This is a genomic window from Micromonospora sp. NPDC049060 (assembly GCF_040649055.1).
Classification (GTDB): domain Bacteria; phylum Actinomycetota; class Actinomycetes; order Mycobacteriales; family Micromonosporaceae; genus Micromonospora; species Micromonospora reichwaldensis.
In genome coordinates this window covers 1-57492 of record NZ_JBEZEV010000008.1, presented here as the reverse complement: position 1 = coordinate 57492, position 57492 = coordinate 1, and the positions used below count along the sequence as shown (strand labels likewise).

The following is a 57492-nucleotide window of genomic DNA, read 5'->3' as shown; positions in this document are numbered from 1 at the left end:
CTACACGGTCCGGCGCGACACCGAGCTGATCGACTACGACGAGGTACGCGACCTGGCCCTCGCGCACCGGCCCAAGATGATCATCTGTGGCGCGACGGCTTACCCGCGGTTGATCGACTTCGCGCGGTTCCGCGAGATCGCCGACGAGGTCGGGGCGTACCTGATGGTCGACGCCGCGCACTTCATCGGGCTGGTCGCCGGGAAGGCCGTCCCGTCGCCGGTGCCGCACGCCGACGTCGTCTGCCTCACCACGCACAAGGTGCTGCGCGGGCCGCGCGGCGGCATGATCCTGTGCCGGGAGTCGCTGGCCCAGCGCATCGACAAGGCGGTCTTCCCGTTCACCCAGGGCGGCCCGCTGATGCACGCCGTCGCCGCCAAGGCGGTCGCGCTGCGCGAGGCCGCCCAGCCCGAGTTCCGGGCCTACGCCGAGCGCGTGGTGGCGAACGCGCGGGTGCTCGCCGCGGGGCTGGCCGACGAGGGGATGCGCCCGGTCTCCGGGGGCACCGACACCCACCTCGCCCTTGTCGACCTGCGCGAGGTCGGGGTCACCGGCGCGGACGCCGAGGCGCGCTGCGACGCCGCCGGCATCACCCTGAACAAGAACGCGATCCCGTACGACCCGCAGAAGCCGATGGTCGCCTCGGGCATCCGGGTGGGCACCCCGAGCGTCACCACCCAGGGCATGCGCGAGCCGGAGATGCGCCAGGTCGCCTCGCTGATCGCCCGCGCCGTGCGCACCGATCCGGCCGCCCCCGGGGGCGCCGACACCCTTGCCGCGCTCGCCGGCGAGGTCGCCGAGCTGGTCGCCGCCTTCCCGGCGTACCCCCGATGAGCGAGCCGCGCGCGGGCGAGCCGGGCGCCATCCGGTCCCGGCTGCCGCACCTGCGCCTGCCGCTGCTGGCCTGCGCGGTGCTCGCGCTGGTCGGGGTCCCGGCCGCGGCGGTGCTGCGGGGCGGCACCGGCGCGGCCGGGGTGGCCGCCGGGATCGCGCTGGTCGTCGTCAGCTACCTGGTCTCCGGCCTCTCGGTGGCCTGGGCCGACGCCGTCAACCCTCGGATGATCATGTCGGTGGGGCTGGTCACCTACGCCACGAAGATCGTGGTGCTCGGGGTGGCGATGGCCGCCGTGGCGGCCACCGGCTGGCCCGGCCTGCCGGACATGGGGGTGGCCATCATCGCGGCCGTGGTGGTCTGGACGGGCGCCCACCTGGGCTGGGCCATGCGTACGCCGCTGCCCACGTTCGAGCGACGCGGTGAGTGAGCGTTCTGTCGGATCTGCGTCCGGCATTTCGGGCTGCCGCGGCGGGCCGCACGGGAGTAACCTGACCAACGACTTTCGCGCCCGCGCCATGGCCCGCACGCTGTTCGCAGTGTGGGGGGTGCCGCACACTCCCGCGCGTCCCTGCTGATATTGTTCGCCACGTCATGGCCGAAGACCCACACCCCCGCAGGTCCGACGACCCTTCGTCGGAAGGCGCGGCAGGTGCCGTTCTGGGCTACCTACTCGCCGGCATCGTGGTGTGGGGCTTCCTCGGGTGGTTGGCGGAGCGTTTTCTCGATCTGCGAACCGGCGTCGGGGTCGCCCTCGGCATGATCTTCGGCGCGGCCGGAGCGATTTACCTGATCATGAAGAGGCTCAGTGCTTGAGTGCCGGCACGCGCGGGTCTGTCGAGTGCGGAGGATGACACGGTGAGTGGACAGCTCGTCGCCGCAGAGGGGCTTCCCTGGCCCCCCAGCGTCGGAGATTTCTACCCGCCGGACGTGGCTGGCCCCTGGGTCACCAAGTTCGGGATCATGGTCTGGCTCGCGGTCGCGTTGCTGATCATCTTCTTCATGGTCGCCTACCGGAAGCCCAAGCTGGTCCCCGGTAAGGCCCAGTGGTACGCGGAGTCGGTCTACGGCCTGGTCCGGGACAACATCGCCCGCGAGCAGATGGGCAACGCGGGCATCCGCTTCGCGCCCTACTTCACGGTGCTGTTCAGCTTCATCGTGCTGACCAACCTCTTCGCCATCGTGCCCGGGTTGCAGATCTCGCCGAACTCGCACATCGCGTTCCCCATCGTGCTCGCCGCGATCTCCTACGTGATGTACCTCTACATCGGCGCCCGCAAGCACGGCCTCGGCAAGTACCTCAAGATGAGCCTGATCATCCCGAACGTGCCGTGGCCCATGCACATCCTGCTGATCCCGATCGAGTTCATGCAGACGTTCATCGTCCGCCCCGTCACGCTGGCCCTGCGGCTCTTCGCGAACCTGTTCGCCGGCCACCTGCTGCTGCTGGTCTTCACCATCGGCGGCTTCGTGATGCTCAACTCGAGCAGCCTGTTCATCCAGGTGACCTCGGTCTTCTCCTTCCTGATGGCGATCGTGATGGCCTTCTTCGAGGTGCTGGTCGCCGTCCTGCAGGCCTACGTCTTCGTCACGCTGAGCGCGAACTACATCGGAAGTTCGCTCGCCGACGAGCACTGATCGGGCTCGGCGGGCCACCCGGCCCGACCAAGCTTCTGGTACCGACCCGCGTACGCGTGAAACCTCACGCGTCGAACAGGAGGAATACCCGCAATGACTGTTCTTGCCGAGATCGGCGGTAGCGTCAACACCATCGGCTACGGCCTCGCCGCCATCGGCCCCGGTATCGGTGTCGCCCTGGTCTTCGCGGCCTACATCCAGTCGAGCGCGCGCCAGCCGGAGTCCGCCGGCTACAACCGCACCTGGCTGATCCTGGGCTTCGCCCTGGTCGAGGCGCTCGCGCTGTTCGGCCTGGTGCTCGCCTTCGCTGTCGGCGGCTGACGAAAGCTCTCTCCCGACCCGGAGGTCTGACATGTTCATCGCCGCAGAAGGTGTGGAGCACAACCCGATCCTGCCCATCTGGCAGGAGATGGTCGTCGGGACCATCGCCTTCGCCCTGCTCTGCTTCGTCCTGCTGAAGTTCGTCATGCCCCGCATGGAGGCGATGTACCAGGCGCGGGTCGACGCGATCGAGGGTGGCCTCAAGCGGGCCGAGGCCGCCCAGGCCGAGGCGAACCAGGTGCTCGAGCAGTACCGGGCCCAGCTCGCCGAGGTGCGTACCGAGGCGGCCCGGATCCGGGACGACGCCCGGGCCGACGCCGAGGGCATCCGCCAGGACATCCTCGCCAAGGCGCGGGAGGAGTCCGACCGGATCATCGCCGCGGGCAAGGAGCAGCTCGCCGCCGAGCGCGCCACCATCGTGCGCGAGCTGCGCACCGAGGTCGGCACGATCGCGGTCGACCTGGCCAGCAAGATCGTCGGGGAGTCCCTCGCCGACGAGGCGCGCCGCAAGGGCACCGTCGACCGGTTCCTGAGCAACCTCGAGAGCGCGGGGGCCCGCTGATGCAGGCCGCCAGCCGGGAGTCGTACAAGGTCGCGGCCGAGCGCCTCGACGCGTACGTCCGCGGTGCGGAGCCGTCGGCGGTGGCCACCACCGCCGACGCCATCCTCTCCGTCGCCAACCTGCTGCGGCGCGAGCCGCGGCTGCGCCGGGCGCTCTCCGACCCGGCCCGCACCGGTGCCGACCGTGCCGGGCTGCTCGGCGAGCTGCTGCGCGGCAAGGTCGACGCCGAGGCGCTGGACCTGATCGCCTCGCTGGTCTCCGGCCGCTGGTCGGCGCCCTCGGAGCTGCTCGACGCCGCCGAGCGGCTGGGCGTCGACGCTCTCCTGGCGGGTGCCGACTCCGCGGGCGAGCTGGGCGAGGTCGAGGACGAGCTGTTCCGCTTCGGGCAGGTCGTCGCCGGTTCGCCGGGGCTGTCCAGCGCGCTCTCCGACCCGACCGTCCCGGCCGAGCGGCGGGCCACGCTGGTCGACCAGCTGCTCGCCGGCAAGGCCCGGCCGGTCACCGGCTACCTCGTCGGGGTCGCGCTCGCCGGGTTCGGTGGACGCAACTTCGCCGGGGCGCTCACCCGGCTGGTCGAGCTGGCCGCCGACCGGCGGGACCGGCAGGTGGCGTACGTGACCGCCGCGGCCCCGTTGAGTGAAGAGGACGAGCGCCGGCTGGGCGCGAGTCTCTCCGCGATATACGGTCGGGAGGTCTCCGTCAAGCAGACGGTGGACCCCTCGGTTCTCGGTGGCGTGAGCGTGCGGGTCGGTTCCGACCTGTACGACGGCACCGTCCTGCGCCGCCTCAACGAGAGCCGCAACGCGCTCGCGAAGCGCTGAGGCGGCACCCCCGCTCAGCGCCTGTGAATAGACGCCATTCGGACCGGTCGGTACTAGGTATCCCGGGCCCCTGATACTTAAGGAAGCAGAGGATGGCCGAGCTGACCATCTCGACGGAGGAGATCCGCGGCGCCCTGGAGCGCTACGTCTCCTCCTACTCGTCCGAACTCTCCCGCGAGGAGGTCGGCACCGTCGCCGACACCGGCGACGGCATCGCCCACGTCGAGGGCCTCCCCTCGACCATGACCAACGAGCTCCTGGAGTTCGAGGACGGCACGCTGGGTGTGGCGCTGAACCTCGACGTCCGGGAGATCGGTGTCGTCGTTCTCGGTGACTCCGCCAAGCTCGAAGAGGGCCAGCGCGTCAAGCGCACCGGGCGGGTGCTCTCCGTGCCGGTCGGCGACGCCTTCCTCGGCCGCGTGGTCAACGCGCTCGGCCAGCCGATCGACGGCCTCGGCGACATCGCCAACGAGGGCTTCCGCGAGCTGGAGCTCCAGGCCCCGAACGTGATGGCCCGGCAGTCCGTCGACGAGCCGCTGCAGACCGGCCTCAAGGCCGTCGACGCCATGACCCCGATCGGCCGTGGCCAGCGTCAGCTGATCATCGGCGACCGGAAGACCGGCAAGACCACCGTCGCGCTGGACACCATCCTCAACCAGCGGGACAACTGGCGCTCCGGCGACCCGAAGAAGCAGGTCCGCTGCATCTACGTCGCCATCGGCCAGAAGGCCTCCACGATCGCCTCGATCAAGGGCGTCCTGGAGGAGGCGGGCGCGATGGAATACACCACCATCGTCGCCTCCCCGGCCTCCGACCCGGCCGGCTTCAAGTACCTCGCCCCCTACACCGGCTCGTCCATCGGGCAGCACTGGATGTACGGCGGCAAGCACGTCCTCATCGTCTTCGACGACCTGAGCAAGCAGGCCGAGGCGTACCGCGCCGTGTCCCTGCTGCTGCGTCGCCCGCCGGGCCGCGAGGCGTACCCGGGTGACGTCTTCTACCTGCACTCCCGCCTGCTGGAGCGCTGCGCGAAGCTCTCCGACGAGCTGGGCGGCGGCTCGATGACCGGCCTGCCGATCATCGAGACGAAGGCCAACGACATCTCCGCCTTCATCCCGACCAACGTCATCTCCATCACCGATGGCCAGATCTTCCTCGAGACCGACCTGTTCAACCAGGGCGTCCGGCCGGCCATCAACGTCGGCACCTCGGTCTCCCGGGTCGGTGGCGCCGCGCAGGTGAAGCCGATGAAGAAGGTCGCCGGCTCGCTGCGGCTCAACCTGGCCCAGTTCCGCGAGCTGGAGGCGTTCGCCGCCTTCGCCTCCGACCTGGACAAGACCTCCCGCGCCCAGCTGGACCGCGGTTCCCGCCTGGTCGAGCTGCTCAAGCAGGCGAACTACTCGCCGTACCCGGTGCAGGAGCAGGTCGTCTCGGTCTGGGCCGGCACCGAGGGCAAGCTGGACGACGTCCCGGTCGGCGAGATCCGGCGCTTCGAGTCGGAGTTCCTCCAGTACCTCCGGCACAAGCACGAGGGTGTCCTGGCGAGCATCGCCGACCACCAGTGGAACGACGACATCATCAACTCCCTGGACTCCGCCATCACCGAGTTCAAGCAGGTCTTCCTCGGCAAGGAGGACGAGCGGCGGATCAACGACGCGCCGGCCGCGCCGCTGGAGGGCGAGCAGGACCGCGAGACGGTGAGCCGCTACCGCGACGGCACGGGTGACCGCCCGGCCGAGAACCGGTAAGGGCTGATTCATGGCGGCCCAGGTTCGCGTTCTTCGTCAGCGGATCCGCTCGGCGAAGGGGATGAAGAAGATCACCAAGGCGATGGAGCTCGTGGCGACGAGCCGCATCGCCAAGGCCCAGGCCCGGGTGGCGGCGTCCCTGCCGTACGCCCAGGCGGTCACCGGCGTGCTCACGGCGCTGGCGTCCAACGCGCGGATCGACCACCCGCTGCTCACCCCGCGCGAGCGGGTGCGGCGGGCGGGCGTCCTGTTGGTCACCTCCGACCGCGGCCTCGCCGGCGGTTACAGCTCCAACGCCATCAAGATGGCCGAGTCGCTGATCGCCCGGCTGCGCGCCGACGGCAAGGAGCCGGTGCTCTACGTCATCGGGCGCAAGGGTGTCGGGTTCTTCCGGTTCCGTGACCGGCCGATCGAGGCCAACTGGACCGGGTTCTCGGAGCAGCCGACCTTCGCCGACGCCCGCGCCGTCGGCGAGACGCTGATCAAGGCGTTCACCGCCGGCGCGGACGACGTCGACGGCGGCGCCGGTGCGGACGGGGTGCTCGGCGTCGACGAGCTGCACATCGTCTACACCGAGTTCCACTCCCTGATGACCCAGACCCCGGTCGCCCGGATCATGGGCCCCATGCAGGTGGAGGACCGGCCCCGGTCCGAGGGTGCGCTGCCGGCCTACGAGTTCGAGCCGGACGCGGAGGCGCTGCTCGACGCGCTGCTGCCGAAGTACATCAACACGCGGATCTACGCGGCGTTGCTGGAGTCGGCGGCGAGCGAGTCGGCGGCCCGTCGGCGGGCGATGAAGAGCGCCACCGACAACGCCGAAGAGATGATCGAGAAGTACACGCGTGAGATGAACTCGGCCCGCCAGGCCGGGATCACCCAGGAGATCAGCGAGATCGTCGGCGGCGCTAACGCGCTGGCCGCGTCGGGAAGTGAAGTGTGATGACTGCCCCAGTAGAGACCAAGACGGCCACGGGTCGCGTGGTCCGGGTCATCGGCCCGGTCGTCGACGCCGAGTTCCCGCGCGACGTCATGCCGGCCCTGTTCAACGCCCTGCACGTGGACGTGACGCTCTCGGGCGGCGAGAAGACGCTGACCCTGGAGGTCGCCCAGCACCTGGGTGACAACATGGTCCGCGCCATCTCGATGCAGCCGACCGACGGTCTGGTCCGTGGCACCGAGGTGCGCGACTCCGGCTCGCCGATCACCGTTCCGGTGGGCGACACGGTCAAGGGCCACGTGTTCAACGCGATCGGCGAGTGCCTCAACCTCACCGAGGGCGAGACGCTCCAGCCCGACGACCACTGGGGCATCCACCGCAAGGCTCCGGCCTTCGCGGACCTGGAGCCGAAGACCGAGATGCTGGAGACCGGCATCAAGGTCATCGACCTGCTCGCCCCGTACGTCAAGGGCGGCAAGATCGGCCTGTTCGGCGGTGCCGGCGTCGGCAAGACGGTGCTCATCCAGGAGATGATCACCCGTGTGGCCCGGAACTTCGGTGGTACCTCGGTCTTCGCCGGCGTGGGTGAGCGCACCCGCGAGGGCAACGACCTCATCGCCGAGATGACCGAGTCCGGCGTCATCGACAAGACCGCGCTGGTCTACGGCCAGATGGACGAGCCGCCGGGCACCCGGCTGCGGGTCGCCCTGTCGGCGCTGACGATGGCGGAGTACTTCCGCGACGTGAAGAAGCAGGAGGTGCTGCTCTTCATCGACAACATCTTCCGCTTCACCCAGGCCGGTTCCGAGGTCTCCACCCTGCTCGGCCGCATGCCGAGCGCGGTGGGCTACCAGCCGACCCTGGCCGACGAGATGGGCGAGCTCCAGGAGCGGATCACCTCCGTCCGGGGCCAGGCCATCACCTCGATGCAGGCGATCTACGTGCCGGCGGACGACTACACCGACCCCGCCCCGGCCACCACGTTCGCCCACCTCGACGCGACCACCAACCTGGAGCGGTCGATCTCCGACAAGGGCATCTACCCGGCCGTGGACCCGCTGGCGTCCTCGTCCCGGATCCTCGCCCCGGAGTTCGTCGGCGCCGAGCACTTCGCGGTCGCCACCGAGGTGAAGCGGATCCTGCAGAAGTACAAGGACCTGCAGGACATCATCGCCATCCTCGGTATCGAGGAGCTCTCCGAGGAAGACAAGATCACCGTGCAGCGCGCGCGGCGCATCGAGCGCTTCCTGTCGCAGAACACCTACGCGGCGGAGCAGTTCACCGGCGTGCCGGGCTCGACGGTCCCGATCCAGGAGACCATCGAGGCCTTCAGGAAGATCAGCGAGGGCGAGTACGACCACTTCCCCGAGCAGGCCTTCTTCATGTGCGGCGGTCTCGAGGACCTGGAGCGCAAGGCAGCCGAGCTCATGAAGAGCTGACCTGTCGGTCCTGACGAAAGGCCGCCCCGGCATTGCCGGGGCGGCCTTTCGTCCGTTTCCGGATCCGATGATCGCCGCTGCCCGGTTACGCGTGGTCGGCGATCATGCCGTACGCGAGGTACCGTCGATCCGCCCACCCACCGCGTGGGCGTCGATCCGCAACGAATCGGCCGCATGCGCCCGTCTCCTGATCGTGGGCGTGACGAACGGAGATGATCGTGGGTAAGGCCGACAAGGGCGGCGGCAAGCCGTCCAGGTGGTCGGGGGTGCCACGCTGGGCCCGGGTCTGCACCGTGTTCGGTGCCGTCCTGATGCTGCTCAGCGGGGCCGTGCTGGTCGGTGCCGAGGCGCTGATGGCCCGTTACGAGGGGGCCGTCGGCAAGGCCGACCTCTTCGGCGACCAGGCCGCCGGGGCGAAGGAGCGCAAGAGCGACATCAAGGGGCCGCTCAACATCCTGCTGGTGGGCATCGACCCGCGCAACCCCGAGATGCCGCCGCTGGCCGACTCGGTCATGGTGCTGCACGTGCCGGCGGAGCTGGACCGGGCCTACCTCTTCTCGATGCCGCGTGACCTCATCGTGGAGATCCCCGAGTTCAGCCGGGCGGAGTTCAACGGCGGCACCGACCGGCTCAACGCGGCGATGTCGTACGGCAGCCGGGTGCCCGGCGGCAACCCGGACGCGGCCCGCGGCTTCGAGCTGCTGGCGACGACGGTGCAGAACGTCACCGGCATCACGCGCTTCGACGCCGGCGCGATCATCAACTTCAACGGCTTCAAGAAGATCGTCGACGCGATGGGCGGCGTCGACATGTACATCGAGCGCGAGGTGCGCTCCGAGCACCGCGAGCCGGACGGCAAGCACCGCAAGGGCAACCCCAACGGCGAGGGCTACGTCGGCCCGCAGGCGGTCTACAAGAAGGGCAACCAGCACCTCAGCGGCTGGCAGGCGCTCGACTACGTCCGTCAGCGCTACCCGAAGAACGGCGTCCCGGACGGCGACTACGGGCGGCAGCGGCACCAGCAGCAGTTCGTCAAGGCCATGGCCGGTCAGGCGCTCAGCGCCGACGTGGTCAACAACCCGGTCAAGCTGGACCGGGTGCTGCGCGCGGCCGGGCAGTCGCTGATCTTCAGCGGCCGGGGCCACGGCGTGGTCGACTTCGGCCTGGCGCTCAAGGACATCCGCCCGGAGACGATCCAGATGATCAAGCTGCCGGGTGGCTCGGTCATCGAGAACGGCGAATACCGGGGCGAGAAGTTCCAGCCCGCCGTGGACGACTTCTTCGCCGCGCTGCAGAAGGGGCAGCTCGACGCGTTCCTGGTGGAGCATCCCGACTTCCAGAACAAGGCGAAGTAGTCGTGGCGCAGGTCTCGCCACCCGCGTTGGGGGCGGGTCTGCGGCACGACTAGACTTTCGACAATCCGCCGCCGCAGCAAGGAGACAGCGTGGCAAAGCAGCTTCACGTCGAGCTCGTAGCCGTCGAGGAGAAGGTCTGGTCCGGCGAGGCCGAGATGGTCGTCGCCCGCACGACCGAGGGCGAGCTGGGTGTGCTGGCGGGGCACGCGCCCCTGCTCGGCCAGCTTGCCGAGCCCGGCGAGGTGCGCATCAAGCTTCCCGGCGGCGAGCAGGTCTCCTACGAGGTGGCCGGCGGCTTCCTGTCGGTGACCGCCGAGGGCGTCACCGTCCTGGCCGAGAGCGCCACCCCGGTCTCCGCCGCGCAGAGCCGCTGAGCCGAAGCGTCGATGGAGATCGTCGAGGGGATCGGAATCGGCGTCGCCGTCATCCTCGGCGCACTCCTGATCCTCTTCGCCCGGCGGGCTGTCGTCACCCGTAGCGGTGGCATCATCCGGCTCGGCGTCCGGACCTCCACGATGCTCGACGGCCGAGGCTGGTCTCCCGGCTTCGGCCGCTTCGTCGGCGACGAACTCCGCTGGTACCGGCTGTTCAGCTTCGCCATCCGGCCCGCCCGGGTGCTCTCCCGCGAACAGCTTGCCGTCGAACGACGGCGGCTGCCCGAGGGGCAGGAGCGCCTCTCGATGCCCGCCGACTGGGTCATCCTCCGCTGTACGAGTGACCACGCCCCGGTGGAGATCGCCATGGCCCGGTCCACCGTCACCGGATTCCTCTCCTGGCTCGAGGCCGCCCCTCCGGGGGCGGTCTCGCCGCGTCTGGCCTCCCAGGACTGGCCCGCCGCCTGATCAGGTGCCGTCGCACTGCCCACGGTTCGGCGCACTTTTACACCCTGCACCATTACCGGTTTCGTCAGGTGCCCGCTGAACTACTCGGGTGGCGACGCGACCAGTTCGATTTCGTACCCCTGGTCATCAGTGAGATAGGCGGCGTACGTGTCGGGACCGCCGGCGTGCGGATGGCGGTCGGGGAAGAGCAATGACCAGCCGTACGCCGGCGCGGCCTCGACCAGCCGGTCCACGGCGGCGGGCGGGCCGGCGTGGAAGGCCAGGTGGTTCAGGCCGGGGGCCAGCCGGTCGTGCCGCCGCCCGCGCAGCGCCTGCGACTGCTCCAGCACCAGGTACGTCGGGCCGAGCCGCCAGGAGCGGCCGTCCGGCCACTCCTGGAACGGCTTCCAGCCCAGCTCGCCGAGCAGCCAGCCCCAGCAGAGTGTGGCGGCGTTCAGATCGGGCACCCAGACCTCGACGTGATGCAGCGTGCCCACCGGGTTCTCCGACGGGCACGAGGGACGCGTGGTCAGCGGTTGCCGCCCGGCACCCATAGCACATCTCCGTCCGGATTTGCCGTTCTTGACAGGATAAAGAGCAGATCCGATAGCCGGTTGAGATACTTTGCCGGGAGCGAGCTGGTCCGCTCGGGGTCGTGCGCGACCAGGGCCCACGCCGCCCGCTCGGCGCGTCGGGCGACCGTCCGCGCCACGTGCAGCAGCGCCGCACCCGCGGTGCCGCCGGGGAGGATGAAGGAGTCGAGCTTGCTCAGGCGTGCGTTGTACTCGTCGCACCAGCCCTCCAGTCGCTCGACGTACGCCTCGGTGACCCGCAGCGGCGGGTACTTCGGATCGGGTTCGACCGGGGTGGCCAGGTCGGCGCCCACGTCGAACATGTCGTTCTGGATCGACGCCAGGACGGCCCGCAGTTCCTCGTCGAGTTGTCCCAGGGCGAGCGCCACGCCGATCGCGGCGTTGCACTCGTCGACGTCCGCGTACGCGGAGATGCGCGGATCGGTCTTCGGCACCTGCTCGTTGTTGCTCAGCCTGGTCATGCCGGCATCGCCGGCCTTGGTGTAGATGCGCGTGAGGTGGACGGCCATGACGCACAGCCTACGGATACCGGACCTGACGATCCCGGAGCGGCCGGGCGGCACCGCCGTCCGAGCGGCCGGGGGCCCCGGCGACGCCGGTGACCCGGCGGTCCACGACCTCGACGTCATCCGGGTGCGCGGCGACGCGCGCCTGGCCGGCTCGGTGCACGTCGTGGGAGCCAAGAACTCGGCGCTGAAGCTGATGGCCGCCGCGCTGCTCGCGCCGGGCCGCAGCGTCATCACCAACGTGCCGCGCATCACCGACATCGCGATCATGGGCGAGGTGCTCCGCCGGCTCGGCTGCGGCGTCCGGTTCGACGCCGACGACCCGGTCGACCCGATGGTCGCGTACGGCGGGGTGGCCCGCTCCCGGTCGGTCGTCATCGACGTGCCCGAGCAGCCCGGCGCGGAGGCGGACTACGACCTCGTACGCCGGCTGCGCGCCTCGATCTGCGTGCTGGGCCCCCTGCTGGCCCGCCGGGGCCACGTGCGGGTGGCCCACCCGGGCGGCGACGCCATCGGCTCGCGGGGCCTGGACATGCACGTCTCCGGGCTGACCCGGATGGGCGCCGAGATCTCGGGGGAGCACGGCTTCGTGATCGCGTCGGCGCCGCACGGGCTGCACGGTGCGGAGATCGTGCTCGACTTCCCCAGCGTCGGGGCGACCGAGAACCTGGTGATGGCGGCGGTGCTGGCCCGGGGGTCGAGCGTCATCGACAACGCCGCCCGGGAGCCGGAGATCGTCGACATCTGCACGATGCTGAACCAGATGGGTGCCCGGATCTCCGGCGCCGGCACCTCCACCCTGCACATCGAGGGGGTGCCGGGGCTGCGGCCGGTGCGGCACGCGACGGTGGGGGACCGGATCGTCGCCGGTACCTGGGCGTTCGGCGCGGCGATGACCCGGGGGGACGTCACCGTGACCGGGGTGGAGCCGGCGTTCCTGGAGGTGGCGCTCGACAAGCTGGTCTCCGCCGGGGGCCTGGTGGAGACCCGGGGCGACGCGTTCCGGATCCGGATGGACGACCGGCCGACGGCGGTGGACGTCGTGACGCTGCCGTACCCGGGCTTCGCCACCGACCTGCTGCCGATGGCGATCGGGCTGGCGGCGGTCAGCGACGGGGCCTCCCTGATCACCGAGAACATCTTCGACGGCCGGTTCATGTTCGCCAACGAGATGATGCGGCTGGGCGCGGACATCAAGACCGACGGCCACCACGCGGTGGTCCGGGGCCGGGACCGGCTCTCCGGCGCGCCCGTGCGCGCCACCGACATCCGGGCCGGCGCCGGGTTGATCATCGCCGGGCTCTGCGCGGAGGGGGTCACCGAGGTCTCCCACGTGCACCACGTGGACCGGGGCTACCCGGACTTCGCGGCCGACCTGCGCGCGCTCGGGGTCGAGGTGGAGCGGGGCACCGCACCGGAGGAACCGGACCTGAGCATCTGAGCCCGCCGCGCCCGAGCGGCACCTCGCCCTCCGGGGCCGACGGCCCCCGTCGGGGCCGCGCACGTGGGAGGGCGTCTGCCGGCATCTGGAGGGTCCATCCCGCCCGGCCGCCTTAGCATCCGTTCAGGCTCGCCGACTAGGGTGCTGGCAGACACTCAATCAGGCGAGGGAGAAGCAGATGGCGGGTCGACTCGCGGTCGTCGGGGCCGGGCTGATGGGCTCGGGCATCGCCCAGGTGGCGGCGCAGGCGGGCTGGCAGGTGACGCTGCGGGACCTGGACGACGCGGCCACCGGGCGGGGCATGGACGGCATCCGGAAGTCGCTGACCAGGTTCGCCGAGAAGGGCAGGATCGAGGCGTCCGAGGTCGAGGCGGCGCTGGGCCGGATCACCCCCACCACCGACCTGGAGGCGGCGGCCGACGCGGACATCGTGGTCGAGGCGGTCTTCGAACGGCTGGAGATCAAGCACGAGGTGTTCCGCGCGCTGGACAAGATCTGCAAGGCCGACGCGGTGCTCGCGACCAACACCTCGGCCATCCCGGTGACGCAGATCGCCGCGGTGACCGAGCGCCCGGAGGCGGTCGTCGGCACCCACTTCTTCTCGCCGGTGCCGATGATGAAGCTCTGTGAGCTGGTGCGCGGCTACAAGACCAGCGACGAGACCCTGGCCGCGGCGAAGTCGTTCGCCGAGGAGATCGGCAAGACGGTCGTGGTGGTCAACCGGGACATCGCGGGCTTCGTCACCACCCGGCTGATCGCGGCCCTGGTCGTCGAGGCGGTCAAGCTCGTCGAGTCGGGCGTGGTGTCGGCCGAGGACCTGGACACCGCCTGCCGCCTCGGCTTCGGCCACGCCATGGGCCCGCTGGCCACCACGGACCTGACCGGCGTGGACGTGTTGCTGCACGCCTCGAAGAACATCTACACCGACACGGCGGACGAGAAGTTCTTCCCGCCGGAGCTGCTCCAGCGCATGGTCACCGCCGGGGACCTGGGCCGCAAGAGCGGCAAGGGCTTCTACACGTACTGACGGGCAGCCGGGGCGACGTCCCCGGCCGCTCAGCGGACCGCCTCCACCGGCACGGGGGCGGTCCGTCGCAGCCCGGCGGTGAGCACGAGCGTGGCCGCCAGCGCCGCCGTGGCGAGCAGCGCGACGGCCCGGCCCGCCGGGACCAGGTCCGCGACCGTGCCGGCGAGCACGGCACACAGCGCCTGCGCGGCCATCATCCCGTTGTGGTGCAGGCCCAGCACCTGGCCCCGGAACTCGGTGGGTGAGTGGGCGATCAGGCGCTCCTGCAACGGCAACCCGGCGGCGAAGCCCACCGAGGTGACGACCGCGACCAGCATGGCCAGCGGCAGCGCCGGCGACAGCGCGAAGGCCAGGTAGGGCAGGACGAGCAGCAGCCGCAGGGCGGGGACCAGCCGGTTGCGCCGGGCCGGGGGCAGGAACCGTCCCACCACGACGTCGCCCGCCAGCATGCCGAGGGCCGCGGCGGCGTAGAGGAAGCCGGCGCGGTCCCCGGCGTACGGCACGAACAGCGCCTCGCAGCCGACGACCAGGCCGGGCGGCAGCCACAGGTTGAGCAGGAGCGAGCGGCGGCCGGGATCCGTCCACAGTTCCCGGTTCACCCGGAGCGTGCGCCCGACCGTCGTCCGGGCGGTGGTCCGGGCCGGGCGCTCCGAGATCCCGAACCACCCGACTGCCGCCGCCACCGCCCGCAGCACCGCCGCGAGCAGGAACACCTCGTACGGGTCCAGCCAGAACAACAGGACGCCGCCCAGCCCGAAGCCGGCGATCTGCATCGCCCCGACGCTCGTGTTCATGGTGGACCTGCCCAGCACGTAGGCGTCGGTCGGCAGGATGTCGGTGAGCAGCGCCCACCGGGCCCCGCCCGTGATCGACCCGACGTACGCGCCGGTGAAGATGATCGCGAACCGGGCCCACAGCGGCAGGCCGGGCACCGCCTGGAGTGCCGCTCCGGCGGCGACCAGCACGGCGGCGAAGGTCAGCGCCCGGCGGGGCGGCAGGCTGTCCGCGGCCGACAGCAACGTGAGGCTGCCGAGCACGCCGGCGAGCGGTGCGCCGAACATGCTCAGCGCGGTGAGCAGCGCCGAGCCGGTTGACGCGTAGGTCAGCGAGCCCAGCGCCAGCGCCGACGTCGTGTGCGCCGCGATGCCCGCGCAGTTCGCCAGGAACAGGTTGCGGAACTCCCGGACCGCGAACAGATCTGCGTACGTTCTCACGGGCCCGATCGTGTGGGGTGCCGGGTGGATCTCCTAGAGTTACGTCCGGAGGCGAAACATGGCCGTCTGGCAGGTGCCGTCGGATCTCCTCGCGCGCAGCCGCTTCACGGTCTCGCCGATGGTCGACACGGTCGCCGCGCTGCGCGCGCTGCACTACCCGCGTACCCCGTGGCAGCGGGCCTGGCGGGAGCCGCACGTCGCGGCGTTCCGGCGGATGCTGACAGGTCGGCCGGTGGTCCGGGCGCTGCTGCCCGCGTCGTTCCACCCCCGGTGGACCGCCGACTTCCTCACCGTCGCGCCCGCCTCGCCGGAACCGACGTTCGCGGCGGAGCTGGCGGCCGTCGGGCGGTTGTCCGACGAGCGGATCCGGGCCGACCTGCGCGCCACCCGCCCGGAGCCGCTCGCCGCCGAGCTGCTGGCGGACGGTCTCACCGGGCAGGTGGTGGAGCTGCTCGACTGGGTCTGGACGCACACCGTCGAGCCGGAGTGGCCGGAGCGGGAACGCCGGCTCCGGGCGGACATCGTGGCCCGCACCGCCGCGTTGAGCGCGGGCGGCTGGGCCGGGGTGTTCGCCGACCTCAACCGCAACGTGTGCTGGCTGGGCGACGGTCGGCTCCAGGTCAACGACTACCCGGAGCCGCCGCTGTCGCTGGACGAGGCCGAGCAGTTGGTCTTCCTCCCGGCGCACTGCCGTCGCGGCTGGGTGGTCTGGGACAGGCCGACCCGGTTCGGGATGGTGTACCCGGTGCACGGGATCCTGGTCGATCCCACCTCACCGGCACCCGACGGGCTCGCCCGGCTGATCGGCGCCAACCGGGCCCACATCCTGGCCCGGCTGGACACGCCGCTGAGCACCTCGCAACTCGTGGCGGTGACCGGGCTCTCCCTCGGGACGGTGGGCGACCACCTGCGGGTGCTGTTGGACGCGGGCGCCGTCGGCAAGCGGCGGTCCGGGCGCGAGGTGCTCTACTGGCGTACGCCGCTCGGCGTCGCGCTCACGTCGTCCACGCGTTAGCCGGGGCCCTTCCTCTACCGGAGACGTTGACGGGGGGCCCTTCCTTACACCTCAGCCGTCGCGCTTGGTCGTCCAGCGGAACGTGGTCAGGCAGAGCACCAGGCCGATCACGCACCACGCGACGAGGACCAGGGCGACCCGGTCCAGCTCGAACGAGCCACCCGGCTCGCGGGCGCCGAAGCCGTCCGGCAGGAAGACCGAGCGCAGGCCCTGGCACATCCACTTGAGCGGAAAGAGCGCCGCCACCTGCTGCATCCAGGTCGGCAGCTCGGTGAAGACGAAGAACACCCCGGAGATGAACTGGAGCACCAGCGCGACCGGGGTGACCACCGCCGAGCCGCTGCGGGCGGTGCGGGCCAGCGACGAGATGGCGATGCCGCACAACGTGCAGGCGGTGACGCCGAGCACCGACACCCAGCCGAAGGTCAGCCACTTCGCGGCGGTCCCGGGCAGCTCCAGGTCGAACAGCGCCACCGAGACCGCGAGCAGCAGCACGGTCTCGGCGATGCCGATCGCCACGACCATGATCACCTTGCCGGCGAACCAGACCCACTTCGGCATCGGCGTGCCCCGGTAGCGCTTGAGCACCCCCCGGTCCCGCTCGATCGGGATCCAGATGCCCAGGTTCTGGAAGCTCACCGTCATCAGGCCGGTGGCGATCATGCCGGTGATGAAGTACTGCGTGTAGCTGACCCCGGGGGCGATCTCGTCGTTGAAGATCGCCGCGAAGATCAGGATCATGATGACCGGGAAGCCCATCGTGAAGACGACGGACTCCCGGCTGCGCAGGAACTGGGTGATCTCCAGCCGGCTCTGCCGCAGGCTGAGGGAGACCGGACCGGGTCGCCGGGCCGGTGCCGTGGTGGCCGGCGCGGCCGGCTTCGTCGTGGTGGTCATCGGTGTCCGATCATGCGCAGGTAGATGTCCTCCAGGGTCGGCCGGGTCACCGTCAGGCCCGGGACCTCGCCGCCGAAGCGCGCCGCCAGCTCCGCCACCAGCGCCGTCGGCGTCGCGCTCTCCGCCGTCTCCCGCGCCCCCTCCGGCGTACGCCAGGAGACCGTCGCCAGGGCCTCGCGCCGGTTGCCGAGCTGGTCGGGCGTGGCCACCTCGACCACCCGGCCGCCCGCGATCACGCCGACCCGGTCGGCGAGGGACTCCGCCTCGTCGAGGTAGTGGGTGGTGAGCACGATGGTGGTGCCGGCGGCGGCCAGGTCGCGGATCAGCTCCCAGAACTCGCGGCGCGCCTCCGGGTCGAAGCCCGTGGTCGGCTCGTCGAGGAAGAGCAGCTCGGGGCGGCCCACGATGCCGAGCGCCACGTCGAGCCGGCGCTTCTGCCCGCCGGAGAGGGTGTGCGTACGCGCCTTCGCCTTGCCGGCCAGCCCCACCCGCTCGACGACCTTGTCGGGGTCGTCGGCGTCGGCGTAGAAGCCGGCGAAGTGGCGCACCACCTCGGCGACCGTCAACTCGTCGAACTCGCCGGTGCCCTGGAGCACGATGCCCACCCGGGAGCGCCAGTCGGCGGCCGGACGGGCCGGGTCGCTGCCGAGGACGCTCACCTCGCCGGCATCGCGCCGCCGGTAGCCCTCCAGGATCTCCACGGTGGTCGTCTTGCCGGCGCCGTTGGGGCCGAGGAGGGCGAAGACCTCGCCGCGGTGGACGTCGAGATCCACGCCCGCCACGGCGACGTTGTCCCCGTACGCCTTGCGCAGCCCCCGCACGGAGATCGCCAGCTCGTCATGCATGTGTCAAGTGTGCGACCTGGCCGCGGCGGCGGGCCGGCCGGGGTGTGGTGGTCGCGCCCATGTCGGGCGCTTCGCACCCGGGTTTCCGCTCCATGGAGCTGTGTGGTTTTCCACAGCTCTGGTGACTGAACGGTAACTTAGACTCCCGCCATGGACGAGAAGGCTCTCCCCGGCCGGCTGCCCGAGCGCGACCGCCCCTGGGTGATGCGCACCTACGCCGGGCACAGCTCGGCCGCCGCGACCAACGCGCTCTTCCGCCGCAACCTGGCGAAGGGGCAGACCGGGCTGTCGGTCGCCTTCGATCTGCCGACCCAGACCGGCTACGACCCCGACCACGAGCTCGCCGCAGGCGAGGTGGGCCGGGTGGGCGTCCCGGTGGCGCACCTCGGCGACATGCGGGCCCTCTTCGACGGCATCCCGCTGGCCGACATGAACACGTCCATGACCATCAACGCGCCGGCGATGTGGCTGCTCGCCCTCTACGGCACGGTCGGCGAGGAGCAGGGCGCGGAGCTGGCCCGCTGCGCCGGCACCACGCAGAACGACATCATCAAGGAGTACCTCTCCCGGGGCACCCACATCTTCCCGCCGGCCGCGTCGCTGCGGCTGACCGCCGACATCGTCGCGTACACGCTGCGCGAGATGCCGCGCTGGAACCCGGTGAACATCTGCTCGTACCATCTCCAGGAGGCCGGCGCGACACCGGTGCAGGAGGTCGGCTTCGCGCTCTCCACCGCCGTCGCGGTGCTCGACGCGGTCCGCGACTCGGGGCAGGTGCCCGCCGAGCGGATGGGCGACGTCGTGCAGCGGATCTCCTTCTTCGTCAACGCCGGGGTGCGCTTCGTCGAGGAGATCGCCAAGATGCGGGCCTTCGGCGCGCTCTGGGACGAGATCACCCGCGAGCGCTACGGGGTGGAGAACCCGAAGCAGCGGCGGTTCCGCTACGGCGTGCAGGTCAACTCGCTGGGCCTGACCGAGGCGCAGCCGGAGAACAACATCCAGCGCATCGTGCTGGAGATGCTCGGCGTGACCCTCTCCCGGGACGCCCGCGCCCGCGCCGTGCAGCTGCCCGCCTGGAACGAGGCGCTCGGGCTGCCCCGGCCGTGGGACCAGCAGTGGTCGCTGCGCATGCAGCAGGTGCTCGCGTACGAGTCGGACCTGCTGGAGTACCCGGACCTGTTCGAGGGCTCGCACGTGATGACGGCGCTGGTCGAGGAGATCGTCACCGGGGCCCGGGTCGAGCTGGAGAAGGTGCTGGAGATGGGCGGCGTCGTCGCGGCCGTCGAGACCGGCTACCTCAAGAGCGCGCTGGTCGCCTCGCTGGCCGAGCGCCGCCGCCGGATGGAGTCCGGCGCCGACGTGGTGGTCGGCGTCAACCGGTTCACCGAGACCGAGCCGTCGCCGCTGACCGCCGCCGGCGCCGAGTCAGTCGAGCAGGTCGACCCGGCCGTCGAGGCGGCGGCCACTGAGGCCGTACGCCGGTGGCGATCCGGGCGGGACGACGCGGCGGTCGACGCGGCGCTGGCCCGGCTGCGCGCGGACGCCGCGACCACGACGAACCTGATGCCCGCGACGCTGGAGTGCGTGCGGGCCGGGGTGACCACCGGCGAGTGGGCCGGCGCGCTGCGCCAGGTCTTCGGCGAGTACCGGGCGCCCACCGGCCTGACCGGCGCCGCCGGGGCCGGCGGGGACGCCACCCTGGCCGCCGTCCGGCAGCGCGTCGCCGCCACCGCCCGCGAGCTGGGCAGCGGCCGGCTGCGGCTGCTCGTCGGCAAGCCCGGCCTCGACGGGCACTCCAACGGCGCGGAGCAGATCGCGGTACGCGCCCGCGACGCCGGCTTCGAGGTGGTCTACCAGGGCATCCGGCTGACCGCCGGGCAGATCGTCGCCGCCGCCGTCGAGGAGGACGTGGACCTGGTCGGCCTCTCGGTTCTCTCCGGCTCGCACCTGGCGGCGGTACCGGCGGTGCTGGACGGCCTGCGCGCCGCCGGCCGGCCGGACCTGCCGGTGGTGGTCGGCGGGATCATCCCCGCCGGCGACGCGGAGCAGCTCCGCGCCGCCGGGGTGGCCCGGGTGTTCACGCCGAAGGACTTCGCCCTGACCGGGATCATCGACGACCTGGTCACCGTGGTCCGGGAGGCCAACGGCCTGCGCTGAGGGGAAGGCCCCCGGCGAGGGCACACGTCGCCAGGGGCCTGTCCGTCGGCTGGTCCGCTCTTAGGGGACGTTGGGTCGTCCTGCCCGGGGCGTCGCGGCTCGGCCTGACGCCGGTGCGACCGTGCCCGGGTCAGCGGCTGACGTAGGTCATGCAGTCGGCCATGTCGTTGTCGGGACCGACCTTGATCGCCGGTGCGTGGCATTCCAGCTGCTCGTTGTGCTGGCAGTCCGCGCGTTGGCAGGCGCCCACCTGCGCGGTCATGCCGCCGTCGACCCCGCCACGGACCGCCGGCATCTCGACGAAGGTGTGGCAGTGCGCGTGGTCCGGGCTGCCGATGGTGATGGCGAAGGCGTGGCAGTCGTTCGTGTGGTTGTACGAGCACGCCGCCACGACACATTCCTGGACGCGGGGCATCTCCACTGCTGCGGTCATGGTGACCTCCTATAGAGTCGTGCCCCGATTTTAGGCTTTTGTGGGTTTTGCCGAGCCTGGTTCAGCCCACTCCGAGCACCTCCGACAGCGGGGCCGGCTCGAGGCCGCGCTCGGCCAGCCCGGCCAGGATGTGCGGCAGCGCCTCGTCCGTCATCGGCGCGTTCGCCTCCGTCACGTGCAGGACGATCACCGATCCCGGCCGCACCCCGTCCAGCGAGGCGCGGACCACCGGCCGCCAGGACTTCGCGAACGGGTCGCCGCTGACCACGTCGCCGTCCACCACCGTCACCCCCAGCGGCGCCAGCGCGGCCAGCGCCTTCCTGTCGTGGCACAGCCCGGGGAAGCGGAAGTACCGGGTCTGCCGCCCCCCGTACGCGGCCACCACGTCGAACGTGCGGGCCACGTCGGCGGTCATCTCCCGCTCCGCGATGCGGGGCAGGCCGTAGCAGCCCGGGGTGAAGGCCAGGTGCCCGTACGTGTGGTTGGCCAGCTCGAAGCGCGGGTTCGCAGCGAGTCGACGGGTCACGTCCGGGTACTGCTCCACCCACTTGCCGGTGAGGAAGAAGGTGGCCGGCACCCGCTCCCGTTCCAGCAGGTCGATGATCTTCAAATTCGCGTACGACCGCACCGCGCCGCTGCGCAGTTGGTACCGCATCGCGTCCGTCATGTCGGCGTCGAAGGTGAGCGCCACCTTGTTCCCCGTGCGCGGTCCGTGGTCGACGACGGGTGGCCTGGTCCCGACCGGGGTCGCGCCGGGAACCGTCGCCGCAGGCGCGGCCGGGGCCGTGGCCTCCGGGGTCACCGTCACCGCAGGCGCGGCCGTGGCCTCTGGGGCGTTCGAGGCCCGATCCGTTGCCGCGATTCGGACGATGCGGGCGTCGGCCGGCGCGCGCAGCGGGTTTGGGAGGACGAGGAGAGCCGCAGCGGCGACCACGGCGGTGACGGTCGCGACGAGCGGAACGCGGGGGATCTTCACGTGCACCGGGAGATGATGTCAGCGCCTGACATTTCCTGCGTGCCCGCTGTCGAGCTTGCTGCCCGAGCCGACTGCGTGCGTGGACCCTGTCGGGTTGGTTGCGCGGCCTTGTCCCGGGCGGGGCGGTGCCCGTCGGGTCCCCGAGCTCTACCTGCCTGCCGCCATGAGCTGATCACCAGTGGGTGGACGCCGCTCGTCCGCCGGGCCAAACCGGAGATCTTGGCAAGAAAACGCCCCTATAGAGGCACTCTCCTACCAAGATCTCCAACGGACTGGGCGGCTGCGGATCCGTTTGTGACCGGTGTCCGTTTTGAGCGGCTATCTGGGGCGGCTTAAGTGGGTGGGTCGTCGGTGGGTGGTGGCTCAAGGCGGGGCAATTCGGCCGGGGTGTCACGGTCGCCCACCTTGTTGCTGTCCGCTTCGGTGTCCGGTCTCGTCGCCGGGGTCCGATTGCGTCCGCCTCGGGCTTCACTTGACGCCCCCGCGCTGGATGCTTTGTCCGGTTTTGTGGGCGTGGCCGGAGGCATCGTGGGGGCGGAATCGTGGCGGGGGCGGGGTCGTTACACCCTGCGTACGACCGAGCGAGACCGCCGTCGCGGGAGGCTGAACCGGCCGCCATTCCCCTCGCCGGCCGTGCCCCTCCGAGCGGCGCGGGCCGGCCCCGACCGAGCGCGGGCCAACCCCGTCCGAGTGGGCCAGGCCACGTTGTCCGACGGCTGGCGGGCCCGGGCCCCGGAATGATGGCGGGTCGGCGGTGGTTACACATGGTCACGGCCCGCGTAAGGGCATCCCGTGAGGGATCCCCGCCCCGCGAGACAGCTTCGACCTTCGCGGTCAGGCATCCGGCGGGCGTGGCCGATCCGATCTTCCTCCGGATGCCGGAGATCCCCCGTGAGTTCATGAGCGCCGGACGGTGCTTGCACCCGCGTGAACCGATCCCCCTCGGTGCGGGTGCCGACCCCCGAATGGAGCGTTTCCGATGAACACGATCATGCGTAAGAGCGTTCTTGGTATTGCTGGCCTGGCGGTCGCCGGTGGTCTTGCTGCCGGTCCGCTGAACCACGCCAACTCCGGTGTCGAGGTCGAGGCGGGCTCGCCGATCACGGCGGTTGCGGTGCAGGCCGACAAGCCGGACATGGGCAAGCTGGTGCCGCATGGCGTGCAGGGCGCGCAGTCGCACGTCGACCTGTCGGATGAGCAGGTGGCGAACGTGAAGGCGATCATCGCGGCGACGAAGAAGGCCGGCATGGACGAGCGCGCCGCCGTGGTGTCGATCGCCACCGCGTTGCAGGAGTCGAAGTTGGAGAACCTGGGTCATCTGGGTGACCGCAACGACCACGACTCGCAGGGCCTGTTCCAGCAGCGTCCGTCCTCGGGTTGGGGCACGGTGGAGCAGATCACCGATCCCGAGTACTCGACGACGGCGTTCCTGAAGGGCCTGAAGCAGGTCGACGGGTGGCAGGACATGCCGCTGACGAAGGCCGCGCAGACGGTGCAGGTGTCGGCGTACCCGGACCACTACGCCCAGTGGGAGCAGCAGGCCGCCGACCTGGTGGCCGAGCACTGGAACAGCTGACGACAGAACACCAAACGCGCACGTACGCCGCTGGCCGGCACCCCACCCGGGTGCCGGCCAGCGGCATGTCCGGATGCGTCAGACGCGGAAGCCGGCGGCCCGCGCCGCCTGACGCTCCCGGCGGCGGTCGGAGCGGCGGCGCACGAACCAGAAGACGAAGACGACAAGCCCGAGCAGGAACGCCAGCACCAGCACCGGCAGCAGGATCGCCACCACCGACATGGCCACGCTTGTGGCGTCCTCGGCGGTGCTGGCCACGGGTGCGCCGACGCCGGCCGTGGTCGCGTTGATGACCGGTCGGGCGGCGGACTTCAACAGGTGCACGCCGAGGGCGATCACCACCCCGGCCACCACGGGGACCCACTGGCTGGACGAGAAGAAGGTGTCGGGGTCGCTGACCGTCACCGTCTCCGAGGACGAGCCCGCGCCGAACGCCAGGCCGCCGGCGGTCGGCCGGACCACGGTCTGCACGACGTCGTTGACGTGGTCGACCACCGGGACCTTGTCGGCGACGACCTCGACGACCAGGAGCACCGCCAGGATCGCGATCACCCAGCCGTTGCCCAACCACTGCCAGCCGCCGGGCAGGTCGATCAGGCTGGTGTAGCGGGCCAGGAGACCCATGGTGAGTAGGGGGATGTACGCGTTCAGCCCCGCCGAGGCGGCGAGACCGGTACCGGTGAGAACTTCGAGCACCATCTCAGCATCGCACCGGCGCGCCAGTGCCGCTCGGTGGCGCGGGCCGGGGTCTCGGCTACCCTCGTCGGGTGCGGTTGGTCATTGCGAAGTGCTCGGTGGACTACGTCGGACGGCTCTCGGCCCACCTGCCGCCGGCCACCCGGTTGCTCATGGTGAAGGCGGACGGGTCGGTGTCGATCCACGCCGACGACCGGGCGTACAAGCCGTTGAACTGGATGAGCCCGCCCTGCCGGTTGGAGGAGGCCCCCGGCGTCTGGCGGGTCGTCAACAAGGCGGGGGAGGAGCTGCGGATCACCCTGGAGGAGATCTTCCAGGACACCTCGTACGAGCTGGGCGTCGATCCGGGCCTGCGCAAGGACGGCGTGGAGGCGCACCTCCAGGAGCTGCTGGCGGCCAACCCGGAGGCCCTCGGCGAGGGCTTCACGCTGGTCCGCCGGGAGTACATGACGGCGATCGGGCCGGTCGACCTGCTCTGTCGGGACGCCAACCAGGGCGCCGTGGCCGTGGAGGTGAAGCGGCGCGGCGAGATCGACGGCGTGGAGCAGCTCACCCGGTACCTGGAGCTGATGAACCGCGACCCGCTGCTCGCGCCGGTCGCCGGGGTCTTCGCGGCACAGGAGATCAAGCCGCAGGCCCGGGTGCTCGCCACGGACCGGGGCATCCGCTGCGTCGTCGTCAACTACGACAAGCTGCGCGGCATCGAGCGCGACGAGCTCACCCTGTTCTGACGGACCGCCCTCGCGGCATTGCGGGGACGCCGGAGGCCGGGCCGCCGCGACGTCAACGGGGCGGCTCCGGCGGGCCGTCCGCGCGGACGGCGATCAGCGACTTGGGCAGGCCGGCCACCCGCTCGACGAGGATCCGCGAGTCGGGGAAGTAGTGCCGCATCTGCGAGCGGTCCAGCAACTCCGTCCAGAGCACCTGGTGGATGGCGGCCTCATGGCTGCGGGTCGGCTTGTGTCCGAGCGGCCAGCGGCGGGCGAACGCGGTCCGCAGCCGCACGGGGAGGAACTGCATCCCCGGCGCGATCCAGTGCGGCTCGATGGGGAAGTAGCGGTAGGGCGTCTGCACCCAGTGCCGGTCGCCGAGGTTGCGTACGGCGTCGGCGAAGCGTAGCCGCCGCTCGTGCCCGCCGACGTGCTCCAGCACCGAGTTGGAGAAGACCAGGTCGTAGCGGCGCCCGGTGATCCGGGCCGGCAGATCGCAGGCGTCGGCCCGGTCGACCTCCGCCCACTCCGGGACGTCCGTGGGCGGTCGCTCCAGGTTGACCACGTGTACGCGCGCCGGCCGCACGTCGGCCCGGGTCCAGGTGCCGAGCCGGCCACCCAGGTCGATGACGTGCATCTTCTCCAGGTCAGGGAACGTCCGGACCAGCCAGTCGGCGCGGCGACGCCGTTGCCGGGCACTCCACGACCGGTCACTGTCGACGAGGTGGAAGCGCAATCGATGGGGGCGCATTTAACGCAATGTACCGCTCCCACCACGTTGGACACATGTGAGGGTGTTCATGATCGGTTATCCGACAGTCACCTGCCGTACATGACCTTGATGGCCTTCACGAGTCGCGCGACGTCGGCAGGGGTCCGCTCGAAGGTCGTCGAGGGCAGCAGCGACCGCGCGCGTCGACGGGTGATGGCCTTGGCGCGGCTGAACTCGCGCAGCCCGTCCTCGCCGTGGATGCGCCCGAAGCCGGAGTCGCCGACGCCGCCGAACGGCAGGGTGGACATCCCGGCGAAGGTCAGCGCCGAGTTCACCGACGCCATGCCCGAGCGCAGCCGCCGGGCGATCGCCACCGCGCGCCGCCGGCCGAAGACCGAACCCCCCAGGCCGTACGACAGGGCGTTGGCGCGGGCGACGGCCTCGTCGGCGTCGCGGACCCGGTTGATGGTCAGCGTCGGCCCGAACGTCTCCTCGCGTACGGCGGCGGAGTCCTCGGGGACGTCCACCAGCACGGTCGGCCGCACGTACGGCGGCTGCACCGCGTCCGCGCCGCCGAGCACGGCCCGGCCGCCCCGGGCCAGCGCGTCGTCGATGTGCCGGCGGATCACGTCGACCTGGCTCGGCATGGTGATCGGGCCGATGTCCGCGTCGTCCGGGCCGACGGTCAACCGGCCGGCCCGCTCGACCACCTTGCCGACGAAGGCGTCGAAGACCGGCTCGACCGCGTAGACCCGTTCGATGCCGATGCAGGTCTGGCCGGCGTTTGTCAGCGCGCCCCAGACGCATGCCTCGGCGGCGGCGTCCAGGTCGGCGTCGGCGTCGACGATCATCGCGTCCTTGCCGCCCGCCTCCAGCAGCACCGGCGTCAGCGACTCGGCGCAGGCCGCCATCACCTTCCGCGCGGTGGCCGACGAGCCGGTGAAGGCCACCTTGTCCACCCCGGAGCGGCAGAGCGCCGCACCCACGTCGCCGAGCCCGTGCACGGCGGTGAACACGGGCTGCTCCGGCACCACCTCGGCGAACGTGTCGACCAGCCACTGCCCGACGACGGGGGTGTACTCGCTGGGCTTCAGCACCACGGCGTTCCCCGCCGCCAGCGCGTACGCGGCGGAGCCGATCGGGGTGAAGACGGGGTAGTTCCACGGGCCGATCACGCCGACGACGCCGTACGGCTGGTATTCGAGGTGGGCGGAGAACTCGGCCAGGACGAGCCGTGAGCGGACCCGGCGGGGGCCCAGCACGCGGCCGGCGTTGCGGGCCGCCCAGTCGATGTGCTCGACGGCGCTGACGAGTTCGACGACGGCGTCGGCGATCGGCTTGCCGCCCTCGACGTGCACCAGCTCGGCGATCTCCTCGATCCGCCGGGCGAGGAGGGTGCGCCAGCGCAGCAGCCGCTCCCTGCGCCCGCCGAAGCCGAGCCCGGCCCACCACTCGCCGGCGGCTCGGGCCCGCTCGACGGCCCGCCCGACGTCCTCGGCGGTGGCGACCGGCAGGCGTCCGGCCTCCGCGCCGGTCGCCGGGCTCGTCGACACCAGCCGACCGTCCTCGATGACCGGGGTACCCGGGACACGCACAGCCGTCATGGCGGAAGTCTAGACCCGAGAATTACTCGCCGGTAGGGCCGCAACGGCCGGGTCCCGCCGGTCGGACCAGCCGCGGGACGGCGGAACGGGGTGGACGCCGGTCGGCCGGACTTGTGATGATTCTTCCGCCGGAGGGCGCCGAAACGCCGAACGCGAGGTGTCCGGCCGGGGACGCGGAGGTGACCATGCGGCGGTGGGAGCGACTACCGTGTGGTGGCAGGCTGACGCGCGGGGTGACCGCGCGGGGTGGAGGCTGACATTCCATGGAGGAACATCCGGAACTGAGACCGTTGTTGACGGTGGCCGGTGGGTCGATGCGGGGGCTGAGCGTCCGGGTGGGCCCTGAGCGGCAGGTCATCGGCCGGGGGTCGACCGCCGACATCGTGGTGCACGACGCCCACCTGAGCCGCCGGCATGCCGAGGTCTGGCTGACGGGCGAGGGGGCCGCCCTGGCGGATCTGGGTTCCACCAACGGCACCTGGCTGAACGACCGGCGGATCACCGGCGTGGAGCGGCTGGCCGACGGGGACGTGATCCGGCTCGGCCGCACCGAGCTGCGCGTCTTCGACCCCGGCGTGGCGCGGACCGACCCGGTGGGCTTCAGCTTCGGCGAGCCGCGCCGGGACCGCCGCCCGACCCTGCCGCTGCCGATCGCGGCGCCTGTCGCACCGGCCGTCGACGCGGTGTCGCCGGTGGCGCTTCCGGCGGTGTCGTCCGCGCCGTCCTGACCGGCACCGACGGCGGATGCTGGCGCACACCTCCGGGCCGGGGAAGGTGGCGGGCCGGCCCATGGACGCGTCCGGCGCCCCCGTGGCAGCATCCGGCGGATGGAGACCGGACAGCGGCAGGTGTCGGCGAACGGGATCACCCAGGCGGTACGGGTGGCCGGGCCGCCGGACGGCGTTCCCGTACTGCTGATCCACGGCAACTGCTCGTCGGCGGCCTTCTGGGAGCCGCTCCTGCGGCGACTGCCGGCCACCCTCCGGGTGGTCGCGCCCGACCTGCGCGGCTACGGGCTGACCGACACCGTCGGGGTGGACGCGACCCGGGGGCTGCGCGACTTCGCCGACGACGTCGCCGCGCTGCTCGACGAGCCGTCCCTCTTCGCCCCCGGCGTCCGGCCGGTGGTGGTCGGCCACTCGCTCGGCGGCGGGGTGGCCATGCGGCTGCTCGTCGACCACCCCGACCGGGTGGGCGCGCTGCTGCTCGCCGCTCCGGTCTCGCCGTACGGCTACGGCGGCACCCGGGACCTGGCGGGGACGCCGACCACCCCCGACTTCGCCGGCACCGGCGGCGGCACCGCCAACGGGGACTTCGTCAGGCGGCTGGCCGCCGGCGACCGGGGCGCGGACAGCCCGGCCAGCCCGCGCGCCGTGCTGCGGGCCACCTACGTGGCGGACCCGGCCTCGCTCGGCGACGACGAGGAACTGCTGCTGGACAGCCTCCTCTCCACCGCGACCGGTGACGACAACTACCCCGGTACGGCGGTGGCCTCGGCGAACTGGCCCGGCACCGCCCCGGGTCGGCGCGGCGTGCTCAACGCCCTCTCCCCGGCGCACTTCCGGATCGCCGACGAACTGGTCGCCGTGGCCGGGAAGCCGCCGATCACCTGGATCCACGGGGACGCCGACGTGATCGTCTCGGACACCGCGATGATGGACCTGGCCCACCTGGGCTCGCTGGGCGTGGTGCCCGGCTGGCCGGGGGAGACGGCCTGCCCGGCGCAGCCGATGGTGGCGCAGACCCGGGCGGTGCTGGAGCGTTACGCCGCGGCCGGCGGGGCGTACCGCGAGGTGCTGCTGCCCGGTTGCGGGCACAGCCCGCACCTGGAGCGGCCGGCCGAGTTCGTCGCCGAGCTGCTGGGACTGGCCGACACGCTGGCCTGACCGACACGGTGGGCTGACCGGCGGGCGAGCCCGATCGGCGCGGCGAGCGACCGACCACGACCCGATCCGCCCGGCCGGACGGCGCGCGCAGCCCCGCTGGGCTCGTGAAATTTCCCACGGCGCCTCGACAACCCAACGTCACGTGGCAGACTCGCGCGCATAACCTTAATGGTCGTTAACGTGGCTGTGCGGAGCATCGAGGAGGCTGGTCGTGGCGCGTGATTTCACCAGCGTGGGCGTTGTGGGTCTGGGCACCATGGGTGCCGGCATCGTCGAGGTATTCGCGCGCAACGGGGTCGACGTCGTCGCGGTGGAGGTCTCCGAGGACGCGCTGGAACGCGGCCGGGCCATCCTCACCGGGTCGACGGACCGGGCCGTGGCCAAGGGCAAGCTCGCCGAGGCCGACCGGGACGCGCTGCTGAGCCGCGTACGGTTCGCCGTCGGGCTGGACGCGCTGCACGCGGTGGACCTGGTCATCGAGGCGGTGCCCGAGCACCTGGACCTCAAGCAGCGGATCTTCGCCGAGCTGGACCGGGTCTGCAAGCCCGAGGCGATCCTGGCCACCAACACCTCGTCGCTGAGCGTCACCGAGATCTCCGTCGCCACCAGCCGCCCCAACCAGGTGATCGGCATCCACTTCTTCAACCCCGCCCCGGTGATGAAGCTGGTCGAGGTGGTCCGGACGGTGGTCACCTCCGCCGACGTGGTCGCCGACGTGGAGGCGCTCTGCAAGCGGCTCGGCAAGGTCGACGTCACCATCAGCGACCGGGCCGGCTTCATCGCCAACGCGCTGCTCTTCGGCTACCTCAACCACGCCGTCGGGATGTTCGAGACGCACTACGCCACCCGCGAGGACATCGACGCGGCCATGAAGCTCGGCTGCGGCCTGCCCATGGGCCCGCTGGCGCTGATGGACCTGATCGGCCTGGACACCGCGTACGAGATCCTCGACACCATGTACCGGCGCGGCGGCCGGGACCGCCGGCACGCCCCGGTGCCGCTGATCAAGCAGATGGTCACCGCCGGGCTGCTCGGCCGCAAGTCCGGCCGGGGCTTCTACACCTACGAGCGGCCGGGCTCCCCGGTCGTCGTACCCGACGAGCAGACGCCGGTGGCGGCGGAGGCCGCGCTCGCCGGCGCCGCCGCGATCGCGAAGGTGGGCATCGTCGGCTCCGGGACGATGGCCACCGGCATCATCGAGGTCTTCGCCAAGGCCGGCTACGAGGTCGTCTCGGTGACCCGGGGCGCGGAGAAGTCCGCCAAGGTCTTCGAGGTGGTCAAGACCTCGCTCAACAAGGGCGTCGTACGCGGCAAGCTCAGCGAGGCCGACCGGGACGCGGCGCTCGGTCGGATCAACTGGTCGGCCACCCTGGAGCACCTCGCGGACGTCGACCTCGTCGTCGAGGCCGTGGTCGAGGAGTTGAGCGTCAAGAAGGCCCTCTTCGCCAGCCTCGACGAGATCTGCAAGCCGGGCGTCGTGCTCGCCACCACCACCTCCTCGCTGCCGGTGATCGACGTGGCCATGGCCACCCAGCGGCCCGCCGACGTGATCGGGCTGCACTTCTTCAACCCGGCGCCGCTCATGCCGCTGGTCGAGGTCGTGGAGACCATCCGCACCTCGGCGGAGACCACCGCCACCGCCCGCGCGGTCTGCACCGCGCTGGGCAAGACGGGCGTGGTCTGCGGCGACCGGTCCGGCTTCATCGTCAACGCGCTGCTCTTCCCGTACCTCAACGACGCGGTGAAGATGCTGGAGGCGAGCTACTCCACCGCCGACGACATCGACCACGCGATGAAGCTCGGCTGCGGCTACCCGATGGGCCCGTTCGAGCTGCTCGACGTGGTCGGCCTGGACGTCTCGCTGGCCATCCAGCGGGAGCTCTACCTGGAGCTGCGCGAGCCGGGCTTCGCGCCCGCGCCGCTGCTGGAGCACCTCGTCACGGCCGGCTACCTGGGCCGCAAGAGCGGCCGCGGCTTCCGCGACCACACCCGTCGCTGACCCGGTCAACACCGCCCGCCGGTGACGGCGTCTGCATGGTGTGACCTTCGAGGAGTACGTCGGCAGCCGAGGCCCCGCCCTGATGCGGCTGGCCCGGCTGCTGACGGGCGACGAGCACCGGGCCGAGGACCTCACCCAGGACGTCCTGACCCGCGCGTACGTGCACTGGCGGAGGATCGCCCGGGTGGACCGGCCGGACGTGTACGTGCGCCGGATGCTGGTCAACGCCAACAACTCCTGGTGGCGCCGGCGGACGAACCGGGAGCTGGCCACCGCCGACTTCGCGGAACGGCCCCAGCACGGCGACCTCGGCGGCGAGACGGCCGACCGGGACGCCATGTGGCGGCTCATCCTCGGGCTGCCGGACCGCCAGCGGGCGGTGCTCGTGCTGCGCTACTACGAGGACCTCGACGACGCGACCATCGCCCAGATCCTCGGCTGCTCGCCGGTCACCGTCCGCACCCATGCCATGCGGGCGCTCAACAACCTCCGGGAGCGCCACGGCGTCCCGGCGACGAACGGGAGCCGGCCGTGACCGACCTCGACGAACGGATCGTACGGACGCTGCGGGAACGCGCCGAGGGAACGGTCGACACCGACCGGCTCACCGCCCGTGCCGTCGCCGGGGGACGGGTCCGCCGCCGTCGCCGTCGGGCCGGCGCGGGCGTCGCGCTGGGCGTGGCGGCGGTGCTCGGGTTCACCGTCGCCGGCGCTTTCGGGCCGGTGCCCGGACCACGGTGGCCGGGCGCCGAGCCGGCGGTCGCCGTCGCCGCGCCGGCTCGGGTGCACGGGGTATCCGGCGCCGCCGCCCAGCCCGACCTTGTCGGCAGCGACCCGCATCTACTGCACTTCTCGGTCGACCCGGCCCGGGCCCGCTGGCTCACCTGGCAGTCCGTCGCCGGGGCGGAGGGCGCCCGCCTAGATCTCGGCGGTGGCCGGCAAGTCGCGTTCGACCTTGCCCGGACAGCCGAGGCGGTGGAGGACATGCGCCACGAGGGGATGACCTACCCAACCGCGCCGGCGGGCGCCGACGCCTTCGACGGCCAGGTGCGGCAGGTGCCCTCGCCCGGGCCCGGCGCGCAGCCCGGGTGGTTCCTGCGCTGGCAGCCGGTCCCCGGGCTGTACGCGCGGGTCTACACGGTGGCCGACGACGGTTCGGTGCTGCGGACGGCACGGTCGGCGCTGCGCCTCGACGCGGTGCACCGGTGCGCGTCTCCGCTGCGGCTGGGCGTGCTGCCGTCGGACGCCGGGCTCGCGGGCTGTGAGGTGAACGTGATCGGCTTCCCGGATTCGCTCGACGTCCTGCTGCGCGTCACCCGGCCCGGGGAGCGCTGGATGCAGGTGCGGTTGCAGTACCACAGCGAGATAGCCGGCAGCCGCGCCGAAGGAAACCGGACGATCGGCGGCCGGGCGGCCTACCTCTACCCGAAGGGGGACGAGCTGGAGCTGCTCGGCTTCCCGAAAGCGCACCTGACGGCCCGCTTCGGCTGGCCGAGCCAGGGCTTCACCGAGGCGGACGCCGCCGTCGTGTTGGGCGGGGCGCAGGTCGCCCCGGACCTCACCGACCCGCGAACCTGGGACTGACCAGCGGCGGGGCCGGCCCGCCCACCCAGGGCCGGTCCCGCCGCCGGCCCGTACGCTTGGCAAGCGTGAGCCCCCGTCGCAACCGACCCCGCCGCGATGACGCCGCGCACCTCGACTCCGACCGGGCCCGGCAGGGCGTCGCCTCGGTGCAGCAGTGGCGCGACGGCGACTGGCAGGTACGCGGCATCAGCGGCGGCGCCTCCACCAAGACGTACCGCTGTCCGGGCTGTGACCAGGAGATCCGGCCCGGGGTGGCGCACCTGGTGGCGTGGCCGGCGGACGGGCGGGGTGACCTGACCGACCGGCGGCACTGGCACAGCGGGTGCTGGCGGGCCCGGGACCGGCGCGGGCCGGTCGTCCAGCGCGGTCGCGGTGCTCCCCGCTACGGCTGAGCGATCTGGATCACGCTGTTTCCGCCCCGCCCGGCGGTTCCCGGCCGCACCGGAGAGACTGGTGGGGTGAGCACACCGATCCGCGCGTCCTCCATCCTGCCCGGGCACCGCGAGGACATCGAGCTGCACACCGCGGACGGTCTGCGGCTGGTCGGCGAGTTGGCCCGCCCGCTGGACCGTGACCCGGTGGGCACCCTCGTCTGCCTGCACCCGCTGCCGACGCACGGCGGGATGATGGACAGCCACGTGTTCCGCAAGGCGGCGTGGCGGCTGCCGGCCCTGGCCGACCTGGCGGTGCTCCGCTTCAACACCCGGGGGACCAGCAGCATGCGCGGCACCAGCGAGGGGGCCTTCGACAACGCGGTCGGCGAGCGCTTCGACGTCGCCGCCGCCATCGAGTACGCCGAGTTCCACGAGCTGCCGAACGTCTGGCTGCTCGGCTGGTCGTTCGGCACGGACCTGACCCTCAAGTACGGCTGCGACCCGGCCGTCGTCGGGGCGATCCTGCTCTCCCCGCCGCTGCGCTTCTCCGCCCCGGCCGACCTGGAGCACTGGACGGAGTCCGGCAAGCCGCTGACCGCGCTGGTGCCCGAGTTCGACGACTACCTGCGCCCCGACGAGGCCCGGGAGCGCTTCGCGGCGGTGCCGCAGGCCGAGGTGGTCGGGGTGCCCGGGGCGAAGCACCTCTGGGTCGGCGACGCCGAGACCGTGCTGGACGAGGTGGTCCGCCGGGTCAACCCGGCCGCCGCCGTGCCGCTGCCGACCACCTGGGACGGCCCGATGGAGACCGGCGACGTCAGCGCGTACGCCGACCACACGGTGGCCTCCTTCGCGGACCGCCCGGTGCCCGGCCCGCCCGCCGGCCAGGCCGGCTGACGCGCCCTCGGCCTCGCGCTCCCGTCGCGAGCCCGGCCGACCCGGTCCATCCGTGGCCGGACCGGGCCGGGCGGGGTCAGCGGGACTCCTGCCGGGGCAGGACCACCTCCCGCAGGATGAGCTGGAGCGCGGCCACCGCCGGGATCGCGATCAGCGCGCCCACCACGCCCAGCAGGGAGACCCCGAGCAGGGCGCCCACCAGGGCGGCCACCTCGTTGACCGACACCGACCGGCGCATGATCTTGGGATAGATCAGGTAGTTCTCCACCTGCTGGTAGATCAGGAAGAACACCGCACAGGCGATGCCGATTGGCAGGTCCGTGGCGAACCCGACCAGGCTGACGATCACCGCGCCGAGGGTCGCGCCGATCTGCGGGATCAGGTCCGTCACCGCGACCACCACGGCCAGCGCGAACGGGTACGGCAGACCGACGATCAACGCGAAGACGAACGTGGACACCCCGGCCAGCACCGCGATGCTGAGCGCGCCCACCATGTACGCGCCCACCTTGGTCAGGATCTCGTCCCCGATCAGCCGTACCCGCTCCCGGCGCGAGCGGGGCACCAGCGAGTAGCCCAGGTCGCGGAGCCGGTCGAAGTAGGCCAGGAAGTAGATGGTCAACACCAGCACGGTCAGCCCCCGGAAGACCGTGCCGAAGATCAGTTGGGCGCCGCCGAGCACCCCGCCGAGGGCCTGACCGACCGTGTCCGCGTTCGCCGCGCTCTGCACCCGCTCCATCAGGTCGTACCGCTCCACCAGGTCGTTGACCGTCTCGTTGCGGCGCAACGCCTCCAGGTAGCTCGGCAACTGCCCGATGAACTGCCCGCTCTGCGTGACGATCGGCGGCACCAGGGCGAACAGGCCACCGCAGAGGAGCAGCACGACCGTCAGCGCGACCACCGCCACGGCGAGCCCGTGCGGCAGCCCCCAGGACCGCAACCGGACCACCGCGGGGTGCAGACCGACGGCGAGGAAGAGCGCGATGACCACCAGGACCAGGATGCCGGCCGCGTTGCGCAGGCCCAGATAGAGGGCGTACGCGAGCAGCACCCCGGCCGCGCCGGTGAAGCCGACCAGGAAGCTGCTGCGCTTCAGCGGCCGCCCCGGCGTACCGAACCGGCTCGACCCGTTCCCCGCCGGCTCGCCGTCGTCCGTCGTGCCGGTCGTGTCTCTCGTGCCCGTCGTGTCTCTCGTGCCCGCCGTGCTCGTCGTGCCCGTCGTCCTGTCGGCGTGTTCGGGCGCGGTGGCGTGCTCCGGCTTCCGGTTCCTGTCGCCCGGTGCCGGGGCGCGGCCGGGCTCCCGGTCGCCGCTCGACGCCATCGGTCCGTCGTCCGCCATCGGACCTCCCTGGATCGATTCCCACGGGACGGCCCGACCACGGCTCACGTCGGCGAATCCCACCGGGAGCGTACGCCGGAGGCCCGACGGTGCGACCCGCCCGAGCCGAGCCACCCGACCCGACGGTGCGACCGGCCCGAGCCGTGCCACCCGACCCGACGGTGCGACCGGCCCGAGCCGTGCCACCCGACCCGACGGTGCGACCGGCCCGAGCCGTGCCATCCGGCCCGGGCGGTGTGACCGGCCCGGGCGGTGTGACCGGCCCGGGCGGTGTGACCGGCCCGGGCGGTGTGACCGGCCCGGGCGGTGTGACCGGCCCGGGCGGTGCGACCGGCCCGGGCGGTGTGACCGACCCGGCGGTGCCACCGAGGCCAGCCAACACCACCTCTCCGCGCACCCTTTGGGTGCGGGCAGGACCGAAGTCCTGAGATCTTGGTACGGCACGGCCCCTATAGGGGCCCGATTCTTCCAAGATCCGCCCGACGCACCCGAATCGTCGGGCGGTGGAGCGGTCGGGGGTCAGTCCTTCTCGGCGACGACCTTGCTCGGCTTGGCGCTGCGCTCGTCGGTGGTCGGCTTCGCCGGGCGCTTGCCGTTCTCGCCGGTGCTGGTGATCTTGGTCGGGGTGGCGCCCCGACCTCCCTCGCCGGGCACCGCCGCCACGGTCGGCTCCCCGTCCACGCCGGCGCTGGCCGTGCCCCCGTCGACGGTGGTCACGGTGGCCTTGCCGTTGGTCGGCTGCCCGGCGTCGGCCGGCTCGATCCGGCCCTTGGCCGGCTGCCCGGCGTCCTCCGGCTCCACCTTGCCGGCGGCGGGCTTCCCGTCCGAGGAGGACGGAGGCGCTGCGGTGCCTGTCGCCCCGCCCGCGACCGGGGCCTTGTCCGCGGAGCCCACACCGGCCGGGGTCTTGTCGGCCGGGGGCTTGTCCGCGTCGGGGCGGGGCCTGCCGCCGTTCGCCGTGGCCGGCTTGCCGTCCGCCACCACCGGGGCGGCGGCGCCGTCCGTCCCGCCCAGCAGGTCGGCCGCCGCGAGCCGACCCAACCGCAGCTCCGCCACCTGTCGCTGGAGCTCGTCGGACTCCTGCCGGGACTTCCAGGTCTCCTGGCGCAGGTCGGCCAGCTCCTGCTGGGCCTGGGCGATCTCCAGCATCACCTGGGCGAGCTGCTGACGGCTGGCGGCGGCCTCCTGCTGCGTGGCGGCGAGGTGCTGCTGGGTCGTCGCCAGGTGCTGCTGCGTCGTGGCCGCGTACTCCTCGAACTGCCGCCGCGACGTCGCCACGTGCTCGTCGGCCTTGCGGCGCTTGTCGGCCGCCTCCGACTCGGCCCGGCCGAGCAGCGCCGCGGCCTCCTCCTCGGCCTGCCGGCGCATCGTCAGCGCGTCCTGCTCGGCGGCCTGGCGGACGGCGGCGGCACCCTGCTCGATCTCGTTCTTCCGGGCGGTGTACTCCGCCTCCAGCGTCGCGCGGCGCGACTCGAACCCGGACTCCAGCTCGTCGTGCCGGCTCGTGTGCTGCTTCTCCAGCTCGGCGAGCCGGGTCTTGTACTGCTTCTCCAGCTCGTCGCGGCGCTTGGTGAACTCCTGCTCGGCCGCCGCGCGGCGCTGGGTCAGCTCGCGGTCCGCGGCCTCGCGCCGGCTGTTGACCTCCTGCTCGACCCCGGCCCGCCAGGCGCCCAGCTCCTGCTGCGTCTGGGCCCGGGCGTGCTGCACGTACGCCTCGGTCTCGGTGCGCATCCGCTGCACGTACGCCTCGGTCTCGGCGCGGTTGCGCTTGGCCGTCTCGGCCGCCTGGGTGGTGAGCCGCTCGGCCTCCTGGCGGGCCTTCTCGCGGGTGGCCCGGCCGGCGCTCGCGGCGTCGTCGATGATCTGCTTGGCGTCCCGCTGCGCCTTGGCGTGGGTGGCCCGGCCCGCCTCGGTGGCCTGGTCGACCAGGCGCTTGGACTCCTGCTGGGCCTTGGCGTGCACCTCCTTGGCGGCCTCCCGCAGCTGGGTGGCCTCCTGCTGCGCCTTGGCGTGCACCTCCTTGGCGGCCTCGCGCAGCTTGGTCGCCTCCTGCTGGGCCCGCTGGTGGATCTCCTTGGCCGCGTCCCGCAGCTGGGTGGCCTCCTGCTGGGCCTTCGCGAGCGCCTCCTGGGCGGCCTTGCGCAGCCGGGCGGCCTCGTCCTTGGCGGTCCGGACGGCGGCGTCCGCCTCGGCCTTGCGGGCCGCGGTGTGCCGCTCCTCCTCCGTCCGGCGGGCGGCCAGCGCGATCTCGAAATCCTTGAGGGCGGTGGCGGCCTGCTCGCGGGCCTCGTCGACGATGTGCTCCGCGGCGGCCCGGCGAGCCTCGATCTCCTCGTTGGCGGAGGCCAGGATCGCGTCGGCCTGCTCCTCGGCGATGGTGAGGATCTGCTCCACCCGCGGGCCCAGGTGCCGGTAGGAGACGTTCTCCAGCGCCCCGGACGACTTGCGCGCCTGGGCGAGGTCACGTTGGAGCACCTCGACCTGGCCGGCCAGCTTGTGGATCTGTGTGTAGGCCTGTTCCCGCTCGGCCGCCAGGGCCGCGATCTCGTGCTCCGCGCGAGCGACGTACCGGTCGACCTGTCGTTTCTCGTACCCCCGCAGAGCGGACTCGAAGCTGGGCTCCGTGGTCACATCCCCGCCGAGAGCGAACAGTTCCTCGCCGTGCGACATGCCCCCATCCTCACACGCCTCCAGTCCGGCTGGGGCGATACGGACGCCCCGGATAGGACCTACTTCACTGCCGACACGCCCGGGCAATTCGCTCGGCGGGAAAAAGCGTACGGCGCGGGGCGCACCGGTCACCCGGTGTCACCCCGCGCCGTGGAAATCATGCCCCGGTCGGGTGGGTCGGTCGGGTCAGTTGGCGGTCTCCGCGGCTACCCGCTCGTCGGCGTTGTCGGCCTTCTTCGCCTCCGGCTTGGCCGGCGCGGCGGGCGGCGCGGCGGGCACGCCCGGCACGATGCCGGCGAGGCCGGAGAGCATCTGGCCGAGCTGCGAGGTGACGGCGTCCTTCTGCCGGGTGAGGTCCTCGACCTCGCGGCGGGCCGCCTGGGTGGTCAGCTCGGCCTCGGTGCGCGCCTCGGTGAGCAGGCGGTTCGACTCGGCCTTCGCCTCGGTGAGCGTCTTGTCGGCCAGCGCCTTGGCCTTGTCGACCGTCTCGTTGGCGGTGCGCTCCGACTCGACCCGGCGGGCCTCGGCGCGCTGCTCGATCTCCTTGGCCCGCTCCTGCGCGGCGTGGGCCCGCTGCTCGGCCTCGCTGACCAGCTTCTGGGTCTGGGCCACCTGCGCGGCGTGCCGCTCGGACTCCTCGCGCTCGGCCTTCTCCCGGCGCTCGGCCAGCTGGAGCTCCAGGGCCTGGAGGTCCTTGTCGCGCTTGTCGCGGGCGTCGGTGAGCAGCTTGGTCGCCTCGGCGCGCTTCTCCTCGGCCTCGCGGGCCGCCTTCGCCCGCTGCTGGGTGATCTCCCGCTCGGCGGTGGCCCGCAGGGTGGCGACCTCGCGCTCGACGGTGGACTTCAGCTCGGCGACCTCGTGGGCGGTGACCGTGCGCAGCTGCTTGGTCTCCCGGTCGGCGTCGGCGCGCAGCGTGTCGGCCTCGCGCCGGGCCTGGACGCGGACCTCGGCGGCCTCGCGCTCGGCGGCGGTGCGGACGCTGCCCGCCTCCCGCTCGGCGTTGGCCTTCATGGCCGCCGCCTCGGCGCGCGCCTTGTCGGTGATCTCGCGCGCCTCGAGGCGGGCGGCGGAGAGGATGCCCTCCGACTCGCGCTTGGCCTCGTTGCGGTGGTCGTTGGCCTGCTCCTCGGCCAGCCGCAGGATCTGCTCGACGCGGGTGCCGAGACCGGAGAGGGTCGGCCGGCTGTTCTCCTCGAGCTGCTTGTTGGTGTCGGCGAGCTTCTGCTCCAGCGCGCTCATCCGCTGCTCGGCCTGGCGGAGCCGTCGCTGGGCGTCGTTCATCCGCTGCTCGGCCTCGGCGCGGGCCTGCTCGGACTGGGTCAGCGCGGCCGTCATCCGGCCGATGAAGTCATCGACCTGGTGGGTGTTGTAGCCGCGCAGGCCAACGGTGAAATCGGGCTGCGAGTTCGCGTTATCGAAGAACGCAAGAGGGGAGGACTGCTGGGGCATTGGGACATACTCGCAGACCCCCCAGGGTGCTTCGCAAGAGCGGTGCCGAGCTTTCGTGTCCTCATTACATGGTCAACTGCGGGTCCGCCGAGGACCGGGCAGATCGCCGATCTTGGCAGGTCCCGGGCGGGTCGGACGGCACGGAGCGTGACAGGGGAGAGGGCACGGAGCGTGACATGGAAAAGGGCCGCGGGAGTACCCCGCGGCCCTTTGTCGCGCTATGGTCGGCATCGCTCGAATGAGCGTCCGACACTAGGCGGAAAGGCAATCGCCGTTCACCGCAATGGTCGACGGCGCCTCGTCCCTCGGGTCAGTGGCCGCGGAACCGGTTGATCGCGTCCTCGTGCCGGGAGCGCAGCTCGCGGTCGCGTACGCCGAGCCCGTCCGACGGGGCCAGGCAGCGGACGCCGACCTTGCCCTGGTGCGCGTTGCGGTGCACCTCGTACGCGGCCTGGCCGGTCTGCTCCAGCGCGTAGGTCTTCGACACCGTGGGGTGGACCTTGCCCAGTGCCACGAGCCGGTTGGCCTCCCACGCCTCGCGGTAGTTGGCGAAGTGGCTGCCGATGATCCGCTTCAGGTGCATCCAGAGGTAGCGGTTGTCGTACTGGTGCAGGTAGCCGCTGGTGGAGGCGCAGGTGACGATGGTGCCGCCCTTCTTGGCCACGTAGACGCTGGCGCCGAAGGTCTCCCGGCCGGGGTGCTCGAAGACGATGTCCGGGTCGTCGCCGCCGGTCAGCTCGCGGATGCGCTCGCCGAAGCGGCGCCACTCGTCCTGGTCCTGGGTCTGCTCGTCGGACCAGAAGCGGAAGCCCTCGGCGGTGCGGTCGATCACCAGCTCGGCGCCCATCTTCCGGCACAGCTCCGCCTTCTCCGGCGAGGAGACCACGCAGACCGGGATCGCGCCGCCGTTGAGCGCCATCTGGGTGGCGTAGCCGCCCAGGCCGCCGGAGGCGCCCCAGATCAGCACCACGTCGCCCTGCTTCATGTTGGCCCCGTGGTGCGACACCAGCTGCCGGTACGCCGTCGAGTTGACCAGCCCCGGGCTGGCCGCCTCCTCCCAGCTCAGGTGCTGCGGCTTGGGCATCAGCTGGTTGGCCTTGACCACGCACAGCTCGGCCAGGCCGCCGAAGTTGGTCTCGAAGCCCCAGATCCGCTGCTGCGGATCCAGCATGGTGTCGTCGTGCCCGGCCGCGTCCTCCAGCTCCACGGAGAGGCAGTGCGCGACGACCTCGTCGCCGGCCTTCCACTTCGTCACCCCGGGCCCGGTGCGCAGCACCACGCCGGCGGCGTCGGAGCCCACCACGTGGTACGGCAGGTCGTGCCGGCGGGTCAGCTCGGAGAGCCGGCCGTAGCGCTGGAGGAACTTGAAGGTCGGCAGCGGCTCGAAGATGCTGGTCCAGACCGTGTTGTAGTTGATCGCGCTGGCCATCACGGCGACCAGCGCCTCGCCCGGCCCCAGCTCCGGCGTCGGCACCTCCTGCACGTGCAGCGCCTTGCGCGGGTCCTTGTCCCGGGTGGCCAGGCCGTCGAACATCCGGGTCTCGTCGGCGCGCACCACCACGCCGCGGTACGTCTCGGGTACCGGCAGGCCGGCGATCCCGGCGAGCTCCCGTGCGGGTTTGTCGGATCCCTCCGCCGCCATGATCGCTTCGAGGATGTCCTGCACGTCGACCTCCCGTTCGTCCGCACCCCGCCCACGCGGGCCTGGGTGCTGCCATCGTCGGCGTCGGTGCGGCCCACCGCCATGTCGGCATCCGACACATCCGGTACCGGCCGCGCTCCTGTGGGGCGGGACGTTACTGAACAGTAGGTAGGGCCGGAAGTCCTCTGTGAAAAACTGCATTGGCCGATGCGTGGAGGTGCCCGGGCGGCGGTGGAACCACGCACCGACGCGCTCGGCGGGGCCTCCGGCCCCTCTCCCACCAGCCGGGGAGTGGCCTCCGGCCCCTTCTCGCCAGATGGAGTGTGGCCTCCGGCCCCCGTCCGGTCGACGGGAGCCGGAGGCGGGGGATCAGTGCCCGGCGGCGGGCTCGACGAGTTCGACAAGCACCCCGCCGGCGTCCTTCGGGTGGACGAAGTTGACCCGCGAGTTGGCGGTGCCGCGCTTCGGGGTGTCGTAGAGCAGCTTCACGCCCCGCTCGCGCAGCTTCGCGCAGGCGGCGTCGATGTCCTCGACGGTGTACGCCACCTGCTGCACGCCCGGGCCCTTCTTGTCGAGGAACTTGGCGATTGTCGACTCCGGGGTCAGCGGGGCGAGCAACTGCACGCAGCCGCCCTCGGCGTCCGGGCCGACGGCCAGCATCGCCTCGCGTACGCCCTGCTCGGCGTTCACCTCGGTGTGCACGCAGCGCATCCCGAAGGTGCGCTGGTAGAAGTCGATCGCGGCGTCCAGGTCGGCGACGGCGACCCCGACGTGGTCGATGCGGCGCAGGCCGATGTCTGTGACATAGTCGGCAGCGGTCTCGACGGGGGAGTTCTCAGCCATGGCGCTAGTCTGACCGAACAATCGTTAAGGCGTACAGGTCGGCACCCCCTCGGAGGCAGGCATGGCTTCGGTGATCGTCAGCGGCGCGCGGACCCCGATGGGGCGCCTGCTGGGCAACCTCAAGGACCTCCCCGCGACCAGGCTCGGCGGCATCGCGATCAAGGCGGCGCTCGAGCGGGCCGGCGTCGCCCCCGAGCAGGTCCAGTACGTGATCATGGGGCAGGTGCTCCAGGCCGGCGCCGGACAGATCCCGGCCCGCCAGGCGGCGGTCGAGGCCGGCATCCCGATGTCCGTGCCGGCGCTGACCGTCAACAAGGTCTGCCTCTCCGGCCTGGACGCGATCGCCCTGGCCGACCAGCTGATCCGCGCCGGCGAGTTCGACATCGTCGTCGCCGGCGGCATGGAGTCGATGACCAACGCCCCGCACCTGCTGCTCGGCCAGCGCGGCGGCTACAAGTACGGCGACGTGGTGGTCAAGGACCACATGGCGCTCGACGGGCTCACCGACGCCTGGGACAACTGCGCGATGGGCGAGTCCACCGAGCGGCACAACGGGCGGCACGGCATCTCCCGCGAGGAGCAGGACGCGTTCGCCGCGACCAGCCACCAGCGGGCCGCCGCCGCGCAGAAGAACGGCCACTTCGCCGACGAGATCACCCCGGTGGTCATCCCGCAGCGCAAGGGCGACCCGCTGGTGATCAGCGAGGACGAGGGGATCCGCCCGGACACCACCGTCGAGTCGCTGGCGAAGCTGCGCCCGGCGTTCGCCAAGGACGGCACCATCACCGCCGGCAGCGCCTCGCCGATCTCCGACGGCGCCGCCGCGGTGGTCGTCATGAGCAAGGCCAAGGCCAAGGAGCTGGGGCTGACCTGGCTGGCCGAGATCGGCGCGCACGGCAACGTCGCGGGCCCGGACAACTCCCTGCACTCGCAGCCGTCCAACGCGATCCAGCACGCCCTCAAGAAGGGCGGGCTCGGCATCGAGGACCTGGACCTCATCGAGATCAACGAGGCGTTCGCCCAGGTGGGCATCCAGTCCACCCGTGACCTCGGGATCAGCCCGGACAAGGTCAACGTCAACGGCGGGGCGATCGCGCTGGGCCACCCGATCGGCATGTCCGGCGCCCGGCTGGTGCTCACCCTCGCGCTGGAGCTCAAGCGCCGGGGCGGCGGCACGGGCGCCGCGGCGCTCTGCGGCGGCGGCGGCCAGGGCGACGCTCTGATCATCCACGTCCCGGCCCCCGGCGAGAGCGGTCACTGACCGCCGGCCGGCCGATCCCGTAGAGGCAGCACAGTGAGCGAGATCGTCGACGGCGTCCCGGCGGCCGGCGCACCCCCGGTGCGCCGCAGCCGGGACGTGCCGATGCTGGTCGAGCGGGCCCGCGCGGGCGATCCGCGCGCGGTGGCCCGGCTGATCACCCTGGTCGAGTCAGGCGACGAGACGCTGCCGCGGATCGCGGCGGCCCTCGCGCCGTACGCCGGCCAGGCCCAGGTGGTCGGGCTGACCGGCTCACCGGGGGTGGGCAAGTCGACCACCACCAACGAGCTGGTCCGGGCGCTGCGCGCCCGCGGCCACCGGGTGGGCGTGCTGGCCATCGACCCGTCCAGCCCGTTCACGGGCGGGGCGATCCTCGGCGACCGGGTCCGGATGCAGGACCACGCCACCGACCCGGGCGTCTACATCCGGTCGATGTCGAGCCGGGGCCACCTGGGCGGGCTGTCGGCCGCCACGCCGCAGGCGGTGCGGGTGCTGGAGGGCGCCGGCTGCGACGTCGTGCTGGTGGAGACCGTGGGCGTCGGGCAGGCCGAGGTGGAGGTCGCCTCGCTGGCCGACACCACGCTGGTGCTGCTCGCCCCGGGCATGGGCGACGCGATCCAGGCGGTCAAGGCCGGCATCCTGGAGATCGCCGACGTCTTCGTGGTCAACAAGGCCGACCGGGACGGCGCCGACGCCACCTACCGCGACATCCAGGGCATGATCGCCCTGGGTGAGCGCGGCCCGGGCGACTGGCGGCCGCAGGTGGTGCGCGCGATCGCCTCCCGGGGCGAGGGGATCGACGACATCGCCGCCGCCATCGACAAGCACCGTGCCTGGCTGGTCGAGCACGGCGAGCTGCGTCGCCGCCAGGAGGCGCGGGCCGCCGCCGAGGTCGAGGCGATCGCGCTGGGCGTGCTCCGCGCCCGGATCGGTTCCCTGCGCGACGGTACGGAGCTGCCGGCGCTCGCCGCGAAGGTGGCCGAGGGCGCCCTCGACCCGTACGCGGCGGCCGACGAACTGCTCTCCCAGCTCGGCTCCTGAGGGGCCCGTCGAGCTAGTACGCTCGCACCGCTCCACGGTCGGCGTGGGGCGGTGCGCGGCGGAGTGGGGAGACGATGGGCGACGAGGCGACGCAGGAGCTGTCGGTGACACCGGACGCGGTGCCGGGCGGGACGACGCTCGTCTCCGACGAGGTGGTGGAGAAGATCGCGGTGGCCGCCGCGCGGTCCGTGCCCGGGGTGGTCGAGCTGGGCGGAGACGTGGCCCGGTTCTTCAACGCGGTGCTCGACAAGGTCGGGCTCGACCAGGTCGGCGACGCCCGGCGCGGCTGCTCGGCCCACGTCACGAACGGTGCCGCGGTGGTCAACCTGGTCATCGTGATCGAGGCCGGCCGCCCGGTGCCGCAGGTGACCGCCGAGGTCCGGGCGCAGGTCGCCGGGGCGGTCGAGGCGTACGGGCTGCGGGTCGACGAGGTCAACATCAGGGTCGACGACGTGGCCCTGGGCGGTCCCGCCGCGCCCGTCGCGTGACGCGTCCGGCGGCTCAGGTTACCTGCCGGTACGAACTTACTTAGCGATCGTTCAGGTCTGGGCTCTACACTCGCAGTGCAGTCGAGGACTCGAGGAGGAGCCCCGCCGATGAACGCCGACGAGATCGCCGCCGGACGGGCGCGCTGGCAGGCCCGCTACGACGCCGCGCGTAAGCGGGACGCCGACTTCACCACGCTCTCCGGGATGCCCGTCGACCCGGTCTACGGGCCGCCGGAGGGTGTGCCCTATCCGGGCTTCGAGCGCATCGGCTGGCCGGGCGAGTACCCGTACACCCGGGGCCTCTACCCGACCGGCTACCGCGGGCGGACCTGGACGATCCGGCAGTTCGCCGGGTTCGGCAACGCCCAGCAGACCAACGAGCGCTACAAGATGATCCTGGGCGCCGGCGGCGGCGGTCTCTCCGTCGCCTTCGACATGCCCACGCTGATGGGCCGGGACTCCGACGACCCGCAGGCGCTCGGCGAGGTGGGCCACTGCGGCGTCGCCATCGACACCGCCGCCGACATGGAGGCCCTCTTCGACGGCATCGACCTGGCCGGGGTCACCACGTCGATGACCATCTCCGGGCCGGCCGTGCCGGTGTTCTGCATGTACCTGGTGGCCGCCGAGCGGCAGGGCGCCGACCTGTCCACGCTGGACGGCACGTTGCAGACGGACATCTTCAAGGAGTACATCGCGCAGAAGGAGTGGCTCTTCGACCCGGAGCCGCACCTGCGCCTGATCGGCGACCTGATGGAGTACTGCGCCCGGGAGATCCCGCGCTACAAGCCGCTCTCGGTCTCCGGCTACCACATCCGCGAGGCCGGCTCGACCGCCGCGCAGGAGCTGGCGTACACGCTCGCCGACGGGTTCGGCTACGTCGAGCTGGGGCTCTCCCGGGGGCTCGACGTCAACGTCTTCGCGCCCGGCCTGAGCTTCTTCTTCGACTCGCACGTCGACTTCTTCGAGGAGATCGCCAAGTTCCGGGCCGCCCGCCGCATCTGGGCCCGCTGGCTGCGCGACGTCTACGGCGCGACCAGTGAGAAGGCGCTCTGGCTGCGGTTCCACACGCAGACCGCCGGGGTGTCGCTGACCGCCCAGCAGCCGGTCAACAACGTGGTGCGTACCGCCGTGGAGGCGCTCGCGGCGGTGCTCGGCGGCACCAACTCGCTGCACACCAACGCCCTGGACGAGACCCTGGCGCTGCCCACCGACGAGTCCGCCGAGATCGCCCTGCGTACCCAGCAGGTGCTGATGGAGGAGACCGGGGTGACCAACGTGGCGGACCCGCTGGGCGGGTCCTGGTACGTCGAGGCGCTCACCGACAAGATCGAGGCCGAGGCGGAGGAGATCTTCGCCCGGATCCGGCAGCTCGGCGGGGAGGGCCCGCACCAGATCGGCCCGATGACCTCCGGCATCCTGCGCGGCATCGAGGACGGCTGGTTCACCGGCCACATCGCCGAGTCCGCCTTCGTCTACCAGCAGGCGCTGGAGAAGGGCGACAAGCGGATCGTCGGGGTCAACTGCCACACCGGCACGGTCGCCAAGGACCTGGAGATCCTGCGCATCTCGCACGAGGTGGAGCTGGAGCAGCGCCGGGTGCTGGCCGAGCGGAAGGCCGGCCGCGACGAGGCCGCCGTCAAGGCCGCCATCGAGCGGATGGTCGCCGTCGGCCGGACCGACGGCAACATGATCCCGGCCATGCTGGACGCCGTCCGCGCGGAGGCCACCCTCGGCGAGATCTGCGACGCCCTGCGCGCCGAGTGGGGCGTCTACCGCGAACCCGCCCGCTTCTGACCCCGTCCCCCTCGACACCGCGATCCCGCTCCACCGCGATCCCGCACCCCGTGTTCCGGCGGCCGCCGGGCAGGCCTCGTACCGAGGACCGGAGGTGCGGGATCGCGCCGTGCCGGGCGGGAGGTCGGGCAGGGACGCGGGGACGGGGCGGGGAAGGGCGGGAGCAGCCGTGACAGTCGCAACTGTCGCCGTCGCGGTTGATCTGAGTTCCGTGGGTCGCGTGCGAGACTAGGTAACCATGAGCGACCCACGGATCACCTCGTCGATCTTCACCCGCGGCGCGGTCGACCTCAGCGCGCTGCGCACCCCCGCACCGGCCCCTGCCCGCCCCGCCACCCCGGCCCAGTCCGCCCCCTCCGCCGATTTCCCCGGCGCCGCCGGTGGCGGCGTCGCCGTCATCGACGTGAGCGAGGCGACATTCCAGTCCGAGGTTCTCGAGCGCTCGCTCACCACACCGGTGATCGTGGACTTCTGGGCCGAGTGGTGCGAGCCGTGCAAGCAGCTGAGCCCCGTGCTGGAGCGGCTGGCCGCCGAGGGCGGCGGCGCCTGGGTGCTCGCCAAGGTCGACGTGGACGCCAACCCCCGGATCGCCCAGATGTTCCGGGTGCAGGGCATCCCGATGGTCTACGCGGTGGTCGGCGGCCAGCCGATCGACGCCTTCTCCGGAGTGGTGCCCGAGGCGCAGCTGCGGCAGTGGATCCAGGCGGTGCTCAAGGCCGGTGGCGTGAGTGTCGCCGAGCCGGAGGACCCGCGCCTCGACGAGGCCGACGACGCCCTGATGAGCGGCGACCTCGACGCGGCCGAGCAGGCGTACCGCAAGATCCTCGCGGAGTCGCCCGCGGACGCCGCGGCGGAGGCGGGCCTCGCCCAGGTCGGGCTCGCCCGCCGGGTGGCCGGGGCCGACCCGGGCGCGGCGGTCGCCGCCGCCCAGGCGAACCCCGACGACGTCGAGGCCCAGCTCCTGGCCGCCGACATCGAGGTGCTCAGCGGCCAGGCCGAGGCGGCGTACGCCCGCCTGGTGGGCCTGGTCCGCCGCACCGCCGGTGAGGAGCGGGAGAAGGTACGCCAGCACCTGGTCAGCCTCTTCACGGTCGCCGGCCCGGAGGATCCCGCGGTCGCCGCGGCGCGCAGGGCCCTGGCCAGCGCCCTGTTCTGAGCACCACGCCCTGCTTGTGAGTACGTAGCACGCCAGCGCGGGCCGGCGTTCCGGCCGGCCCGCCCGACACCTCGAGGACGGGAGCCCATGATGCGCCGGATCGCCGTCCTCGACGCGCCCAGCAACCTCGGCCTGCGCCCACCCACGTCCACCTCGGTCCCCGGCTGCGGCAAGGCCCCGGGCGCGCTGCGCGACCAGGGGCTGCTCGCCCGGCTGCGGGCCCGCGACGCGGGCTGCCTGACCGCGCCCCGCTACGACCCCGGCGACTGGCGACCGGGTGACGGGGTCTGCCACGCCCGCGAGATCGCCGACTACTCGGTGGCGCTCGCGGAGCGCATCGGCGCCATCATCGACCGCAGCGAGTTCCCGCTGGTGCTCGGCGGCGACTGCTCCATCCTGCTCGGTTCGGCACTGGCCATGCACCGGCTCGGCGAGGCGGTCGGGGGGCGCATCGGGCTGGTCTTCGTCGACGGCCACTCCGACTTCCGGCACCCCGGCAACGCCTCCTACGTGGGCGCGGCGGCCGGCGAGGACCTCGCGCTGGTCACCGGGCGGGGGCAGGCCGACCTGGCCGCCATCGAGGGGCGCCGGCCGTACTTCCGCGACATCGACGTGGTGGTGCTCGGCATCCGGGCACAGGACGAGTACCGCCTCGACCTCCAGGCCGCCGGGATCACCACCCGGCCGGTGCCGGCGCTGCGCGCCGAGGGCGCCGCGCGTACGGCACAGTGGGCGCACGAGCAGCTCGCCGACTGCGCCGGCTACTGGGTGCACATCGACGTGGACGTGCTGGACCCGGCCGTGATGCCGGCGGTCGACGCCCCCGACCCGGGCGGGATCGCCTTCGCCGAGCTGGAGATCCTGCTCGCCGGCCTCGTCGACACCCCGCACTGCCTCGGCGTCGAGCTGACCGTCTTCGACCCCGACTACGACTTGGACGGCGCGTACGCGGCCGAGATCGTCAACACCGTGGTTGCCGGGCTGCGCCCGGTCTCGGCGCCGACGGCTTCGCCGCCCCGACTGCTGCCGGGCCCGTCGGCGTCCGCCGCCCCGCCCGCGCCGTCACGCTCTGCCGCCCCCACCAGGCCCTCCGCCCCCACTGCCCCCACCACGCCCTCTGCGCGCTCTGTGTCGAGCGTGCCGTCGCCGTCTGCCGCTCCCGGGATGCCGACCGTGTCTGCCGACCCCGGCGTGCCGTCTGCCTCTGCCGTGTCGGCTGGGCCGTCTGCCGTCTCGTCCGGGCCGTCTGCCGCGTCGGCTGGGCCGCCTGCGGTGTCGTCCGGGCCGTCTGCGGTGTCGTCCGGGCCGTCTGCGGTGTCGTCCGGGCCGTCTGCGGTGTCGGCTGGGCCGTCTGCGGTGTCGTCCGGGCCGTCTGCCGGGTCGGCTGGGCCGTCTGCGCTTGCCGCCCCTGCCACGCGCTCGGCGTCTGCTGGCTCGGTTGGGCCGTCGGCGTCTGCGGATTCGGCCGGGCCGTCGGCGTCTGCCGCCTCGGTCGTGCCCTCCGTACGTCGGAGCAACGGTCGTCCCGAGGTGCCGATCATGCCTCCGTCGGCCTCCGCCCCGGCGCTCGTTTCCGCCCCCGTTCCACGCGTTGACGGAGACGACCGGCACCCGGGCGGCGCCGAGGAGCGTGCCGATGACGTTCCGCCAGCCCCGCTTCGGCCGCTCGGGCCGGTGGCCCCGGTTGCCGCCGCCTCCGACGGTCTCGCCGTGCCGGAACCCGTCGGCCCGCCCGCCTCCGCAGGCCCGGGCCTGCTGCGCCGGGCACCGCTCGCGGGCCTCGACCCGGGCGACCCGCTGCCCGCGCCCGAGGACGGCACCTCGCCATCCGCCGCCGGTATCGCCTGACCCCCTGTCGAGCTGCCCCATCTGTGCGCCCACCTGCCGGGCCCGGTCGCGCCGGGACGGCTGATGGCACGTGCCTGGTTAAGGGCAAGGCTGGGCGGCTGATCGCACGTGCCCAGGGCAGGGCGAGGTGGGGCGGCTGATCGCACGTGCCCAGGGCAGGGCGAGGTGGGGCGGCTGGTGGCACGTGGCCAGGGCAGGGCGAGGTGGGGCGGCTGGTGGCACGTGGCCAGGGCAGGGCGAGGTGGGGCGGCTGGTGGCACGTGCCCAGGGCAGGGCGAGGCGGGCGCGGTCGAGGCAGGGCCGATTGAGCTAGGGCCGGTGCGCCTGCGGGTCCGGTCGCGGAGGCTGGTGGGACGCGAGGTGACGGGTGGAACACCATGGGTGTCACCAAAGGTTTTTGACACCCATGGTGTTCCCACCGGTGAATTGCCGGATGTGCGCCCGGCGGGCGTCGGCGCCTGCCCCGTCGGTAGGGGCAGCTCCACAGCGTCGCTCCGGTTCCGCGGGAACGCCCGCCAACCAGTGGTGATCAGGACGCCATGGACGTTAAAACCGCCCGGTAACGTCCATGGCGTCCTGATCACCAATGCTCGCTTCTGGCGGCAGGCAGGTGGGCTCCCCGGTGCGGCGACCGGCCCTTTGCGCGCCGGCTTGGGCCGCCGAGGCTGCCGCAACTACACGTCGCCGTCGCCGACACGTGACGGACCACGCCGACCAGGACGTGGCCGCGTGAACCGCGAAGCAGCGGTGCCCACGGGTGCCCGACGCTGCCGGCACCGACGACACCAGCACCGGCACCGACGACACCGGCACCGGCACCGACGACACCGGCACCGGCACCGACGACACCGGCACCGGCACCGACGCCGCCGGCACCGTCGAGGCCGCCGGCACCGTCGAGGCCGCCGGCACCGTCGAGGCCGGTACCGGTGTCGGTGTCGGTGAGGTTGGTCAGCGGGAGAGGGCGCGGAGGAAGCGTTCGACGGCGGGGACAGCGGTGGCGGTGCTGGCTCCGCCCTTCTCGACGAAGACCGCGAACGCGACGTCGCCCTGCCAGCCGACGAACCAGGCGTGCGTGTGCGCCGGGTTGTCGTCGTATTCGGCGGTGCCCGTCTTGCCGTGCACCGGCGCGCCCGGCACGTCCCGCAGCGCGCTGCCGGAGCCGGCCGTGATCACCTCCCGCATCATCGCCCGGACCCCCTCGACCGACTCCGGCTTGAGCTGCGGGCCGGGGGCGGCGGGCTGGGCCGGGGCGGGGTCGAGGACCAGCTTCGGCTGCTCGAACCGACCCCGGGCGACCGCCGCGGTGGCCGACGCCATGGCCAGCGGGCTGACCAGCGTGGTGCCCTGGCCGATGGCAGCGGCGGCCTGCTCGGTCGCCCCGCCGTTCGCCGAGACCTTGCCGGTGAAGGCGTCGAGGCCGACGTCCCACTGCCCCTCCAGCCCGAGGGAACGACCGGTCACGGCCAGTCCGTCGGGGCCGAGCTTCGGCGCCAGCGCGGCGAACGCGGTGTTGCAGGACTTGGCGAAGTCGGTGCGGAAGGGCATCGGCCCCAGCACGAAGTTGTCGGAGTTCTTGAACGGCTTGCCGTCGACGGTGAACGTCTTCGGGCAGTCCACCGTCGCGGCCGGCGTGATCGCGCCCCGGTCGAGCAGGCCGAGCGCGCTGACCATCTTGAAGGTGGAGCCCGGCGGGACCTGGGCGGTGAAGGCCAGGTTCTCCCCGGCCGCGCCGGGACCGTTGGCCGCGGCGAGCACCGCGCCGTCGCTGATCCGCACCGCCACCAGCGCCGCCCGGCGCTTCTCGCTGCGCAGGGCGGTGTCGGCCGCGTTCTGGGTGGCGACGTCGAGCGTGGTCTTGACCGGCTGCCCCGGCTTCGGCTCGCTGCGGAACACCTCGGTGCCGGTGGGCACCAGCGTGCCGTCCTGGCCGGGGCGCTCGGTGATCACGGTCAGCCCGGCCGCGCCGCGTAGCCGCTCGTCGTGGCGGCCCTGGAGGCCCCCGTGGCCGACCAGGTCGCCGGCCTCGTAACGGTCGGGGTGCTGGGCGAGGTCGTCGGCCTGGGCCGGGTCGACGGAGCCGAGCACCGCCCGGGCGAACTCGCGGGTGGGAGCCAGGTCGAGCTTGTCGCTGCGGAACTTGGTGCCCGGCAGGTCGTAGATGCGTTGTTTGATCTGCCGGTACGCCTCCTCGCGCAGGGTCACCACCTCGACGAACGCGCCCGGATCCGCGTCGTCGAGCCGCTTGCGCAGCCCGGAGAGGTCCACCGGCGGGGTGATCGCCGGTCGGATCGCCCGGAAGGCCGAGTCCAGCCTCCGGGTCAGGCCAGGGAGGTCGGTGACCTCGCCCGGTTGGAGCCCGACCCGCACCACGGGCCGGGGTGCCACGATCGGCTGGCCGGCGGCGTCGAGCACCGCGGCCCGGGTGGCGGTGTCGCGGCGCAGCCCGAGCCGCTCGCCCCGGGTGAGCTGCTCCTGCACCACCTGCGGCTCCCAGATCACCCGCCACTCGTCGCCGCCGCGGGTGAGCCGCACCGGACGCTCGTACGCCCAACGGGTCCCGCCCGGGAGGGCCCAGTCGACCTTGACCACCGAGGTCGCGACGTCCTTGGTCACCTTCGCCTCGCCCCGGCGGGTCAGCGTCGGCGGCGTGGCCGCCAGCTCGCCGGAGAGCTCCTTGAGCTCGCGGGCGACGTCGGCCGCCGGCACCTTGGCGCCGGTCGGGTCGACGAAGCCGACGGCCTGGAGGTCGCCCGAGCGCCAGCCGGCCAGGAACGCGTCGACGCTGCGCTCCGGTCCGTCACCGCCCGAGCACGCGGTGAGGGCGCCGGCTGCGAGCGCGGTCGCGGCGAGCAGTGCCAGCGGCGGGCGGAGCCGGTTGCGGCGGGGGCGGCGGGGGTACGACAAGCGCATGGAAGCGGATCTCCGATCTCGGAACTGCCCTGCACGCTAGTACGGCGGCGCGGTCCGCACCGTCCCCCCGCACCGGGACGTGCGGAAAGAGAGCCGCTGCCCGGGTGATGAACGACTGGTGGCGGGGTACTCCCGAACCGGCCAACCTCGTACCCGCAACGGGTGAAAGGACGAAGTCCGGAACCGGACGTCCGCACTGTGGTCCGCCGAGCAAGGGGCGGAACGGCAGGGCCTAGGCTGGGCGGCAGAGTGACCCACAATGCGGTGGGTCGAGGGGAGTGGCACCGATGGACCGGCGTCCGGCGATCAAACCGGGACCCGACCTCCGGCAGGATGACACCGGCCGGGACGACAGCTTCGATTCGGCGACCGACGGGGACGGCTTCGGCCGGCTCGACACAGGAGTGACCGGGATGACCGGTTCGAGTATCGACACCCTCTACGATCTGGGCCTGCCCGTCGACGCGCTGGCCGACGACGTGGAGGACAACGAGCTCGACGAGCCTGTTCCCAACGTGGAGCGCCTGGTCGCCCAGGCGGTCGCGCTTGCCGGCGACGACCACGACGCGGCGACCCTGGTCAGCCGCTTCTGGCGGTTCGCGCCGGACGAGGAGCTGATCGGCTTCACCGCCGAGGAGATGCTGGAGGCGGCTCGCGCGCACCGCGACCTCGCCCAGCAGCGCGTACCGGGCGAGTTGAAGCTGCGCATCCACGAGCCCGACGCCGAGCAGCACCACTCCGTCATCGAGATCGTCACCGACGACATGCCGTTCCTGGTCGACTCGGTGACCGCCCTGCTCAACTCGCACCACCTGGACGTGCACCTGCTGGTCCACCCGCTGGTGGTGGTCCGGCGCGAGCCGCTGGGCCAGCTGGTCGAGGTCTCCGCCGACGTCGAGCCCGACGACGCCATCGCCGGCGACCTGGTCGAGAGCTGGATGCACATCGAGATCGACCCGGTGCGCGACGCCGCCGAGCGGGACCGGCTGCGCCGGGAGCTCCAGCGGGTGCTCACCGACGTGCGGGAGGCGGTGGAGGACTGGCCGAAGATGCGCCAGCGCGCCCTCGCCCTCGCCGACGAGCTGGCCGCCGCGCGGACGTCGGACAACCGGCCGCCGGTGCCGGAGAAGGACATCACCGACTCGGTGGAGCTGCTCCGCTGGCTCGCCCACGACCATTTCACGTTCCTGGGCTACCGGGAGTACCGGCTGGTCGACACCGGCGAGTCGGGTGCCGGGGACGGGGAGCGGGGCAGCGGCCAAGCCCTGGAGGCGGTGCTCGGCACCGGTCTGGGCATCCTGCGCCAGGACTCCCCGGAGGCCCGGCCGCTGTCGTCGATGACGCCCGAGGCGCACGACAAGGTCACCGAGAAGCGGCTGCTGATCATCACGAAGGCGAACTCGCGGGCCACCGTGCACCGCTCCGCCTACCTCGACTACATCGGCTTCAAGATCTTCAACGAGGCCGGCGAGGTGATCGGCGAGCGGCGTTTCCTGGGGCTGTTCTCGACGGCCGCGTACCGGACCAGTGTGCAGGAGCTGCCGGTGGTCCGCCGCAAGGTGGCCGAGGTGCTGGACCGCTCCGGCCTGAGCCAGCGCAGCCACTCCGGCAAGGACCTGCTCCAGATCCTGGAGACCTACCCGCGCGACGAGCTGTTCCAGATCAAGACCGAGGACCTCTACCACGCGGTCATCGGGGTGCTGCGGATGGCCGGCCGCCGGCAGCTGCGGGTGTTCCTGCGCCGGGACGCGTACGGGCGGTTCATCTCCTGCCTGATCTACCTGCCCCGGGACCGGTTCACCACCCAGAACCGCCTGCGGATGCAGGACATCCTGCTGCGCGAGCTGAACGGCGTCGGGGTCGACTACACGACCCGGGTCACCGAGTCGATGCTCGCCCGGGTGCACTTCATCGTCCGGACCGACCCGAGCCGGACTCCGGGCGACATCGACGCCGACCTGCTCGCCGAGGAGCTGGCCGACGCGACCCGGCTCTGGGACGACGACTACCGGCTGGTGCTGGAGCGCAAGCTCGGCGACGAGCAGGCCAAGCACCTGTTCACCCGCTACGCCGACGCCTTCCCGGAGGGCTACAAGGACGGCCACACGCCGTACGAGGCCATGAAGGACCTGGCGAAGCTGGAGCTGCTGGAGGAGCCCGGCCAGCTGGAGATGCACCTGTTCCGCAAGCAGCTCGCGCCGCGGGCCGGTGGGCGGGGGCCGGACGTCGACGAGGCGATGGACGTCCGCTTCAAGGTCTACCGCTACGGCGAGCCGATGATGCTCTCCGCCGTGCTGCCGGTGCTGCACTCGCTCGGCGTCAAGGTGGTCGACGAGCACCCGCACGAGGTGGACCGGATCGACGGTCGGGTCTACCTCTACGACTTCGGGCTGCGGCTGCCGGAGGGCCACCAGGAGCTGTCCGAGGTGCGCCCGCACGTGGAGAACGCCTTCGCGGCGGCGTGGCGGGGCGAGGCCGAGGTGGACGGCTTCAACGAGCTGGTGCTGCGCGCCGGCCTCACCTGGCGGCAGGTCGTGGTGCTGCGCGCGTACGCGAAGTACCTGCGCCAGGCCGGCACGGTCTTCTCCCAGGAGTACATGGAGCAGACCTTCATCGCGTACCCGAGGATCGCCGCCCTGCTGGTGGAGCTGTTCGAGGTGCGGTTCGCGCCCGGTGAGGACGGCCACGAGCAGCGGCAGCAGCGCAGCGCCGAGCTGGTGGGCGACATCCGGGCCGCGCTGGACGACGTCGCCAGCCTCGACCAGGACCGGATCCTGCGCGCCTACCTGACGATGATCCAGGCCACCCTGCGCACCAGCTTCTACCAGAAGCGCACCGACGGGCGGCCGAAGTCGTACGTGGCGCTCAAGCTGGACCCGCAGGCGATCCCGGACCTGCCGGCGCCGCGGCCGAAGTTCGAGATCTTCGTGTACTCGCCGCGCTTCGAGGGCGTGCACCTGCGGTTCGGGCCGGTGGCCCGGGGCGGGCTGCGCTGGTCCGACCGCCGGGAGGACTTCCGCACCGAGGTGCTCGGCCTGGTCAAGGCGCAGATGGTGAAGAACGCCGTCATCGTGCCGGTGGGCGCCAAGGGCGGCTTCGTGCTCAAGCAGAAGCCGGGGGACCGCGACGAGGCGGTGATCTGCTACAAGGAGTTCATCTCCGCCCTGCTCGACGTCACGGACAACATCGTCAGCGGCGAGATCGTGCCGCCGGAGGACGTGGTCCGGCACGACGGCGACGACCCGTACATGGTGGTCGCGGCGGACAAGGGCACGGCGACGTTCTCGGACATCGCCAACGAGATCTCCACGGCGCACCAGTTCTGGCTCGGCGACGCGTTCGCCTCTGGCGGCTCGGCCGGCTACGACCACAAGAAGATGGGCATCACTGCCCGGGGCGCCTGGGAGTCGGTGAAGCGGCACTTCCGCGAGATGGGTCACGACACCCAGACCCAGGACTTCACCGTGGTCGGTGTCGGCGACATGTCCGGCGACGTGTTCGGCAACGGGATGCTGCTGTCGGAGCACATCCGGCTGGTGGCCGCGTTCGACCACCGGCACATCTTCCTCGACCCCGACCCGGAGGCCGCCGCCTCGTACGCCGAGCGGAAGCGGCTGTTCGACCTGCCCCGCTCGTCGTGGGAGGACTACGACCGGGGACTGATCTCGGCCGGCGGCGGGGTGTACCCGCGTACCGCCAAGTCGGTGCCGGTCTCGCCGCAGGTCCGCGCGGTGCTGGGCCTGGGCGACGACGTCACGCAGATGTCGCCGCAGGAGCTGATGAAGGCGATCCTGACGGCGCCGGTCGACCTGTTCTGGAACGGCGGCATCGGCACGTACGTGAAGGCCTCCAGCCAGACCAACGCGGAGGTGGGCGACAAGTCCAACGACGCGATCCGGGTGGACGGCAGGAACCTGCGGTGCCGGGTGGCCGGCGAGGGCGGCAACCTGGGCTGGACCCAGCTCGGCCGCATCGAGTACGCCCAGACCGGCGGCCGGATCTACACGGACTTCATCGACAACGCGGCCGGGGTGGACTGCTCCGACCACGAGGTGAACATCAAGATCCTGCTGAACACGGCGGTCGCCGACGGCGCGTTGACCGTCCCCGAGCGGGACGAGCTGCTCGCCGCGATGACCGACGAGGTCGCCGAGCTGGTGCTGCGGGACAACTACGACCAGGCCCGGGCGATCAACAACGCGCAGGCGCAGGCCGCCTCGCTGCTGCCCGTGCACCGGCGGATGATCACCGATCTGGAGCGTTCGGGGGCGCTGGACCGGTCCCTGGAGGCGCTGCCGCCGGACGACGAGATGGCGGTGCGGACGGAGTCCGGGCTGACCGCGCCGGAGTTCGCGGTGCTGCTCGCGTATGTCAAGATCGTCCTTGAGACGGAGATCCTGGCCGAGGGGCTCGCGGACGAGGAGTGGACGACCGAGGTCCTGGTCAACTACTTCCCGACGCCCATGCGTGAGCGGTTCGCCGACCGGATGGGCCAGCACCGGTTGCGCCGGGACATCGTGACGACGGTCCTGGTCAACGAGGCGATCAACCGGGGCGGCATCTCGTTCGTCTTCCGGGTGGTCGAGGAGACGGCCGCCCCGGCGGCGGACGTCATCCGGGCGTACGTGGTGGTCCGCGAGGTGTTCGGGCTGGGCGCGCTCTGGGACGCGGTGGAGGACCTGGACAACAAGGTCGACCCCGAGTTGCAGACCAGCGTGTACCTGGACACCCGGCGGTTGGTCGACCGGGCGGTGCGGTGGTTGGTGACCAACCGCCGGTCGCCGATCGACGTGCCGGCGGAGATCGCCCGGCTGCGCGACGGGGTGGCCCAGCTCCTGCCCGATCTGGAGGAGCGCTTCTACGGCAGCGAGCGGGACTCCCTCGCGGCGCACATCGACTCGCTCACCGAGCGGGGGCTGCCGCGCGACCTGGCCGAGCAGGCGACCCGGCTGATGTACAGCTTCGGCCTGCTCGACGTGGTGGAGACCGCGGCGAGCAGCGGGCGGGACGTCGGCGAGGTGGCGTCGGTCTACTTCGTGCTCTCCGACCGGTTCCGGGTCGACTCGCTGCTGTCGAAGATCTCCCTGCTGCCGCGTGAGGACCGCTGGCAGACGCTGGCCCGGATGGCGCTGCGCTACGACCTGTACGCCGCGCTGGCCGCGCTGACCGCGGAGGTGCTCGACTCCACCGCCGGCAGCCTGTCGCCGCAGGAGCGGGTGCTCCAGTGGGAGCAGTCGAACGCCACGTCGATCCACCGCGCCGAGCGGGCGATGGGGGAGTTCGACGAGTCCCGGGCGGACCTCGCCGCCCTGTCGGTGCTGCTGCGCCAGATCCGCACCCTGGTGCGGACCTCCGCCGCCGCCTGACGCGTATGGCACGCGGCCCGGCCGGTCTCACGACATATCTGAATAGCACACTACTGAACTCCAGTCACTTT

At 72.2% G+C, this 57492-nt stretch carries 48 protein-coding genes and 1 pseudogene (1 of these 49 only partly in view); 33 read left to right on the top strand and 16 right to left on the bottom strand.

Annotation, left to right across the window (positions count from 1 at the left end):
• The 13 genes from glyA to AB0B83_RS06010 all read left to right on the top strand — a co-directional run.
• Positions 1-832 carry the 3' portion of a serine hydroxymethyltransferase gene (glyA, locus tag AB0B83_RS06070; RefSeq protein WP_357577214.1) on the top strand. Its footprint begins 455 nt before the window's first position, so 832 of the gene's 1287 nt are visible here — the last part of the coding sequence; the start codon falls outside the window, past its left edge; it ends in the stop codon at positions 830-832.
• Entirely contained in the window at positions 829-1260 is a 432-nt protein-coding gene (locus tag AB0B83_RS06065) for a hypothetical protein (RefSeq protein ID WP_357577213.1), read from the top strand. Before glyA ends, AB0B83_RS06065 begins: the two co-directional genes overlap by 4 nt.
• A 164-nt stretch (positions 1261-1424) precedes the next feature.
• Positions 1425-1646, top strand: a complete 222-nt coding sequence (locus tag AB0B83_RS06060) for a hypothetical protein (RefSeq protein ID WP_132231195.1) — start codon at positions 1425-1427, stop codon at positions 1644-1646.
• Entirely contained in the window at positions 1647-2468 is an 822-nt protein-coding gene (gene atpB / locus AB0B83_RS06055; protein ID WP_357577212.1) for a F0F1 ATP synthase subunit A, read from the top strand.
• A 93-nt stretch (positions 2469-2561) separates the two neighbouring features.
• Positions 2562-2789, top strand: a complete 228-nt coding sequence (gene atpE / locus AB0B83_RS06050) for an ATP synthase F0 subunit C (RefSeq protein ID WP_088998660.1) — start codon at positions 2562-2564, stop codon at positions 2787-2789.
• A 31-nt stretch (positions 2790-2820) separates the two neighbouring features.
• Positions 2821-3351 carry a F0F1 ATP synthase subunit B gene (locus AB0B83_RS06045; RefSeq protein ID WP_088998661.1) on the top strand — a complete coding sequence of 177 codons (531 nt, stop codon included), beginning with the start codon at positions 2821-2823 and terminating at the stop codon, positions 3349-3351.
• Positions 3351-4172, top strand: a complete 822-nt coding sequence (locus AB0B83_RS06040; RefSeq protein ID WP_357577211.1) for a F0F1 ATP synthase subunit delta — start codon at positions 3351-3353, stop codon at positions 4170-4172. The genes AB0B83_RS06045 and AB0B83_RS06040 overlap by 1 nt, the downstream gene beginning before the upstream one ends.
• A 92-nt stretch (positions 4173-4264) precedes the next feature.
• On the top strand, positions 4265-5920 hold the full coding sequence (atpA, locus tag AB0B83_RS06035) for a F0F1 ATP synthase subunit alpha (RefSeq protein ID WP_357577210.1): 1656 nt from the start codon (positions 4265-4267) through the stop codon (positions 5918-5920).
• Positions 5921-5930: 10 nt separating this feature from the next.
• Positions 5931-6860 (top strand): F0F1 ATP synthase subunit gamma, encoded by a 930-nt coding sequence (locus AB0B83_RS06030; RefSeq protein WP_151452879.1) that lies wholly within the window; start codon positions 5931-5933, stop codon positions 6858-6860.
• Positions 6860-8296 carry a F0F1 ATP synthase subunit beta gene (atpD, locus tag AB0B83_RS06025; RefSeq protein ID WP_357577209.1) on the top strand — a complete coding sequence of 479 codons (1437 nt, stop codon included), beginning with the start codon at positions 6860-6862 and terminating at the stop codon, positions 8294-8296. Before AB0B83_RS06030 ends, atpD begins: the two co-directional genes overlap by 1 nt.
• Before the next feature lie 212 nt (positions 8297-8508).
• Positions 8509-9651 carry an LCP family protein gene (locus tag AB0B83_RS06020; RefSeq protein ID WP_357577208.1) on the top strand — a complete coding sequence of 381 codons (1143 nt, stop codon included), beginning with the start codon at positions 8509-8511 and terminating at the stop codon, positions 9649-9651.
• 89 nt (positions 9652-9740) lie between these two features.
• The gene (locus AB0B83_RS06015; RefSeq protein ID WP_132231208.1) at positions 9741-10025 is read left to right on the top strand and encodes a F0F1 ATP synthase subunit epsilon; all 285 of its coding nucleotides are present in this window, start codon (positions 9741-9743) and stop codon (positions 10023-10025) included.
• A gap of 12 nt (positions 10026-10037) precedes the next feature.
• A complete protein-coding gene (locus AB0B83_RS06010) occupies positions 10038-10493 on the top strand; it encodes a DUF2550 domain-containing protein (protein WP_357577207.1) in 456 nt (151 codons plus the stop codon).
• Positions 10494-10573: 80 nt separating this feature from the next.
• Here AB0B83_RS06010 and AB0B83_RS06005 read toward each other — a convergent pair whose 3' ends face one another.
• Positions 10574-11026: a VOC family protein gene (locus AB0B83_RS06005; protein WP_357577206.1), complete on the bottom strand. Its 453-nt coding sequence runs from the start codon at positions 11024-11026 to the stop codon at positions 10574-10576.
• The gene (locus AB0B83_RS06000; protein WP_132231212.1) at positions 11002-11574 is read right to left on the bottom strand and encodes a cob(I)yrinic acid a,c-diamide adenosyltransferase; all 573 of its coding nucleotides are present in this window, start codon (positions 11572-11574) and stop codon (positions 11002-11004) included. The genes AB0B83_RS06005 and AB0B83_RS06000 overlap by 25 nt, the downstream gene beginning before the upstream one ends.
• Here AB0B83_RS06000 and murA point away from each other — a divergent pair.
• Positions 11573-13012: a UDP-N-acetylglucosamine 1-carboxyvinyltransferase gene (gene murA, locus AB0B83_RS05995; protein WP_357577205.1), complete on the top strand. Its 1440-nt coding sequence runs from the start codon at positions 11573-11575 to the stop codon at positions 13010-13012. The genes AB0B83_RS06000 and murA overlap by 2 nt on opposite strands.
• A 178-nt stretch (positions 13013-13190) precedes the next feature.
• Positions 13191-14039 carry a 3-hydroxyacyl-CoA dehydrogenase family protein gene (locus AB0B83_RS05990; RefSeq protein WP_357577204.1) on the top strand — a complete coding sequence of 283 codons (849 nt, stop codon included), beginning with the start codon at positions 13191-13193 and terminating at the stop codon, positions 14037-14039.
• Positions 14040-14068: 29 nt separating this feature from the next.
• Here AB0B83_RS05990 and AB0B83_RS05985 read toward each other — a convergent pair whose 3' ends face one another.
• A complete protein-coding gene (locus AB0B83_RS05985) occupies positions 14069-15253 on the bottom strand; it encodes an MFS transporter (RefSeq protein WP_357577203.1) in 1185 nt (394 codons plus the stop codon).
• Positions 15254-15311: 58 nt separating this feature from the next.
• Here AB0B83_RS05985 and AB0B83_RS05980 point away from each other — a divergent pair, with 58 nt between their 5' ends.
• Positions 15312-16268, top strand: coding sequence for an ArsR family transcriptional regulator (locus AB0B83_RS05980; RefSeq protein ID WP_357577202.1), 957 nt, complete (start codon positions 15312-15314; stop codon positions 16266-16268).
• A gap of 51 nt (positions 16269-16319) precedes the next feature.
• On the opposite strand, the gene AB0B83_RS05975 is transcribed toward AB0B83_RS05980, so the two are convergent.
• Together AB0B83_RS05975 and AB0B83_RS05970 are read right to left on the bottom strand one after the other, a co-directional pair.
• Complete coding sequence (locus AB0B83_RS05975; RefSeq protein ID WP_357577201.1) at positions 16320-17165, bottom strand: ABC transporter permease; 846 nt, start codon at positions 17163-17165, stop codon at positions 16320-16322.
• Positions 17162-18010: an ABC transporter ATP-binding protein gene (locus tag AB0B83_RS05970; protein WP_132231224.1), complete on the bottom strand. Its 849-nt coding sequence runs from the start codon at positions 18008-18010 to the stop codon at positions 17162-17164. Before AB0B83_RS05970 ends, AB0B83_RS05975 begins: the two co-directional genes overlap by 4 nt.
• Positions 18011-18160: 150 nt before the next feature.
• Between AB0B83_RS05970 and AB0B83_RS05965 the strand changes: the two genes are divergently transcribed.
• Positions 18161-20167, top strand: coding sequence for a protein meaA (locus tag AB0B83_RS05965; protein ID WP_357577200.1), 2007 nt, complete (start codon positions 18161-18163; stop codon positions 20165-20167).
• A 130-nt stretch (positions 20168-20297) separates the two neighbouring features.
• Here the strand turns inward: AB0B83_RS05965 and AB0B83_RS05960 are convergent, their stop codons facing one another.
• Both AB0B83_RS05960 and AB0B83_RS05955 read right to left on the bottom strand, forming a co-directional pair.
• Complete coding sequence (locus tag AB0B83_RS05960) at positions 20298-20600, bottom strand: DUF1540 domain-containing protein (protein WP_132231228.1); 303 nt, start codon at positions 20598-20600, stop codon at positions 20298-20300.
• A 61-nt stretch (positions 20601-20661) separates the two neighbouring features.
• Positions 20662-21582 (bottom strand): polysaccharide deacetylase family protein, encoded by a 921-nt coding sequence (locus AB0B83_RS05955; RefSeq protein WP_357577199.1) that lies wholly within the window; start codon positions 21580-21582, stop codon positions 20662-20664.
• Positions 21583-22555: 973 nt separating this feature from the next.
• Here AB0B83_RS05955 and AB0B83_RS05950 point away from each other — a divergent pair.
• Positions 22556-23152: a hypothetical protein gene (locus AB0B83_RS05950; protein ID WP_357577198.1), complete on the top strand. Its 597-nt coding sequence runs from the start codon at positions 22556-22558 to the stop codon at positions 23150-23152.
• A 78-nt stretch (positions 23153-23230) separates the two neighbouring features.
• Here the strand turns inward: AB0B83_RS05950 and AB0B83_RS05945 are convergent, their stop codons facing one another.
• Positions 23231-23848: a DUF4126 domain-containing protein gene (locus tag AB0B83_RS05945; protein WP_151454886.1), complete on the bottom strand. Its 618-nt coding sequence runs from the start codon at positions 23846-23848 to the stop codon at positions 23231-23233.
• A gap of 71 nt (positions 23849-23919) precedes the next feature.
• Between AB0B83_RS05945 and nucS the strand changes: the two genes are divergently transcribed.
• Entirely contained in the window at positions 23920-24579 is a 660-nt protein-coding gene (gene nucS / locus AB0B83_RS05940) for an endonuclease NucS (protein WP_132231236.1), read from the top strand.
• A 52-nt stretch (positions 24580-24631) separates the two neighbouring features.
• On the opposite strand, the gene AB0B83_RS05935 is transcribed toward nucS, so the two are convergent.
• Together AB0B83_RS05935 and AB0B83_RS05930 are read right to left on the bottom strand one after the other, a co-directional pair.
• A complete protein-coding gene (locus AB0B83_RS05935; protein WP_151454874.1) occupies positions 24632-25309 on the bottom strand; it encodes a methyltransferase domain-containing protein in 678 nt (225 codons plus the stop codon).
• A 68-nt stretch (positions 25310-25377) separates the two neighbouring features.
• A complete protein-coding gene (locus tag AB0B83_RS05930; protein ID WP_357577197.1) occupies positions 25378-26874 on the bottom strand; it encodes an aldehyde dehydrogenase family protein in 1497 nt (498 codons plus the stop codon).
• 314 nt (positions 26875-27188) lie between these two features.
• On the opposite strand from AB0B83_RS05930, the gene AB0B83_RS05925 reads away from it, so the two are divergent.
• The 7 genes from AB0B83_RS05925 (at position 27189) to AB0B83_RS05895 (ending at position 33611) form a co-directional block, all read left to right on the top strand.
• On the top strand, positions 27189-27602 hold the full coding sequence (locus AB0B83_RS05925; RefSeq protein WP_357577196.1) for an FHA domain-containing protein: 414 nt from the start codon (positions 27189-27191) through the stop codon (positions 27600-27602).
• A gap of 99 nt (positions 27603-27701) precedes the next feature.
• On the top strand, positions 27702-28760 hold the full coding sequence (locus AB0B83_RS05920; protein WP_357577195.1) for an alpha/beta hydrolase: 1059 nt from the start codon (positions 27702-27704) through the stop codon (positions 28758-28760).
• Positions 28761-28971: 211 nt separating this feature from the next.
• On the top strand, positions 28972-30759 hold the full coding sequence (locus tag AB0B83_RS05915) for a 3-hydroxybutyryl-CoA dehydrogenase (protein ID WP_357577194.1): 1788 nt from the start codon (positions 28972-28974) through the stop codon (positions 30757-30759).
• Between the two features lie 40 nt (positions 30760-30799).
• On the top strand, positions 30800-31294 hold the full coding sequence (locus AB0B83_RS05910; protein WP_151454869.1) for a SigE family RNA polymerase sigma factor: 495 nt from the start codon (positions 30800-30802) through the stop codon (positions 31292-31294).
• Positions 31291-32343, top strand: a complete 1053-nt coding sequence (locus tag AB0B83_RS05905) for a hypothetical protein (protein ID WP_357577193.1) — start codon at positions 31291-31293, stop codon at positions 32341-32343. Before AB0B83_RS05910 ends, AB0B83_RS05905 begins: the two co-directional genes overlap by 4 nt.
• Before the next feature lie 65 nt (positions 32344-32408).
• Positions 32409-32735 (top strand): hypothetical protein, encoded by a 327-nt coding sequence (locus tag AB0B83_RS05900; RefSeq protein ID WP_172896372.1) that lies wholly within the window; start codon positions 32409-32411, stop codon positions 32733-32735.
• Between the two features lie 66 nt (positions 32736-32801).
• Positions 32802-33611, top strand: a complete 810-nt coding sequence (locus tag AB0B83_RS05895; protein WP_357577192.1) for an alpha/beta hydrolase — start codon at positions 32802-32804, stop codon at positions 33609-33611.
• Between the two features lie 76 nt (positions 33612-33687).
• Here the strand turns inward: AB0B83_RS05895 and AB0B83_RS05890 are convergent, their stop codons facing one another.
• The 5 genes from AB0B83_RS05890 to mce form a co-directional block, all read right to left on the bottom strand.
• Entirely contained in the window at positions 33688-34950 is a 1263-nt protein-coding gene (locus tag AB0B83_RS05890; RefSeq protein WP_357577191.1) for an AI-2E family transporter, read from the bottom strand.
• A gap of 519 nt (positions 34951-35469) precedes the next feature.
• Positions 35470-37620, bottom strand: a complete 2151-nt coding sequence (locus AB0B83_RS05885; protein WP_357577190.1) for a hypothetical protein — start codon at positions 37618-37620, stop codon at positions 35470-35472.
• Positions 37621-37806: 186 nt separating this feature from the next.
• On the bottom strand, positions 37807-39069 hold the full coding sequence (locus tag AB0B83_RS05880; protein ID WP_357577189.1) for a cell division protein DivIVA: 1263 nt from the start codon (positions 39067-39069) through the stop codon (positions 37807-37809).
• A 310-nt stretch (positions 39070-39379) separates the two neighbouring features.
• Positions 39380-40735: a crotonyl-CoA carboxylase/reductase gene (gene ccrA / locus AB0B83_RS05875; protein WP_357577188.1), complete on the bottom strand. Its 1356-nt coding sequence runs from the start codon at positions 40733-40735 to the stop codon at positions 39380-39382.
• A gap of 345 nt (positions 40736-41080) precedes the next feature.
• The gene (gene mce / locus AB0B83_RS05870) at positions 41081-41554 is read right to left on the bottom strand and encodes a methylmalonyl-CoA epimerase (RefSeq protein WP_121399562.1); all 474 of its coding nucleotides are present in this window, start codon (positions 41552-41554) and stop codon (positions 41081-41083) included.
• A 61-nt stretch (positions 41555-41615) separates the two neighbouring features.
• Between mce and AB0B83_RS05865 the strand changes: the two genes are divergently transcribed.
• The 6 genes and pseudogenes from AB0B83_RS05865 to AB0B83_RS05840 all read left to right on the top strand — a co-directional run.
• The gene (locus AB0B83_RS05865; RefSeq protein WP_357577187.1) at positions 41616-42815 is read left to right on the top strand and encodes an acetyl-CoA C-acetyltransferase; all 1200 of its coding nucleotides are present in this window, start codon (positions 41616-41618) and stop codon (positions 42813-42815) included.
• Positions 42816-42848: 33 nt separating this feature from the next.
• The gene (gene meaB, locus AB0B83_RS05860) at positions 42849-43853 is read left to right on the top strand and encodes a methylmalonyl Co-A mutase-associated GTPase MeaB (protein ID WP_357577186.1); all 1005 of its coding nucleotides are present in this window, start codon (positions 42849-42851) and stop codon (positions 43851-43853) included.
• Positions 43854-43927: 74 nt separating this feature from the next.
• Positions 43928-44341 carry an Asp23/Gls24 family envelope stress response protein gene (locus AB0B83_RS05855; RefSeq protein WP_357577185.1) on the top strand — a complete coding sequence of 138 codons (414 nt, stop codon included), beginning with the start codon at positions 43928-43930 and terminating at the stop codon, positions 44339-44341.
• A 108-nt stretch (positions 44342-44449) separates the two neighbouring features.
• Positions 44450-46138 (top strand): methylmalonyl-CoA mutase family protein, encoded by a 1689-nt coding sequence (locus AB0B83_RS05850; protein ID WP_311412025.1) that lies wholly within the window; start codon positions 44450-44452, stop codon positions 46136-46138.
• Between the two features lie 238 nt (positions 46139-46376).
• Positions 46377-47294 carry a tetratricopeptide repeat protein gene (locus tag AB0B83_RS05845; RefSeq protein ID WP_311412024.1) on the top strand — a complete coding sequence of 306 codons (918 nt, stop codon included), beginning with the start codon at positions 46377-46379 and terminating at the stop codon, positions 47292-47294.
• A gap of 87 nt (positions 47295-47381) precedes the next feature.
• Positions 47382-48485 (top strand): annotated as a pseudogene (locus AB0B83_RS05840) (arginase family protein); the annotation flags it as partial.
• 1608 nt (positions 48486-50093) lie between these two features.
• On the opposite strand, the gene AB0B83_RS05835 reads toward AB0B83_RS05840, so the two are convergent.
• Positions 50094-52055: a penicillin-binding transpeptidase domain-containing protein gene (locus tag AB0B83_RS05835; protein WP_357577184.1), complete on the bottom strand. Its 1962-nt coding sequence runs from the start codon at positions 52053-52055 to the stop codon at positions 50094-50096.
• Between the two features lie 287 nt (positions 52056-52342).
• On the opposite strand from AB0B83_RS05835, the gene AB0B83_RS05830 reads away from it, so the two are divergent.
• Positions 52343-57421, top strand: a complete 5079-nt coding sequence (locus AB0B83_RS05830; RefSeq protein WP_357577183.1) for an NAD-glutamate dehydrogenase — start codon at positions 52343-52345, stop codon at positions 57419-57421.
• Positions 57422-57492: the final 71 nt, after the last annotated feature.

Bases quoted from the DNA above. Each gene is read 5' to 3' on its own strand.
- AB0B83_RS06065 (WP_357577213.1), top strand. From the start codon at position 829: ATGAGCGAGCCGCGCGCGGGCGAGCCGGGCGCCATCCGGTCCCGGCTG.
- AB0B83_RS06060 (WP_132231195.1), top strand. From the start codon at position 1,425: ATGGCCGAAGACCCACACCCCCGCAGGTCCGACGACCCTTCGTCGGAA.
- atpE (WP_088998660.1), top strand. From the start codon at position 2,562: ATGACTGTTCTTGCCGAGATCGGCGGTAGCGTCAACACCATCGGCTAC.
- AB0B83_RS06045 (WP_088998661.1), top strand. From the start codon at position 2,821: ATGTTCATCGCCGCAGAAGGTGTGGAGCACAACCCGATCCTGCCCATC.
- AB0B83_RS06040 (WP_357577211.1), top strand. From the start codon at position 3,351: ATGCAGGCCGCCAGCCGGGAGTCGTACAAGGTCGCGGCCGAGCGCCTC.
- atpA (WP_357577210.1), top strand. From the start codon at position 4,265: ATGGCCGAGCTGACCATCTCGACGGAGGAGATCCGCGGCGCCCTGGAG.
- AB0B83_RS06030 (WP_151452879.1), top strand. From the start codon at position 5,931: ATGGCGGCCCAGGTTCGCGTTCTTCGTCAGCGGATCCGCTCGGCGAAG.
- atpD (WP_357577209.1), top strand. From the start codon at position 6,860: ATGACTGCCCCAGTAGAGACCAAGACGGCCACGGGTCGCGTGGTCCGG.
- AB0B83_RS06020 (WP_357577208.1), top strand. From the start codon at position 8,509: ATGATCGTGGGTAAGGCCGACAAGGGCGGCGGCAAGCCGTCCAGGTGG.
- AB0B83_RS06010 (WP_357577207.1), top strand. From the start codon at position 10,038: ATGGAGATCGTCGAGGGGATCGGAATCGGCGTCGCCGTCATCCTCGGC.
- AB0B83_RS06005 (WP_357577206.1), bottom strand. From the start codon at position 11,026: ATGGGTGCCGGGCGGCAACCGCTGACCACGCGTCCCTCGTGCCCGTCG.
- murA (WP_357577205.1), top strand. From the start codon at position 11,573: ATGACGCACAGCCTACGGATACCGGACCTGACGATCCCGGAGCGGCCG.
- AB0B83_RS06000 (WP_132231212.1), bottom strand. From the start codon at position 11,574: ATGGCCGTCCACCTCACGCGCATCTACACCAAGGCCGGCGATGCCGGC.
- AB0B83_RS05990 (WP_357577204.1), top strand. From the start codon at position 13,191: ATGGCGGGTCGACTCGCGGTCGTCGGGGCCGGGCTGATGGGCTCGGGC.
- AB0B83_RS05980 (WP_357577202.1), top strand. From the start codon at position 15,312: ATGGCCGTCTGGCAGGTGCCGTCGGATCTCCTCGCGCGCAGCCGCTTC.
- AB0B83_RS05975 (WP_357577201.1), bottom strand. From the start codon at position 17,165: ATGACCACCACGACGAAGCCGGCCGCGCCGGCCACCACGGCACCGGCC.
- AB0B83_RS05970 (WP_132231224.1), bottom strand. From the start codon at position 18,010: ATGCATGACGAGCTGGCGATCTCCGTGCGGGGGCTGCGCAAGGCGTAC.
- AB0B83_RS05965 (WP_357577200.1), top strand. From the start codon at position 18,161: ATGGACGAGAAGGCTCTCCCCGGCCGGCTGCCCGAGCGCGACCGCCCC.
- AB0B83_RS05960 (WP_132231228.1), bottom strand. From the start codon at position 20,600: ATGACCGCAGCAGTGGAGATGCCCCGCGTCCAGGAATGTGTCGTGGCG.
- AB0B83_RS05950 (WP_357577198.1), top strand. From the start codon at position 22,556: ATGAACACGATCATGCGTAAGAGCGTTCTTGGTATTGCTGGCCTGGCG.
- AB0B83_RS05935 (WP_151454874.1), bottom strand. From the start codon at position 25,309: ATGCGCCCCCATCGATTGCGCTTCCACCTCGTCGACAGTGACCGGTCG.
- AB0B83_RS05930 (WP_357577197.1), bottom strand. From the start codon at position 26,874: ATGACGGCTGTGCGTGTCCCGGGTACCCCGGTCATCGAGGACGGTCGG.
- AB0B83_RS05925 (WP_357577196.1), top strand. From the start codon at position 27,189: ATGCGGGGGCTGAGCGTCCGGGTGGGCCCTGAGCGGCAGGTCATCGGC.
- AB0B83_RS05920 (WP_357577195.1), top strand. From the start codon at position 27,702: ATGGAGACCGGACAGCGGCAGGTGTCGGCGAACGGGATCACCCAGGCG.
- AB0B83_RS05890 (WP_357577191.1), bottom strand. From the start codon at position 34,950: ATGGCGGACGACGGACCGATGGCGTCGAGCGGCGACCGGGAGCCCGGC.
- AB0B83_RS05885 (WP_357577190.1), bottom strand. From the start codon at position 37,620: ATGTCGCACGGCGAGGAACTGTTCGCTCTCGGCGGGGATGTGACCACG.
- AB0B83_RS05880 (WP_357577189.1), bottom strand. From the start codon at position 39,069: ATGCCCCAGCAGTCCTCCCCTCTTGCGTTCTTCGATAACGCGAACTCG.
- mce (WP_121399562.1), bottom strand. From the start codon at position 41,554: ATGGCTGAGAACTCCCCCGTCGAGACCGCTGCCGACTATGTCACAGAC.
- AB0B83_RS05865 (WP_357577187.1), top strand. From the start codon at position 41,616: ATGGCTTCGGTGATCGTCAGCGGCGCGCGGACCCCGATGGGGCGCCTG.
- AB0B83_RS05855 (WP_357577185.1), top strand. From the start codon at position 43,928: ATGGGCGACGAGGCGACGCAGGAGCTGTCGGTGACACCGGACGCGGTG.
- AB0B83_RS05850 (WP_311412025.1), top strand. From the start codon at position 44,450: ATGAACGCCGACGAGATCGCCGCCGGACGGGCGCGCTGGCAGGCCCGC.
- AB0B83_RS05845 (WP_311412024.1), top strand. From the start codon at position 46,377: ATGAGCGACCCACGGATCACCTCGTCGATCTTCACCCGCGGCGCGGTC.
- AB0B83_RS05835 (WP_357577184.1), bottom strand. From the start codon at position 52,055: ATGCGCTTGTCGTACCCCCGCCGCCCCCGCCGCAACCGGCTCCGCCCG.
- AB0B83_RS05830 (WP_357577183.1), top strand. From the start codon at position 52,343: ATGGACCGGCGTCCGGCGATCAAACCGGGACCCGACCTCCGGCAGGAT.